33 protein-coding genes (1 of these 33 cut by a window edge) are annotated in these 40,378 nt (G+C 68.5%); 23 read left to right on the top strand and 10 right to left on the bottom strand.

All coding sequences use genetic code 11. The features are described 5' to 3' along the window. Window positions 1-344: 344 nt before the first annotated feature. Together AB0H42_RS05510 and AB0H42_RS05505 are read right to left on the bottom strand one after the other, a co-directional pair. On the bottom strand, window positions 345-743 hold the full coding sequence (locus AB0H42_RS05510) for a hemophore-related protein (RefSeq protein ID WP_357050208.1): 399 nt from the start codon (window positions 741-743) through the stop codon (window positions 345-347). A gap of 94 nt (window positions 744-837) precedes the next feature. Next, window positions 838-2,784, bottom strand: coding sequence for an AMP-binding protein (locus AB0H42_RS05505; RefSeq protein WP_357050205.1), 1,947 nt, complete (start codon window positions 2,782-2,784; stop codon window positions 838-840). 389 nt (window positions 2,785-3,173) lie between these two features. Between AB0H42_RS05505 and AB0H42_RS05500 the strand changes: the two genes are divergently transcribed. The 5 genes from AB0H42_RS05500 (at window position 3,174) to AB0H42_RS05480 (ending at window position 9,766) form a co-directional block, all read left to right on the top strand. After that, the gene (locus tag AB0H42_RS05500) at window positions 3,174-6,779 is read left to right on the top strand and encodes an ATP-binding protein (RefSeq protein ID WP_357050202.1); all 3,606 of its coding nucleotides are present in this window, start codon (window positions 3,174-3,176) and stop codon (window positions 6,777-6,779) included. Beyond that, on the top strand, window positions 6,776-7,189 hold the full coding sequence (locus tag AB0H42_RS05495; protein ID WP_030522784.1) for a roadblock/LC7 domain-containing protein: 414 nt from the start codon (window positions 6,776-6,778) through the stop codon (window positions 7,187-7,189). Before AB0H42_RS05500 ends, AB0H42_RS05495 begins: the two co-directional genes overlap by 4 nt. Window positions 7,190-7,196: 7 nt before the next feature. After that, window positions 7,197-7,571, top strand: coding sequence for a DUF742 domain-containing protein (locus tag AB0H42_RS05490; protein WP_030522783.1), 375 nt, complete (start codon window positions 7,197-7,199; stop codon window positions 7,569-7,571). Continuing rightward, window positions 7,552-8,154 (top strand): ATP/GTP-binding protein, encoded by a 603-nt coding sequence (locus AB0H42_RS05485; RefSeq protein WP_174372388.1) that lies wholly within the window; start codon window positions 7,552-7,554, stop codon window positions 8,152-8,154. The genes AB0H42_RS05490 and AB0H42_RS05485 overlap by 20 nt, the downstream gene beginning before the upstream one ends. 73 nt (window positions 8,155-8,227) lie before the next feature. Then, on the top strand, window positions 8,228-9,766 hold the full coding sequence (locus tag AB0H42_RS05480) for a carboxyl transferase domain-containing protein (RefSeq protein ID WP_357050199.1): 1,539 nt from the start codon (window positions 8,228-8,230) through the stop codon (window positions 9,764-9,766). Window positions 9,767-9,815: 49 nt separating this feature from the next. Here the strand turns inward: AB0H42_RS05480 and AB0H42_RS05475 are convergent, their stop codons facing one another. Beyond that, on the bottom strand, window positions 9,816-10,364 hold the full coding sequence (locus tag AB0H42_RS05475; RefSeq protein WP_357050196.1) for a hypothetical protein: 549 nt from the start codon (window positions 10,362-10,364) through the stop codon (window positions 9,816-9,818). Then, on the bottom strand, window positions 10,361-10,639 hold the full coding sequence (locus AB0H42_RS05470; protein WP_357050193.1) for a helix-turn-helix transcriptional regulator: 279 nt from the start codon (window positions 10,637-10,639) through the stop codon (window positions 10,361-10,363). The genes AB0H42_RS05475 and AB0H42_RS05470 overlap by 4 nt, the downstream gene beginning before the upstream one ends. 117 nt (window positions 10,640-10,756) lie before the next feature. Between AB0H42_RS05470 and AB0H42_RS05465 the strand changes: the two genes are divergently transcribed. The 6 genes from AB0H42_RS05465 (at window position 10,757) to AB0H42_RS05440 (ending at window position 16,453) form a co-directional block, all read left to right on the top strand. Continuing rightward, window positions 10,757-11,614, top strand: coding sequence for an aldo/keto reductase (locus AB0H42_RS05465; protein WP_357050190.1), 858 nt, complete (start codon window positions 10,757-10,759; stop codon window positions 11,612-11,614). Between the two features lie 149 nt (window positions 11,615-11,763). Continuing rightward, window positions 11,764-12,489, top strand: a complete 726-nt coding sequence (locus AB0H42_RS05460; protein WP_357050187.1) for an enoyl-CoA hydratase — start codon at window positions 11,764-11,766, stop codon at window positions 12,487-12,489. Next, the gene (locus AB0H42_RS05455) at window positions 12,489-13,634 is read left to right on the top strand and encodes an MBL fold metallo-hydrolase (RefSeq protein ID WP_357050231.1); all 1,146 of its coding nucleotides are present in this window, start codon (window positions 12,489-12,491) and stop codon (window positions 13,632-13,634) included. Before AB0H42_RS05460 ends, AB0H42_RS05455 begins: the two co-directional genes overlap by 1 nt. 34 nt (window positions 13,635-13,668) lie before the next feature. Further along, window positions 13,669-13,911: an antitoxin gene (locus AB0H42_RS05450; protein WP_357050184.1), complete on the top strand. Its 243-nt coding sequence runs from the start codon at window positions 13,669-13,671 to the stop codon at window positions 13,909-13,911. Between the two features lie 50 nt (window positions 13,912-13,961). After that, window positions 13,962-16,184: an ATP-dependent DNA ligase gene (locus AB0H42_RS05445; protein WP_357050181.1), complete on the top strand. Its 2,223-nt coding sequence runs from the start codon at window positions 13,962-13,964 to the stop codon at window positions 16,182-16,184. An 86-nt stretch (window positions 16,185-16,270) separates the two neighbouring features. Continuing rightward, window positions 16,271-16,453: an antitoxin gene (locus tag AB0H42_RS05440; protein WP_030522773.1), complete on the top strand. Its 183-nt coding sequence runs from the start codon at window positions 16,271-16,273 to the stop codon at window positions 16,451-16,453. Between the two features lie 6 nt (window positions 16,454-16,459). Here the strand turns inward: AB0H42_RS05440 and AB0H42_RS05435 are convergent, their stop codons facing one another. Continuing rightward, window positions 16,460-17,194, bottom strand: coding sequence for an energy-coupling factor transporter transmembrane protein EcfT (locus AB0H42_RS05435; RefSeq protein ID WP_357050178.1), 735 nt, complete (start codon window positions 17,192-17,194; stop codon window positions 16,460-16,462). Beyond that, window positions 17,191-19,308, bottom strand: a complete 2,118-nt coding sequence (locus AB0H42_RS05430; RefSeq protein ID WP_357050228.1) for an ATP-binding cassette domain-containing protein — start codon at window positions 19,306-19,308, stop codon at window positions 17,191-17,193. The genes AB0H42_RS05435 and AB0H42_RS05430 overlap by 4 nt, the downstream gene beginning before the upstream one ends. A 212-nt stretch (window positions 19,309-19,520) precedes the next feature. Here AB0H42_RS05430 and AB0H42_RS05425 point away from each other — a divergent pair, with 212 nt between their 5' ends. Then, window positions 19,521-20,435 (top strand): cation diffusion facilitator family transporter, encoded by a 915-nt coding sequence (locus tag AB0H42_RS05425; RefSeq protein ID WP_357050175.1) that lies wholly within the window; start codon window positions 19,521-19,523, stop codon window positions 20,433-20,435. Window positions 20,436-20,476: 41 nt separating this feature from the next. Further along, window positions 20,477-21,529 (top strand): AraC family transcriptional regulator, encoded by a 1,053-nt coding sequence (locus AB0H42_RS05420; RefSeq protein ID WP_357050173.1) that lies wholly within the window; start codon window positions 20,477-20,479, stop codon window positions 21,527-21,529. A 6-nt stretch (window positions 21,530-21,535) separates the two neighbouring features. Here the strand turns inward: AB0H42_RS05420 and AB0H42_RS05415 are convergent, their stop codons facing one another. Together AB0H42_RS05415 and AB0H42_RS05410 are read right to left on the bottom strand one after the other, a co-directional pair. Then, a complete protein-coding gene (locus tag AB0H42_RS05415) occupies window positions 21,536-22,312 on the bottom strand; it encodes a metallophosphoesterase (protein WP_357050170.1) in 777 nt (258 codons plus the stop codon). Window positions 22,313-22,896: 584 nt separating this feature from the next. Further along, window positions 22,897-23,643: an RNA pseudouridine synthase gene (locus AB0H42_RS05410; RefSeq protein ID WP_357050167.1), complete on the bottom strand. Its 747-nt coding sequence runs from the start codon at window positions 23,641-23,643 to the stop codon at window positions 22,897-22,899. Between the two features lie 278 nt (window positions 23,644-23,921). Between AB0H42_RS05410 and AB0H42_RS05405 the strand changes: the two genes are divergently transcribed. The 7 genes from AB0H42_RS05405 to AB0H42_RS05375 all read left to right on the top strand — a co-directional run bounded on the left by AB0H42_RS05405 (window position 23,922) and on the right by AB0H42_RS05375 (window position 34,801). Next, on the top strand, window positions 23,922-25,157 hold the full coding sequence (locus AB0H42_RS05405; protein ID WP_357050164.1) for an MFS transporter: 1,236 nt from the start codon (window positions 23,922-23,924) through the stop codon (window positions 25,155-25,157). Between the two features lie 134 nt (window positions 25,158-25,291). After that, window positions 25,292-28,981 carry a nitrate reductase subunit alpha gene (locus AB0H42_RS05400; RefSeq protein ID WP_357050161.1) on the top strand — a complete coding sequence of 1,230 codons (3,690 nt, stop codon included), beginning with the start codon at window positions 25,292-25,294 and terminating at the stop codon, window positions 28,979-28,981. Then, on the top strand, window positions 28,981-30,660 hold the full coding sequence (narH, locus tag AB0H42_RS05395; protein ID WP_357050158.1) for a nitrate reductase subunit beta: 1,680 nt from the start codon (window positions 28,981-28,983) through the stop codon (window positions 30,658-30,660). Before AB0H42_RS05400 ends, narH begins: the two co-directional genes overlap by 1 nt. Further along, entirely contained in the window at window positions 30,657-31,514 is an 858-nt protein-coding gene (gene narJ / locus AB0H42_RS05390) for a nitrate reductase molybdenum cofactor assembly chaperone (RefSeq protein ID WP_357050155.1), read from the top strand. The genes narH and narJ overlap by 4 nt, the downstream gene beginning before the upstream one ends. Then, window positions 31,511-32,275: a respiratory nitrate reductase subunit gamma gene (gene narI / locus AB0H42_RS05385; protein WP_357050152.1), complete on the top strand. Its 765-nt coding sequence runs from the start codon at window positions 31,511-31,513 to the stop codon at window positions 32,273-32,275. Before narJ ends, narI begins: the two co-directional genes overlap by 4 nt. Window positions 32,276-32,320: 45 nt before the next feature. Continuing rightward, window positions 32,321-33,457, top strand: coding sequence for a Fic family protein (locus AB0H42_RS05380; protein ID WP_357050149.1), 1,137 nt, complete (start codon window positions 32,321-32,323; stop codon window positions 33,455-33,457). Window positions 33,458-33,634: 177 nt separating this feature from the next. Next, window positions 33,635-34,801: a thiolase family protein gene (locus tag AB0H42_RS05375; protein ID WP_357050146.1), complete on the top strand. Its 1,167-nt coding sequence runs from the start codon at window positions 33,635-33,637 to the stop codon at window positions 34,799-34,801. Between the two features lie 123 nt (window positions 34,802-34,924). On the opposite strand, the gene AB0H42_RS05370 is transcribed toward AB0H42_RS05375, so the two are convergent. Next, window positions 34,925-35,467: a C40 family peptidase gene (locus AB0H42_RS05370; protein WP_357050142.1), complete on the bottom strand. Its 543-nt coding sequence runs from the start codon at window positions 35,465-35,467 to the stop codon at window positions 34,925-34,927. A 248-nt stretch (window positions 35,468-35,715) separates the two neighbouring features. Further along, window positions 35,716-36,297, bottom strand: coding sequence for a helix-turn-helix transcriptional regulator (locus AB0H42_RS05365; protein WP_357050139.1), 582 nt, complete (start codon window positions 36,295-36,297; stop codon window positions 35,716-35,718). Window positions 36,298-36,387: 90 nt separating this feature from the next. Here AB0H42_RS05365 and AB0H42_RS05360 point away from each other — a divergent pair, with 90 nt between their 5' ends. The 3 genes from AB0H42_RS05360 to AB0H42_RS05350 all read left to right on the top strand — a co-directional run. After that, window positions 36,388-37,017: a class I SAM-dependent methyltransferase gene (locus AB0H42_RS05360; protein ID WP_357050136.1), complete on the top strand. Its 630-nt coding sequence runs from the start codon at window positions 36,388-36,390 to the stop codon at window positions 37,015-37,017. Between the two features lie 187 nt (window positions 37,018-37,204). Then, complete coding sequence (locus AB0H42_RS05355; protein WP_357050225.1) at window positions 37,205-39,727, top strand: CocE/NonD family hydrolase; 2,523 nt, start codon at window positions 37,205-37,207, stop codon at window positions 39,725-39,727. A gap of 109 nt (window positions 39,728-39,836) precedes the next feature. Next, on the top strand, window positions 39,837-40,378 hold the 5' portion of the coding sequence (locus AB0H42_RS05350) for an adenylate/guanylate cyclase domain-containing protein (protein ID WP_357050133.1). It continues 469 nt past the right edge of the window; only the first 542 of its 1,011 coding nucleotides appear in the window; the start codon lies at window positions 39,837-39,839; the stop codon falls past the right edge of the window.

Below are 40,378 nucleotides of genomic sequence, written 5' to 3'. Positions count from 1 at the left end.
GCCTCGAGACTCGCGCTTCGCGCATGCGCTTCGAGGCCTGAACGGCGGGACGGGCCTCGACCCTTTCAGGGCCTCGTAAGACTCGGCACCGCCGTGAGGGTGCCGCTATTCGTGCAGGCGATCAGATGCCAAGTCGCCCGGACGGTCGAGTCGGCAGGCGATCCGAACGTCGAATGCCGACGCAACTCGCATGCGTCGAGTTTTACGAGACACCTCGAAGGGTTGAGGCCCGTCTCGCCGTTTCGGCCCCGAAAGCGCATGAGCCGAAGGCTCGAGTCTCGAGGCCGAAACGGCGAGACACACGGGGGCCTCAACCCCGCGGCGCCGAAGGCGCCGCCCAAAACTCAGTAGTTGTGGCAGCTGTCGGCGACGCCCTGGAGGGTGGTCCGGAGCTGCTCGGACCGGGGATCGTTCTCGGCCTGCTGGGCCGCTTCGGGGTTCTCGTCGATGTACTGCTGCAGTTCCGCGCGGCGCTGTTCGACCGGTTGATCGAACTTGCTCTGCAGTTGCGCCTTCAGATCGGGATTGTTGTCCAACATCGCCGCCAGTTCCGGAGCCTGGTCGTGCAGCGCGGCATCGATCTGGGCGAAGGAGCAGTCGCTGGTGATCAGCGGTTCGGCGAAATCCGTCGGTGCCGCAGAGGCGACCGCGGGGCTCAGGAACGCGGTAACCGCGGCGGCGGCCCCCAGGGTGAGGGTGAGCGGGCGGAGCGTGCCGCGAAGCCGGGTCGTCGTGTGTGCCATGAGAGTTACTGCCTCCTACCGTGTCGTGTCGAGCCGGGGCTCGTGGACTGCCTCAGACCGTATTGTGCCGTCATGGCCGGCCTCTGAGGTTTTCTTAAGAGGAGTTTGAGTTTTGGGCGGGTCGCACGATCCGGGCGAGTTCGTCCAGGACACCGGGATCCTCGATGGTGGATGGTATTTCGTAGTTTTCGCCCGCCGTCATCTGACGGATCGTTTTGCGCAATATCTTGCCGGAGCGGGTTTTCGGCAGGGCGGGTACCACGACGGCGTCGTACAGGCCGGCGACCGGTCCTATCTGTTTGCGGACGCGTTCGCTCAATTCGTCGCGCAATGTTTCGGGGTCGACGACGGCGTCGGCTTTGAGGACGACATAAGCGATGGGCCGTTGCCCTTTGAGTTCGTCGGGCAGCCCGATCACCGCGCATTCGGCGACGGCGTCGTGGCCGGCGACCGCCGCTTCGATACTGCCCGCGGAAAGGCGGTGTCCGGCCATATTGATCACATCGTCGCTGCGGCCGAGGACGAACAGGTAGCCGTCTTCGTCGAAATATCCGGAATCACCGGTGAGGAAATGGCCGGGATATGCCGAAAGGTATGAACGCTGATAGCGCTCGTCGTCGTGCCACAGGCCGGTGAGCGCGCCCGGGGGCAGCGGCAGGCCGATGACGATATTGCCCTCGGCGCCCGCGGCTACGGGATTGCCGGAGGAATCCAGCACCCGCAGCCGGTATCCGGGCACCGGTACCGAGGCCGAGCCCGGTTTGATCGGCAGCCGCTGCAGCCCGAGGGGATTGGCGCAGATGGGCCAGCCGGTTTCGGTCTGCCACCAGTGGTCCACCACCGGGCAGTCCGCGCGGTCGGCGAGCAGCGTGTCCGCGGCCCACCGGTAGGTAGCGGGATCGAGCCGTTCACCTGCGCAGAAGAGAGAACGGAGCGAACTGAGGTCGTAGTCGCGGGCGAATGCGGCGGCGGGGTCGGCGCGGCGGATGGCCCGCAGGGCGGTCGGCGCGGTGAACAGCGTGTGCACCCGGTGTTCGGCCACCACCCGCCAGAAGGCACCGGCATCCGGTGTGCCCACCGGTTTGCCCTCGTAGAGCAGCGTCGTGGCACCGGCCAGCAGCGGCGCATAGACGATGTAGGAATGGCCGACCACCCAGCCCACATCCGAGGCGGCCCACATGACCTGCCCCGGGCCGACATCGTAGATATTGCGCATCGACCAGGTCAGCGCGACGGCGTGACCACCGTTGTCGCGGACCACGCCCTTCGGCCTACCGGTGGTTCCGGAGGTGTACAGCACGTACAGCGGGTCGGTGGCCGCGACGGAAACCGGCGCCGCGGGTTCGGCGTCGCGGACCACGGCGTCCCAGTCCAGCCACCGCACGGCCGTGTCGACGGCCGGATTCCCGTCGTGGTTGTGCGGTGGGAAGTCCGCACGCTGTTTCACCAGCACGGCCCGCGGCGCGGTGGTCCCGGCCAGTGCGAGGGCCTCGTCGACAATGGGCGGATAGGCGATGGCCCGGTTCGGTTCCAGCCCCCCTGACGCTGTCACGATCAGGACGGGTTCGGCGTCGTCGAACCGGGCGGCGAGTTCGGGGGCGGCGAATCCGCCGAACACCACCGAATGCACGGCTCCGATCCGGGCGCAGGCCAGCATCGCGACCACGGCCTCGGGAATCATCGGCAGGTAGATCACGACCCGGTCACCGGCGGTCACCCCGAGATCACGCATGGCACCGGCGAATTTCGCGACCTCGTCGCGCAGTTCGGCATAGCTGTAGACGCGGGTACGGCCGGTCATCGCCGAGTCGTAGATCAGTGCCGTCTGGTCGGCCCGGCCGGCGTCGATATGCCGGTCGAGCGCGTTGTAGCAGGTATTGAGCCGCGCGCCGGGAAACCACCGCGGAGTCCGGCGATCGCTGTCGAGTGCCTGCTCAGGGGGTACATCCCAATCGACGGCCGAGGCGGCGCGGGTCCAGAACTCGGCGGGATCGACCAGGCTGGTCTGATAGACCGGTCGATACTCGTTCCTCGCGTTCACCCGTGCTCCCTAGCCTCGCAGCAATCCTCGCCTCGATAGATCAGCACGATTGTGGCAGACTTCACGCGACCCCCCGTCGGGTGTCGCGACCATGGCTTATGCCTGTAACCGGCTGGTCAATGTGCGTGAACCCGGGCTGAGTACACCAAGAAGTTATTGATCCGTTAGAATCTGATGACACAAATTCGGTCCGTCGTAGACGCAATTTCTCGGCCAGCCGCGACCCACGGGCAGCTCCACCCGTCGAGCCACTATGCGAGTGTGGAGTTCCGCTGATGGAGCATGGCTGGGGCCAGGTTGGAAAGTGAGTGGGAATGCGTGACGCCGCTAGGTCCGGCACGAAGCGCTGGGCGCTGAGTAACTGGGACCTTCGCTGGAAGGTTACGGCCGTGCTGGCTGTGCCGTTGGCGGTCGCGGTCGGGCTCGGCGTGTCCAGGATTTCGGCGGAATGGAGCAATGCGAACCGGCTGGGTTCGACCTCCGAGAACGTCAGTATCGTTCCTTCCGTCCTCGATCTCAGCTCGGCGACCTCTGCGACAGCCGGCTCGCAGGCGATCGCCATCGCGCCGGGCCGGTCGATGGTCACCGAGGACAACCTGACCACGCTGGACCAGTCGATTGCCGGGGCCGAATCCGCCCTCGCCGAACTCGACGATCTACCGGCGGCGCGGCAGGCGCTCACGGAAATGATCGACCAGGCCAAGGCGGTGCGGGCCGGTGGTATGGCGCCGTCGAATCTGCCGCCGGCCGAGGCCGTGCAGGTTCTCGACAAAGCGCGTAACGCCGGTGTGCGGGCCGTGGAGGCCATTCTCGGGGAGATCGGTGACGCATCGATCGACCCCTCGAAGCTCCGCCTCGTCGACGCGCTGAATCTGCGGTCCACCATGGTCGGTGAGATCACCGCCGCGGCGGAACTGCTGCGCAACCAGGAATCCGGTGAGCAGGCCTACCGCACCGCGACCAATACCGAACGCGCATTGCTGAACATTCTGAGCCAGCGCTACAACGCCGAGGATCCCGATATCGCGATCCTGCGCCAGGGCATCGATAGCCGCGCCGGAATGCTGGAGACCCCCGAGGCCCAGGCCGGTCGACTGCCCCTGGGCGAGGCCCGGCAATCGCTGCTGGACAGCACCGCGACCACCGACAAACTGATCGCCGAGGCCACCTCCTCGATCGACGACGGTGTGCGGAAGATGGCCGACAAGGCCCTGTCCGACGCGGTCGTGTACTCCATCGTCGTGCTGCTGACGATTTTGGCGGCCCTGCTGCTCGCGGTGTTCGTGGCCCGGTCGATGATCGTGCCGCTGCACCGGCTGCGCCTGGCCGCCCTGCGGGTCGCCGAAAGTGATCTGCCCGACGAGGTCGCCCAGCTCCGTACCGGTGCCTCGCCGGAGGAAGTGCCCCTCGAACCGATGCCCATCCGGTCCGAGGAGGAGATCGGTCAGCTCGCGCGCGCGATCGACGATATCCACGGTCAGGCGCTGCGCCTGGCCAGTGATCAGGCCCAGATGCGTTCCCAGGTCAACGATATGTTCGAGACCTTGGCCCGGCGCAGTAAATCGCTCGTCGACCATCAGCTCAGCCTCATCGAGGCGATGGAGTACGACGAGAAGGATCCGCGCCTGCTGGAGAACCTCTTCCGGCTGGACCACCTCGCCGCGCGTATGCGCCGTAACGGCGACAACCTGCTGATTCTCGCCGGTACCAAACAGCGTCGCGCCAAATCCGCGCCCGTCGAGATCGCCGACGTACTGCGCGCCGCGATCTCCGAGGTGGAGGACTACGAGCGGGTCAAGCTCGGCGCCACCCCGCGCGGTGCGCTGATCGAACCGGCCGCCTCCGATATGGCGCATCTGTTCGCCGAACTCCTGGACAACGCCCTGCGTGCGTCGCCGCCGGAGACGGACGTGAAGTTCACCTTCGCGCAGGCACACGATCAGGGTCTGCTCATCGAGGTCGCCGACCGCGGTATCGGTATGCCGCCGAGCGAGATGGCCGAGATCAACCGCCGGCTCGAGAGCATCGCCGAACCCGGTCCGGACACCGCCCGCCACATGGGTCTGTTCGTTGTGGGCCGGCTCGCGGAACGGCACGGTCTCAACGTGCGGCTGCGGCCGACCTTCGATACCGCGCGCGATCCGGGCGTCACCGTCACCGTGCACGTACCGATGAGCCTGATCGTCGCCGGGGAGACCCAGATCCTGCCGCTGGCGACCGGATCCGGGCCGCAGGCCGTCGTCCCGAACGACACCGCGAAGAAGAAGCCGGAACAGTCGCCCGACGAGGCCGCCGCGGCCGCGCTGCGCAATGTGCCGGGCGGACCGTCGATGCAGACCCGCGGAATCAGCCGTACGGCCGCCGGGAACATGATGGTGACCGTCGACCCCGGCATGAGCGGACCGCTGCCGGCCGTCGAACGGCCCAAGCCGCCGGAACGTCCGGCCGCTCCCGCGCCGCTGGGCGCGGGCGGGCTGCCGCAGCGGCAGCCGGGTAGCGCGATGGCCGGAGGCGCCCGCGAGGGCGAGCAGGGCACCACCAGTCTCCGGGAGGCCAGCGCGGGCAGCACCGCGCAGCGCGGCAAACTCGCCGCGGCCAGCCTGCCGAAACGCAATCTGGGACCGAGCGGTGGCGGCGCCACCCCGACCCTGCCGCCGCGTATCCCGGGCGAATCGACCGCCGGCGGTCCGCCGCCGCGGGAGCCCAAAACCGGCCCCGGCGGGCTGCCGCAGCGGCAGCCCGGCGCCGCCGGCGCATCGCAGCCGGGTCCGGGTGGGTTGCCGCAGCGCCAGCCCGGCGCAAACGGAGCGCCCGGTAGCCGCCGGGACGCCGCACCGGCCCGCCCGGCCGAAGAGCGTCCCACCGAGACCGCCTCGGAAACGGGCGCGCCGCCGCGTCCCGCCGGTTCGCTGCCCACGCGTCAGCCCGGCCAGCACCGGCCGAACGGTCTGCCGCAACGGGATCCGGGCGCCAACGGTGCGCCCGCCCGCGACAACGGCTCCGCGTCGCTGCCGCAGCGCGGTCCGGCCGCGGCCGGACCGGCCCGGCGGGAACCGGAACCACGCCCCGCGACCGATCCGGCCTCCGGCGGCCTGCCCACCCGGCGCGAGCCCGGCGGCCCCACCGGGCTGCCGCAGCGAGAAACCTCCGGTGAGCTTCCGTCCCAGCGTCGTCCGGCGGCCGAAGCCGGGCTGCCGGCCCGGGAGACTTCCGGTGAACTGCCCACCCAGCGCCCGGCCCTCGGCGGTCTGCCGCCGCGGCGTGAGCCCACGGGCAACGGATTGCCGCAGCGGCCCGCCTCCGGTGGCGGTCTGCCGCAGCGCGGGGCTCCGGCGGGTAACGGCCTGCCGGGCCGGGACACTCTGCCGGGCCGGGGCAATCCGAACGCACTGCCGCAGCGGGACACCGCCGCACCGGGCCGGCCGCCGCAGCCCGCCGCACCGGGCGGCCTGCCGCGCCGGGAACCGGGCGGGTACACCGCCGAGCGGTTCGACAACCCGCCGGGTGTCGCGCTGCCGCGGGCGGCCGAGCCCGCCGAGGATCCGGCGTCCGCGCGGGAACCCGGACGGCACAGCTACAAGTCCAACCCCGCGAAAACGGCGTCCTTCTTCCAGACCCGGCTGCAGCCGGCCGAGGAGACGGACAGCGTGCTGGGCGGGACGCCCATCTTCGCGGAGATGATGTCGGCATGGCTGTCGGATTCGGACTCCGATCGTTCCCAGGCCGTCGCGTCCTTCGACTCCCCGGGCGACGAGGGCTGGACGGCGGCCCGGCGGGCCAGCGAGGCCGAGCCCGAGACCCGCACCGCGGCCGGTCTGCCGCAGCGTAATCCGGGTGTCCGGTTGGTACCCGGCGCTGTCAGCGGCGCCCAGGAACGGACGCCGAGTCGCAATCCCGAAACGATCCGGTCTAGTTTGAGTCGGCACCAGCAAGGTGTTCGGGATGGCCGTGCAATGAGAGCAATGAACCTAACCGGAGACAAAGGAGACCGATGAACCCCGAACTAGGTGGTACGAACCGTCAGTTGGATTGGCTGGTTTCGAACTTCGCAGGCGAGGTTCCTGGCGTAGCCCATGCCGTTCTGGTCTCGGCCGACGGCCTGCTGATGGCGGCGAGTGCCCAACTACCGGTCGACCGGGCCGAGCAGCTCTCGGCGGTCACGGCCGGACTGGCGAGCCTCTCGGTGGGTGTGTCCAATCTGTTCGAAGGCGGCACAGTTCTGCAGTCCGTCGTCGAAATGGAGCACGGTTACCTGCTGCTGATGGCGGTGGGCGACGGGTCATATCTCGCGGTGCTGACCAATACGTCCTGTGATATCGGGCAGGTCGGCTACGAGATGGCTTTGTTGGTCGAACGCGTAGGCCAGACAGTTCAGGCCACTCCACGCGTCACGATGGGTTCCTGATGGTGGGATGGACATAGAGGATCACCGCGTGGGAGGCTCCGAGCCCAGTCTCGTGCGCCCGTACTCGCTGACCGCCGGTCGTACCCGACCGAAGGTGGAGCTGGCGCTCGAGGCTCTCGTGGCGTCCCATCCCATTTCGCTCGAACGCCAGTACGAACTGAGCAATATCGAAAACTCGATAGTCGAGTTGTGCAGGGAGTCGCCGTCGGTCGCCGAACTAGCGGCTCGACTGGGTATACCGATCGGGGTGGCGCGTGTACTTGTAGCGGACCTGATCGAAGCCGGGCATGTCCGCGTTTCGGCGACTTTGAAAGACGATTCCAGCGACGATGAACGTCGCGAGCTGATCGAAAGGGTTCTCAGTGGACTCCGGCGTATATGATTCGACGGCACAGGTCGATACCCGCCAGACCAAGCCGACTTCGGCGAAGATCGTGGTCGCAGGTGGGTTCGGCGTGGGCAAAACGACGCTGGTGGGGGCAGTTTCGGAAATCGTCCCGTTGAGAACCGAGGCTCTGGTGACCAATGCCAGCGCCGGGATCGACAGTCTCGCGGGTATCGAGAGCAAATCCACCACCACGGTGGCCATGGACTTCGGCCGGATCAGCCTGGCCGAGGATTTGGTGCTGTACCTGTTCGGTACTCCCGGCCAGTACCGTTTCTGGTTCATGTGGGACGACCTCATCCGCGGTGCGATCGGCGCGGTCGTACTGATCGACACCCGGCGGCTGGAGGACAGTTTCGCGGCGGTCGACTACTTCGAGGCGCGCAATCTGCCGTTCCTCGTGGCGCTCAACCAGTTCGACGACGCCCCCCAGTACCCGATCGAGGACATCCGGCAGGCGCTGGCCGTGCCGGCCGATGTGCCGATCATGCCGATCGACGCGCGCCGCCGGGAACCGGCCAAGGAGGCGCTGGTGCGGCTGACCGAATACGCGCTGCAGAAGGTCACCCGGGGCTACTGATCCGGCTGCCCGTCATACTGGTCGGCGTGCCGGTGTGGACAGTTGCGGTGTGGGACGCCCCGGGGCGGCTCGGATGACATCGTCGAGGATCGGCTCCAGGCAACTACTCGAGGCGCTGCTGGATCCGGGCTCCTTCGTGAGCTGGGATTCCGCGCCCCTGGACGTGGCGCGGACCGGTGACCACCGGTCCGCGCTCGCCCGGGCGAGCGCGGCGGCGGGAACCGACGAGTCGGTGCTCACCGGCGAGGGACTGTTACGCGGTCGCCGCGTCGCGGTCATCGCGTGCGAGTTCGGATTCCTGGCCGGTTCGGTGGGGGTCGCGGCGGCCGAGCGGATCGTCACTGCGGTAGAACGCGCCACCGAACTGGGGCTGCCGGTGGTCGCTTCGCCGACTTCCGGCGGTACCAGGATGCAGGAGGGCACCCTCGCCTTCGTGCAGATGGTGAAGATCGCCGGGGCGGTGGCGGCACATAAATCGGCCGGCCATCCCTACCTCGTGTACCTGCGCAACCCCACCATGGGTGGGGTATTCGCCTCGTGGGGGTCACTGGGGCACATCACCTTCGCCGAACCGGGCGCGCTCATCGGTTTCCTCGGGCCCCGGGTGTACGAGGCGCTCTACGGTCATCCGTTTCCCGACGGTGTGCAGACGGCGGAGAACCTATACCGGCACGGCGTGATCGACGGGGTCGTCGAGGTACCGGTGTTCCGGCGTATCGCCCATCGCGCGCTGAGCGTTTTCAGCGGCCGGGTGCGGGCGCCCGGCGAGCCGGATCCCGTTGTCGCGCACGAGTTCCGGGTGACCCGATCGGCCACCGCGGCCTGGGATTCGGTCCTCGCCTCCCGACGGCCGGATCGTCCGGGGCTGCGCGAACTGCTCCGGCGGACCACCCAGCGGGTTCCGCTCAGCGGCACCGGCCAGGGGGAGGCGGATCGCACCGTGGTGCTGGCTCTCGCGCGGTTCCACGGCCGGCCGTGCGTCGTGTTCGGTCACGACCGCGCCCATCAGGACCCCGAGCACACCATGGGCCCGGCCGCGCTGCGGGAAGCGCGCCGCAGTATGCAACTGGCGGCCGAACTGCGGCTTCCGCTGGTGCTGGTGATCGATACGATCGGCGCCGCGCTGTCCAAAGAGGCCGAAGAACGGGGGCTGGCACCCGAGATCGCACGCTGCCTGGCCGAGCTGGTGACGCTGGACACCCCGACGGTTTCGGTGCTGCTCGGCCAGGGGACCGGCGGCGGCGCTCTCGCGCTGCTACCGGCGGACCGGGTGCTGGCGGCCACCCACGGCTGGCTCGCACCGCTTCCGCCGGAGGGGGCCAGCGCGATCGTCCATCGCGATACCGAGCACGCGCCGGAACTGGCCGCGGCACAACGTATCCGGTCGGCGGATCTGCTGGCCGACGGGATCGTGGATCGTATCGTGCCGGAGTATCCCGACGCCGCGGACGAGCCGGTCGAATTCGCGCGCCGCACCGTCGCGGCGATCGCCGCGGAACTCGACCGGTTGAGCGCGCAATCACCCGCCGAACGGCAGGCCACCCGGCAGCGCCGTTACCGCCGGCTGGGGGTCCCGCCCCGAAGCGGCGGGATCGGTCGGCCGGGGGCCTAGGCGGCGGGCGCCCGCTCCTGAGAAAGCTCTCCGGGCGGGCCGCCGGCGATCAGTTCTCCGGTTCGGGCTCGGATCGGTTCCAGGCCAGGATCATCGCGGGGGCGCAACCGCCGGCGAGCAAGGTCGCCAGGACCATCACACCGCCGGCGTAGGCGGTGCGGAAGGCGTCCGCCTCGGGGAACAGCGCCCCGCTCCAGACCAGATACATCATCGGGAACACCGTCAGGCCCTGGGTAACGGACAGTCCGAACGACCGGGCCTTCTCACGCTGGGCGAACTCCATTTCGTCCAGCGTTTCCGCCGGTGCGTTGTCCTGGGCCTGCGAGACGATCCGCAGCATCGTCCAGGCCGGCAGGAATACCAGCGCGCTGAGCCCGGCGAACAGCGCGGCCCACGCCAACCCGAACGCGCAGAGCACGCCGGTGACGAAGAGGACGGCGAGCGCGGTGATCACCAGCACCACCAGGGCTCGGCGGCGCCGGGTGGTGCGCCAGCCCGGCAGCATGCCGGCGATCTGCTTCTCCCGGATTAACCAGCGCCGTACGCGGTAGGACTGGTATCGGTCGAGCAGGGTGGTGGGTTCGGTGGCGGCGGTCATGGCTGCTGTCCTTTCTCGCGGGCGTACACCTCGGCCGATAGGGGGGTGAATTCGGTTCGGGAGAACACCGCCTCCACCGGCAGCCGGAACACCTCGCATATCCGCAGGGCGAGGTCCAGGCTCGGGTAGTGGTTGCCGCGTTCGAGCGCGCCGATCGTCTGGGGGTTGACGTCGACTGCTTCGGCCAGGGTCGCTCGCGACATCCGGTGTTCGGCCCGCAGTACTGCGATCCGATTGAAAATCGGTAGTGTTTCCCCGCGCCTTACTGGACTCACACAATGAAGTGTTGTGAAAACACAACAATATGTCAAGTAGCTTCCTAGCCGAGTGTTCGATAGACACGGACCTCCTGTTCGTTGACCTGCCGCCGAAGCGCTTCTACCGTCGAGGCGGTGACCACTAGACGTGAGACCGGTGTAGTTCCTCCGATCGTGTTGAACGACGGGAGCTTGATCCCACAGCTCGGGTTCGGGGTGTTCCAGGTTCCGGCGGACCAGGTGTTCGACACCGTCACCGCCGCGCTGAACGCGGGTTACCGCAGTATCGACACCGCGGCGATCTACGAGAACGAAGAGGGCACGGGGCGTGCCATCAGGCATTTCGGCCTACCCCGCGACGAGGTCTTCGTCACCACGAAACTGTGGAACGCCGACCAGGGTTACGACTCCACCCTGCGCGCGTTCGACGCGAGTATGCAGCGGCTCGGGCTCGACTACCTGGACCTTTATCTCATCCACTGGCCGGTGCCCACCGCGGATCGTTTCGTGGACACCTTCCGCGCGTTCCAGCGCCTGAAGGCCGACGGCCGGGTCCGTTCCATCGGGGTCTCCAATTTCCGGATCCCCGACCTGGAGCGGCTCATCGCCGAAACCGGGGAGACCCCCTCGGTGAACCAGATCGAGTTGCATCCCCGGCTGACCCAGCCCGAACTGCGCGATTACCACGCCGAGCACGCCATCGCCACGGAGGCGTGGAGTCCGCTCGGCCAGGGCACCGTCCTCGACGATCCGGTGATCACCCGGATCGCCGGTGAGGTGGACCGCACGCCGGCGCAGGTGATCATCCGGTGGCATCTGCAACTCGGCAACGTGGTGATCCCGAAATCGGTGACCCCGGCCCGGATTTTGGAGAACTTCGACATTCTCGGGTTCGAGTTGTCGGCCGATCAGGTACAGGCGATCTCCGCGCTGGACTCCGGGTCCCGCACCGGCGCCGACCCGGAAACCTTCGCTTTCGGCCTGGAGAACTGAACCGGGTGCCGGTAGCCGCGCGGCCGCCGGCCGGGCGGCCATAACCCGTGTCGCCTTCCCCGGGCGAGGGACGCTCCTGTGGCAGAGTGGGCAGTAGCGCCTCGTTATCGGCGGTTGTATCGGTATACGTTCAGCGGGGAAGGACACACATGCTCGGGGTCAGCCGTGACGGCGACGTCGTCACCATCGAACTACAACGCGAGGAACGGCGTAACGCGCTGAACCTGGACCTGGTCACCCGGCTGCGGGAGGCGCTGTCCAATGCCCGCCTCGATTCCCGGGCGATCGTGATCACCGGTAGCGGCTCGGTGTTCAGCGCGGGCGCGGATCTGGACGGTGTGTACTCCACCGAGTTTCTAGACGCCCTGCTGGACATGCTGCACGAGGTCGAGTCCATGCCGGTCCCGGTGATCGCGGCGTTGAACGGTCCGGCACTGGGCGCGGGCGTGCAATTGGCGATGGCGGCGGATCTGCGGGTGATGGCCCAGGACTCCTACCTCGCCATACCGGCGGCGAAACTGGGCATCTCGGTGGACCGCTGGACCACGCGTCGGCTGGTTTCGCTGATCGGCGGCGGCCCCGCCCGGACCGTGCTCCTCGCCGCCGAACCGATCTCGGCCTCCGACGCCTACACCTTCGGTTTCGCGAATCGGCTCGGCACGGTGGCCGACGCCCAGGGCTGGGCGAAATCCATCGCCGAGCTGGCGCCGTTATCGCTGCGGCACCTGAAACTCGAACTCAACGACGACGGCACCCGGGATCCGGCCAACCGCGAACAGCAGGCCGCTTTGGAGGCAGCATGGTCCAGCGCGGACGCGGAAGAGGGCAGGCAGGCCCGGCAGGAGAAGCGTCCCGCCAAGTTCGTGGGCAAATGATGAAGGCCCGCACTGTCGCCGCCGCGGCGGCCGGTCTTGCCGGAATGACCGTCTTCGGCTGGGTGGCCCGAGCCCTGGACGGATTGCCGGCCGCGCTCGGCGCGTCCGTCTCCGCCATCGCGCCCACCGCAACGGGGGCGCGAAGTTATCGCGACCGCCAGTTCCACAACACCGAACCCGCGGCCCCGATCGTCGTGCGCGAAAACCCGACCGGCCTGTTGTCCATGGTGACCGGTATGCGCGCCGGCCGGCCGAAGGACGCGGTGCCGCTGGCCCGGCCCGAGCATCCTGGCGTGGCCGCCGATCTCGCGGTCACCTGGTACGGGCATGCCAGCGCGCTGATCGAGATCGATGGGTACCGGGTGCTCACCGACCCGGTGTGGAGCGAGCGCGTCTCGCCCTCCCGGCTGGTCGGCCCGTCCCGCATCCATCCCGTCCCGGTCGCGCTGGAGGAGTTGCCGCGGGTGGACGCGGTGGTCATCTCACACGACCACTACGACCACCTGGACGCCGGCACCATCGCCACGCTGGTCCGCACCCAGCAGTCGGTTTTCGTGGTGCCGATCGGTGTCGGCGCGCATCTGCGGCACTGGGGCGTGCCGGAGGCGCGGATCGTCGAATTGGACTGGAACTGCTCGTATTCGCTGTCCGCGGCCGACGGTGACCGCCCCGAACTCACCATCATCTGTACCGAGGCCCGGCATTTCTCCGGCCGTGGACTGGTCCGCAACACCACGCTCTGGGCGGGCTGGGCACTGGTCGGCCCGAAACATCGCGCCTATTTCGGTGGGGACACCGGATTTACCAAGGCATTCGCGGCCACGGGCGCGCAGTGGGGTCCGTTCGATCTGACCCTGCTGCCGATCGGCGCCTACGACCCGCACTGGGCCGATATCCACATGAATCCGGAGGAGGCGGTGCGCGCGCACGCCGATCTGTGCCTCGGTGAACCGGAGCACGGCGTCCTGGTGCCGATCCATTGGGCGACGTTCAACCTCGCGCCTCATCCCTGGGCCGAACCGGTCCGCCGGCTGGTGGACGCGGCCGCGGCGGCGGATACCGAGATCGCGGTCCCGGTGCCCGGGCAGCGGCTCGATCCGCGTGACCTCCCGCCGGAGCGCCGGTGGTGGGAAGATATGGAGTGAACGCTTCCGCACAGTGACAGGGAAGGAATCGGCTATGAGCTTGATGGAAAACCTGAAGAATCTGGTCGGCAAGGGGCAGGAGACTGCTGCCAAGAACTCGGACAAGATCAACCAGGCGGTCGACAAGGCCGGGGATTTCCTCGACCAGAAGACCAAGGGGAAGTACTCCGACAAGATCCAGAAGGGTAAGGAAGCCGCTCGCAAGGTGGTTCCGCCGGAACATCCGGGCGGTGGCCCGGACCGGCACGGCGGACCGGGCCCGGATTCGCGTCCGTGACGTACGGCGCGGCGCCGAACGGGGTTGTCCGCCCGCGGATGTGATCCGGGGTGCGCCGGAGTTTCGGAGGTGAGCCGGGACAGCCGGATATCGAGGTCCGGCTGAGCAACCCGGACAAAGTGCTGTATCCGGCGACCGGCACCACCAAGGGCGAGGTGCTCGAGTACTACGCCGAGATCGCCCCGGCCATGCTGCCGCATATGGCGGGCCGGCCGGTCACCCGCAAACGCTGGCCCGACGGTGTCGGCGCGTCCTCCTTCTTCGAGAAGAACCTGGCCGCCGGCACTCCGTCCTGGGTGCCGCGCCGCACCCAGCGGCATTCCGGCCGACCGGTGACCTACCCGGTGATCTCCTCGCAGGCCGGGCTGGTCTGGCTGGGGCAGCAGGCCGCGCTGGAGATCCATGTGCCGCAGTGGCGCTTCGACGGTGACGAGCGCGGCCCGGCGACCCGGCTGGTGTTCGATCTCGATCCCGGACCGGGCGCGGGGCTGCCCGAATGCGCGCGGGTGGCGCTGGGCATCCGGGATATGGTCGGCGAGATCGGGATGCGCGCCTACCCGCTGACCAGCGGCAGCAAAGGAATCCACCTCTACGTTCCACTGGATCGCACGCTCGGCCCGGGCGGCGCGTCGACGGTGGCCAAACAGGTGGCGGAGAACCTGGAGAAACTGCTGCCCGATCTGGTGACGGCCACCATGGCGAAGGAGGTCCGCGCGGGCAAGGTGTTCCTGGACTGGAGTCAGAACAATCCGGCGAAGACCACGATCGCGCCGTATTCGCTGCGCGGCCGGGAGGAGCCGAATGCCGCGGCGCCGCGCAGCTGGGAGGAGATCGAGGACGGGACGGCGCTCCGGCAGTTGCGTTTCGACGAGGTCCTGCGCCGGTACCGGTCCGACGGTGACCTGCTCGCCGGTCTGGACCCGCCGCTCGACGATGCGCTGACGAAGTACCGGTCCATGCGGGACCCGGCCCGGACCCCCGAACCGGTGCCCGCCGAATCGCCCCGGAGCGGCACGGGAGACCGGTTCGTCGTCCACGAACACCACGCGCGCCGCCTGCACTGGGACGTGCGGCTCGAACGAGACGGCGTCCTGGCCTCGTGGGCGGTGCCCAAGGGGCCGCCGGACAGCCCGCGCCAGAACCGCCTCGCTGTGCACACCGAGGACCATCCGCTGGATTACCTGGATTTCCACGGCACGATCCCGTCCGGCGAGTACGGCGCGGGGGAGATGTCGGTCTGGGATACCGGCACCTACCGGGCCGAGAAGTGGCGGGACGACGAGGTGATCGTGGTGCTGCGCGGAACGCGGTTGAACGGCCGGTACGCGTTGATCCGCACCGAGGGCGATCAGTGGCTCATGCATCTGATGAAGGATCAGCCGGTGCCCGCGGCCGACCTCCCGCGCGGTCTGACCCCCATGTTGGCCATCAGCGGTGACGTGGCGGCGCTACCGGAATCGGAGTGGGCGTTCGAGCGCAAATGGGACGGCTTCCGGCTCATCGTGGAGGTCGAAGCGGGGGAGCTCCGGTTGCGCAGCCGGACCGGCAGCGATGTGACCGCGCAGTATCCGCAGCTGGCGGAGCTGGCTGCCGATCTGGACGGGCACCAGGTGGTGCTGGACGGGGAGATCATCGTCCGCGACCCGGACGGCGTGGTGAACCTCGCCTTGCTGAAAGCGAATCCGCGACGGGCGGAATTCGTGGCCTTCGATCTGCTCTACCTGGACGGTACCTCGCTGCTGCGCAAACGCTACCGCGACCGCCGCCGGGTCCTGGAGGCACTCGCCGCGACCGCGCCCGCCCTGTGGGTGCCGCCGCCGTACGAGGGCAGCGGCGCGGATGCCGTGCGGCGGAGCGAACAGGACGGGGTGGAGGGGGTCGTCGCCAAGAAGGTCGATTCGGTGTACCTGCCCGGGACCCGCGGCCGGACCTGGGTGAAGCAGCGCAACTGGCGGACCCGGCAGGTGGTGGTCGGCGGAATGCGGCGCAGCCGTGCCCGACCGTTCGCGTCACTGCTGGTGGGCATTCCCGCCGAGGACGGGCTGGTGTACGCGGGACGAGTGGGCACCGGATTCGGGGACGCGGGTATGCGCGAGTTGGCCGCACGGCTGCACCGGCTGGAACGCAAGACCAGCCCGTTCGTCAACGAGATGTCGGCCGACGAACGCCGCGACGCCATCTGGGTCACGCCGAAGGTGGAAGGCACTGTGCGCTACATGGATTGGACCGAGACCGGCCGGCTCTGGCATCCGGCGTGGCTGGGCGAACTGTGACCGCCGTCGCGACCGGTGATGTGGCCCATGTGTCGAATCCGCTGGGTACTGTGATATTCGAACGAGTTCGAGCAAGGAGTACGGTGATGGATTTCAAGGGCTTGGCGAACAAGGCATTGGGTTTGGCGCGCAAGAACGCCGACAAGGTCGAGCCGCTGATCGAGAAGGTCGGCGACGCGGTGGACAAGAAGACCGGCGGCAAGTACGCGGGGCAGGTGGACAAGGCGCAGGAGGCGGCCCGTAAGGCCGTGCGCGACCAGAAGAAATAGAGCCTCTTACAGGAGGATCTCCACGAGCAGGGCCGCGGCGCAGACCGCTACCACCACTGCCAGGGCGAGGGCGTCGTTGCGGCCGGGTGCGGCCGGGCGGGCGGTGAGCTGTCCTGTCCCGCCCCGGGCGGTGATCGCTTCGCCCAGTTCGCCGGCCCGCCGGGTGGATACCGCCATGGCGGCGGTGAGGATATCGATCACCGGGTCGGTGGTGCGGTGCAGTAGATCGGGTTTGGGGCGCAGGCGGCGGGCGGCACGCAGGATACGGATCTCCTCGAGCAGCAGCGGGAGGCCGCGCAGGGTCAGCGCCACCACCACGGCCAGTTCGTCCACCGGGACGCGCAGGCGGCGCAGCGGCCGGCCGAGAGTGGCCAGGGCGGGGGCGATTTCGCTCATGGGGGTGGTCCAGGCGATGAGCATGGACGCGGCCACCAGGATCAGCCCGAACACCACCACCTGCGCGTAGCGCAGTACGGCGGCGCCGCCGACGGGCACATTGATCAGTGCGCCCAAGGCGATCAGCAGCCAGAACAGTAGCGGCAGGCGGGGCAGGACCCCCAGCGGCAGCCGGGCCACGAGGCCGATCGCGATCAGGAACACGATCATGATGCCGAGGATCGGCCAGCTCGGCAGGATCATCAGCAGCAGGCTGATCAGGAACGCGGCGATCAGCTTGGTTCCGGCCCACAGGTTGTGGACCGGACTGGCCACCGGGACCCGGCGCAGCAGGACGGTACTCATCGGGTGCCTCCGTGGTCGATGCCGTGGGCGTCGCCGCCGCGCAGCCGCCAGGCCGCGCCCGGGGCGGGCCGGTGTACCGGATCGGGTGGGTGGACCGCCGGAATGGGTGCGGTGTCGGTTTCCGCGTCGGGCACGGCGGCGGCCGCCGTCTCGGTTTCCGGGATACGGCCCGCGCGCAGGTGGACGGTGCGATCGCAGATAGCCGACACATCCTCGACATCGTGGGAGATGACGATCAGTGTGTGCCCCGAATCGCGGAGCCGGGCCAGTAGTTCGACGATATCGGCGCGACCCTCGGGGTCCAGCCCGGCCAGCGGTTCGTCCAGCACCACCACCTGCGGGTGGGCGGCGACGATGGCCGCCAGCACCACTCGTTTGGCCTGGCCGCCGCTGAGTTCTTCGATGGACCGGGTGGTCAGGGAGCGGTCCAGGCCGACGGCGTCCAGGGCTTTGCCCACGGTGCCCGAACCGGTGCCGTCCCCACCCCAGTCGGCGACCTCCTCGCCGACGGTATGCCGTTGCAATTGCAGCCGGGAGTGCTGGAAGGCCAGTTCCACCCGCCCGATCTGTTTGCTGACCGGTTTGCCCGCCAGCTCGCAGCGTCCGGTGCTGGGGGCGATGAGTCCGGCCATGATCCAGGCAAGGGTCGATTTCCCGGATCCGTTGCCGCCGACCACCAGCAGCGCTTCCCCGCGGCGGACCGACAGGTCGACACCGTGCAGTGCGGGCGCCTCCCACGGTGTGCCGCGGTTGTAGGTGTGCCGGACACCGCGCAGTTCGAGCAGCGTCTCGCCCATCGGTCGGCGGCGCTGGGCACGGGCCGGTTTCGGCCAGGCCGGCAGCCGGTCGACCATCTGCCCGGCGGCCAGGTGCACCACCCGGTCGGCGGCGTCGGCGTCGGCTTCGTGATGGGTCACCAGGACGACGGCCATGGCATGCCGTTTCGGTAGCCCGGCCAGCAGCGCCACCAGTTCGCGGCGGCCGTCCGGGTCGATCATGGAGGTGGCTTCGTCGGCGATGAGCAGGGCCGGGCGCCGGGCCAGTGCCGCCGCCACCGCCAGTCGCTGCTGCTGGCCACCGGACAGGGTGGCGGTCTCCCGGCCGCCCATTCCGTCCAGCCCGACCTCGTGCAGCAGGGCGTCGATATCCACTTCGGCCGCGAGAGCGGTGGGCAGCCCCCAGACCACATCGTCGGCGACCAGCACACCCAGCGTCTGGCTTTCCGGCCGCTGCAGGACCAGTGCCGTACCGCCCAGATGGCCGAGTCCGGCGGACCCGGGGCGCTCGATCGTGCCGCTGCTCGGCGGCAGCCCCGCCAGCAGCCGGGTCAGGGTCGATTTACCGGACCCGTTGTGGCCGACCACCGCGACGAACTCGCCGACCTCGACCCGCAGGTCGACACCGGTCAACGCGTCGGCGGCGGCGCCGGGGTAGCGGTATCCGGCCGCGCGCAGGGCCACCGGCAAAGGCGCGATCGGGCGGTCGTCGGCGGGGGCGTCGAGGCGGTCGGTGCCGGGGAGCCAGGTGAGGCGGTCCAGGACGGAACCGAGGACGAACCACGAGACCAGCGCGGTGACCACGGTCCCGGCCAGGACGGTGCCGCCGATGTACAGCCACCACCACTGCAGGACCACATCGGTGACGTGCAGGACGCCGCGGCCGAGTGGTTCCAGATGCTGCTGGCGGGAAGTGAGCTCGGCCAGGCCGGTCGCGGTGTTGCGGACGGTGTCGAAGAGCAGGTCGCGGGTGGCCGAGAAGGCCAGCAGGAAGCCGACCGAGAAGGCGCCCCAGGCGAGGCCGGCGAGCACCGACAGCCCGGTGACCGCGACGATACCGCCGTGGCGGCGTTTGACCGTGCCGACGATGCCACCGATGGTGGCGGTGGCGACCATCGCCATGGCGGCGGTGAGGCCGGCCGCCACGAAGGTGACCAGGGCGGCCGAGATCGAGGCGGTGAGCACGGTCCGGAATCGGTAGCGGTGCGCGAGCAGACCCATGGGCACGGCCGCGACCAGCTGCAGGGCGGCCGCGAACGGGATCACGGCGCCGACGGTCACCAGTCCGACGGTGACGCCGCCGAGTACCGCGCCGGTGGCGAGCTCGATCGGGCGCAGCGCGCTGCCGCGCCGGGACCGGTTCGACGCGGTGCCGTGGTCGCTTCCGCCGTGCCCGCTGCCGGGTCCGGTCGAACCGAGCACGGGCGCGTCGGGTTCGCCGGGGCGGGGGGCTGCGGACTGGTCGCTCACGTACTCGAGTCTGCCAGCCTGGCGGGTGGGCGCGAATCGAAGGTATTGCAAGCATGCGCATTGACGCATATGTTTGTCGCGTGGGACATGATCATACGCATCACGTATCGCCGGAGAGCGCCTCGGGAAAATATGTCGGCCGCCTGGGGCTCGCGCTGGCCATCGGACTGGGATTCATGCTGGTCGAGCTGGTGGTCGCGCTGGCCACCGGTTCGCTGGCGCTGCTGTCGGACGCCGCCCATATGCTCACCGATGTCGTGGGTATCGCCATGGCGCTGTCGGCCATCATGCTCGCCCGCAATACACGGCCCAGCTACACCCGCACCTTCGGCTACTACCGGGCCGAGGTGATCGCCGCGCTCGCCAACGCCGTCCTGCTGTTCGCGGTCGCCGGGTATGTACTGATCGAGGCGGTGCGCCGGTTCGGGGAACCGCCGGAGGTGCCCGGCGGGCCGGTGCTGGCCGCCGGCGCCATCGGCCTGCTGGCCAATATCGCGGCCTTCCTGCTGCTGCGGCGCGGGGCCGAGGAGAGCCTCAATGTGCGCGGCGCCTATCTCGAGGTACTGGCCGATATGGTCGGGTCGTTCGGCGTGCTGCTGTCCGCCGCGATCACGCTGACCACCGGCTGGCTCTACGCCGATATGATCGTCGGTGTCGCCATCGGCCTGTGGGTGCTGCCCCGGACCTATCTGCTGGCCCGGCGCTCGCTGCGCATTCTGTTCCAGCACAGCCCAGAAGAGCTCGACGTGGAGAAGGTGGCGGCCGAACTGGCCGCGGTCCCCGGGGTCTGTGATGTCCACGACCTGCATGTCTGGACGTTGACCTCGGGTATGGAGGTCGCCTCGGCCCATATCACCACCACGGCATCCGATTCCGGGGACGAGATCCTGCGCGCGGCCCAGCACCTGCTCGCCGACCGCTTCCACATCCACCACGCGACCCTTCAGGTGGAGACCACCGACACCGCCCGCCGGTGCGCGGAGCTCTCCTGGTGACCACATAGTGATCAATCGAGATATTCGGCCATAATGTCGGCATGGTGCAACGTCCGTCGATCCGGGACTGGGACTTCCCGCGGGGAGTCGCCAGTGTCGCGCTCATGGCCGGATACGGCTCGGAGCACGGAGTTCCGGTCACCGCACTGCTGCGCGGTACCGATCTCACCGAGGCCCGGCTGCGCGACCCGGACGCTCAGATCGACGCGCACACCGAACTCGCCGTGGTGCGCAACCTGGTCCGCGAACTCGACCGCCCCGGTATGGGCATCGAGGTGGGCCGACGCTATCGCATCACCACCTTCGGCATCTTCGGTTTCGCCTGTGTCAGCAGCCCCACTCTGGCCGAGGCGATCGATTTCATCCTGCGCTACCTCGAACTGAGCTTCACCTTCTGCCTGCCGGTAACGCACTGGGAGCACGGTGAATTCATCGGCCGTATCCACGACGAATCGGTGCCCGCCGACGTCCGCCAGTTCCTGGTGGAACGGGATGTGACGGCCATGCACCAGGTGATGAGCGATCTGCTGGGCCGGCACCTGGCCCTGCTGCGCGCCGAATTCCGGTTTCCCGAACCGTCCTACGCCGACCTGATCGCCGAGGTGACCGTGGCCCGGCCGCGGTTCGGGCAGCCACACAACCTGCTGGCCATCGACCCGGCGATCCTGGACCGGCCGCTACCGCAGGCCAACGAGCACACGCTGGCCATCTGCCTGGCACAGTGCCGGGATCTGGTGCACCGGCGGCGGGCGAGAACCGGCATCGCCGCGGAGGTGCGCGCGCGGCTGGTGCCCCGCGGCGGTATGGACGGACTCACCGCGCCGCCCGGTATCGACACCGTGGCCGCCGACCTGAACATGAGCACCCGCACCCTGCGCCGACATCTCGACGCGGCCGGTACCAGCTACCGGGCCCTGCTGGACGAAGTACGCCAGGCCCTGGCGGAGGAGATGCTGACCACCACCCCGCTGTCGGTGAGCGATGTGGCGATCCGGCTCGGCTACGCGGAGGCCTCGACCTTCATCTACGCCTTCCGGCGCTGGACCGGCGGCACTCCCGCCGCCTACCGGCGGGCCCGCGCCGGCCGGTACTGAACCGGATCAGAACGGCGTACCGATCCAGCCACCCATCGGGACACTGCGGAAATGGGTGATCAGCCGATGCTCGTCGTCGATGACGTGCAGCGCGACCGCCGGGTCCGGCGCGTAGTCCATCACCCGCTCGGGCGGGGCGAGTTCCCATTCACCGCCCAGTACCGAGGCGGTACTGGGGCCCATGAGCAGCGGACGTCCGGCGAAGGTGGCGACCGCGGCGGTGTGCGCGTGCCCGGTCAGCGTGCCGATGATCCGCTCGTCGCCGGTGATGACCGCGGCCAGCCGCTCCGGCGCGGCCAGTGCGATGGGGTCCACGATCGGGCTGTGCAGGAAAACCGGGGGATGGTGCAGCGCCAGCAGCACGGCATCGTCGGCGGGAGTATCGGCGAGGGTCTCGTGCAGCCAGTCGTAGGTCTCGTCGGTCAGCTGCCCACCGGACTGCCCGGGAACACTGGAATCGAGCAGGATCAGCGTGACACTGCCGGCCCGGTGCACCTGGTTGACCGTGGCGTCGAGCGGGGGAGCGCCGAGCAGCACCTCCCGGAACGCCGCCCGGTCGTCGTGATTCCCCGGGATCGCCAGCACCGGCAGATCGGCCTGCAGCGCCGTCCGGGCCTCGGCGTACTCCTCGGGTTTGCCGGAATCGGTGATATCGCCGGTCACCACGATCACATCGGGCCGCTGTCGCAGATCCGCGAGATAGGCCATGACCCGCTGCGCGCGTTCGGTGTTACGGGTGCCGAGGTCGAAATGTGTATCGCTGATCTGAGCCACCAAGATCATCGGACGCTCCTGTGTTTATTTGCGGCGCCTCCGGCGCCGCGGGGTCGAGGCCCCCTCGGTCCCGCCGTTCAGCCCTCGAGACTCGAGCCTTCGGCTCATGCGCTTTCGAGGACTGAACGGCGGGACGGGCCTCGACCCTTTCAGGGTCTCGTAAGACTCGACACCGCGTGGTGTCCCGGTCCGGTTTTGGATTCGTCAACCGTGGGTCCCGGTCCGGTGCTGGGTCCGTCAACCAGCTTAGGGCAGTTGGCCAGTGCAAACAGTGCGGGTATGAGGGAGGACACCACGGGGGCGGGGTGCTGCGGGATGTGGCCGGGACCGCTGCGAATCGGGCACGGCCGGGAACGCCTCGATTCCGCCGAGGCAGGGCCGGAAAGGAAATGTCCGCCCGCGAACCCGGGGCGGGCAGCGATCGCATCCGGGTATCGAGGACCACGGCCGAAACCGGTCCGGGCGATCCGGCAACGGTGATCGGTTCGCCGGGTGTGAGCACGGGCACCGGAGCCGAAGAACTCTTCGGCCTCGGCCACCGGCATGTGGAGGCGTTCATGACCGCACGGCGGTGGCCGCACAGTATTCGGGGTTCACCGAGACCCGGGCAGGGCGGGCGGCGGGCCGGGGAGCGGTGACCAGAAGTCGGCGCCGGGCGGGGCCTCCAGCTCCAGTCTGCCGTCGGGGCGCCAGTCGGCGGCCAGGCCGAGGCGCCAGGAGTGCAGATGGGCGCGCGGGGTCGTGCCGAAGCGGTCGAACAGGGGATCGCCCAGGATGGGGTGGCCGATCCAGGCCAGGTGTACGCGCAGCTGGTGGCGGCGGCCGGTGATCGGGCGCAGCACTACGACGGTGTGCTCGCGGTGCCGGGCGAGGACGGTGAACTCGGTGGTCGAGGGGTAGTTCTTGGTGTTCAGCAGGTCCGTGTCGGCGACGGACCAGCGGTCGCCGTCGCGCCGGATCGTTTCGCGCGGGGCGGCGACTCGGACGCGGTTCTTGCGTCCCACGCTGAGCGGAAGATCGATGATCCCGGTGTCGGGGAGCTCGGCGGCACCGGCGTCGACGATCGCCAGGTAGACCTTTTCGGCGGTCTGCTTGTTGAACTGGCGGGTCAGCGGGCCGTGGGCGGGCAGTTCCCGGGCGAACAGGATGAGGCCCGAGGTCACCTTGTCGATCCGGTGGACCGGGTACAGCTTTTCGCCGTGCGCCTCGGCGGCAGCCACGATATCGATATCGTGACGCTCTCCGGTGACCGATACCCCGGCCGGTTTGTTCAGGGCCAGAACCGCCTCGTCCTCGATGAGCAGGCTGCGGGCGCGCAGCTCGGGCCAGTCGATATCCACCGGTCGAGCCTAGGAGCCGGATGCCGGGGGTGATCGGGCAGGTTCCGGCGGGGCCGGTGACATGACGAAACTCCGGGATTCCCGGATGAGCCGGGAGTCGGGCCCGTAGCGGGCACAATGGCGACAGTACGGTCGTGAGCCATAATATCGCGATAACGGCGGTTCGGGAGGGCCCGGCCTTCCCGGCCGCGTTCGATGACCGAATCGCCCGTCGAGCGGTTGGACCAGGTGTCCACCGGGCGCGAGAGCTAGCCGGACCGATCTCCCCAGGAGTGATGGTGGCCTCTTCGACCCCGCTGAATCCTGGCCGAGCCGTGGCCGGCGACCGTACCGTGACCGGCGGGCGCACCCTGATGCTGGTCCTGGCCACGGTGGGCTTCGCGCTCAATTTCTGGGCCTGGGCGCTGCTGAGCCCGCTGGCGCCGCGGTTCCGCGACGAGCTCGGGCTGAATTCCTTCCAGGAGTCGCTGGTGGTGGCCGTTCCGGTGATCGTGGGTTCGCTGGGCCGGATCCCGATCGGTGCGCTGGCCGACCGCTACGGCGGGCGCCTGATGTTCCCGGTGGTTTCGCTGATCACGGTGCTGCCGGTGCTGTTCTTGGGCCTGGTCGGGCATTCCGCGTTGGCAGCCCTGCTGATCGGCGGTTTCTTCCTCGGTATCGGCGGCACGGTGTTCGCGGTCGGGGTGCCGTTCGTGAGCGCCTGGTTCCCGCCCGAGAAGCAGGGGCTGGCGATCGGTGTGTACGGGATGGGCATGGGTGGTACCGCGATCAGCGCCCTGACCACGGTGCGTCTGGTGGACGCGGGCAATACCGCCACACCGTTCCTGCTGTGCGCGGTCGCGCTGGTGATCTACGCGAGCGTCGCCTGGTACCTGCTGCGTGACGCACCCGGCCACACCCCACCCACCGAATCCGTCACCGCCCGGCTGAACCAGGCCGTGCGACTGCCCGCGACCTGGTCGGCTTCGGCGCTCTACGCCGTCTCCTTCGGCGGTTTCGTGGCCTTCTCCGTCTACCTGCCCTCCTATCTGCGCACCGCCTACGACCTGTCCCAGACCGACGCGGCCAACCGTATGGCCGGGTTCGTGCTGTTCGCGGTGGTCATGCGGCCGGTCGGCGGCTGGCTGGCGGATCGGTTCGACGCGCCGACGGTCCTCGCCGCCACGCTGTGTGCCGCCGTGATCGCCGCCTCCGTGCAGGCCACGACCTCCGGCCTGGCGCCGATCGGCACCCTCGCCTTCCTGGTGCTGGCCGCCGCGCTCGGCGCGGGCAGCGGCGCAACCTTCGCGCTGGTCGCCCTGATCGCGCCCGCGGGCAAGGTCGGGGCGGTCACCGGTTTCGTGGGCGCCGCCGGTGGGCTGGGCGGCTTCGTGCCACCGCTGGTGATGGGCGCCGTCCACGAGGTGACCTCCGACTACGGCCCGGGCCTGCTGGCGCTCGCGGTGGTGGCCCTGGTCGCGCTGCTGTTCACGCTGATCGTGGTGCGCCACCAGGTGGAGCGGAATCACACATGAGAGGCGGTACCTCCGCCTTCGCTGCGGCCTCCGCCGACGTATGTACCCGTTTTCGAAGGAGTTCTCATGAGGCGGTACCTCCGGCAACGCTTCGGCTTTCGCGGACCGCATGCGCACACTTCGAAGGAGGTTCTATGACGCACCGCGGGTCGGGGCGGGCGGGGCTCGACGACGAACTGACCGATGCGCTGGTGGGTACCCGGCGGTTTTTCACCCGTGCGCAGATCTCCGCGGACCGGCGTTCGATGTTCGAGGTGGGCGGGCGGCAGGCGGACGAGTTCTATCGGGACCGCTGGAGTCACGACAAGGTGGTGCGTTCCACGCACGGCGTGAATTGCACCGGATCGTGTTCCTGGAAGATCTATGTCAAGGACGGGATCATCACCTGGGAGACCCAGCAGACCGACTATCCGTCGGTGGGCCCCGACAAACCCGAATACGAGCCGCGCGGTTGTCCGCGCGGGGCCGCGTTCTCCTGGTACACCTACTCGCCGACCCGGGTGCGCTACCCGTATGTGCGGGGTGTGCTGCTGGAGATGTATCGCGCCGCGAAGGCCGCCACCGGGGATCCGGTGACCGCCTGGGAAACGATCGTCGAGGACCCGGAATCGGCGCGACGGTACAAATCCGCGCGTGGCAAGGGCGGTCTGGTGCGGGCCACGTGGGACGAGGCGACCGAGATGATCGCGGCCGCCCACGTGTACACCATCGCTCGGTACGGCCCGGACCGGATCGCGGGGTTCTCGCCGATTCCGGCCATGTCGATGGTGTCGCACGCCTCCGGCGCCCGGTTCGTCTCGCTGGTCGGCGGGACGATGCTGTCCTTCTACGACTGGTACGCGGATCTGCCGGTGGCCTCGCCGCAGGTGTTCGGTGACCAGACCGATGTCCCGGAATCGGGGGATTGGTGGGACGCGGGCTATCTGATCATGTGGGGGTCGAACCTGCCGGTGACCCGGACCCCGGACGCGCACTGGATGGCCGAGGCACGCTACCGCGGGCAGAAGGTGGTCGCGGTCTCCCCGGACTACGCCGACAATGTGAAGTTCGCCGACGAATGGCTGGCCCCGCATCCCGGTACCGACGGCGCGCTGGCCATGGCGATGGGGCAGGTGGTGCTGCGCGAGTTCTTCGTGGAACGTGAGGTGCCGTATTTCACCGGCTACGTGCGTCAGTTCACCGATCTGCCGTTTCTGGTCCGGCTGGAGGAGACCGACGGCGGCTACGCCCCGGGCAAGTTCCTGACCGCCGCCGACCTCGACGAGCACGCCGGGGTGGAGAACGCCGCGTTCAAAACGGTGGTGCTCGACGCGGACGGCCGCCCGGTGGTCCCGAACGGTTCGGTCGGTCACCGCTACGGCGAAGCCGGGGTGGGGAACTGGAATCTCGACCTCGAGGGGGTGGTGCCCCGGCTGACGCTATTCGGCGAGACGGCGGTACCCGTGCTGCTGCCCAGGTTCGACACCGTGGGCGGCGACGACATGACGATACGGCGCGGCGTGCCGGTGCGCCGGGTGAACGGCCATCTGGTCACCACGGTGTTCGACCTGTTGCTGGCGCAGTACGGGGTGCACCGGAACGGCCTGCCCGGCGCCTGGCCCGTCGACTACGACGATTTCTCCCAGCCCTACACCCCGGCCTGGCAGGAGACGATCACCGGTGTCCCGGCCGCGGCGGTCCTGCGGATCGCGCGCGAGTTCGCGGCCAATGCCGAGGAGAGCCGGGGCCGCTCGATGATCATCATGGGCGCCGGCACCAACCACTGGTTCCACTCCGACACGATCTACCGCGCGTTTCTCACCCTGACCACGCTGACCGGATGCCAGGGCGTGAACGGCGGTGGCTGGGCGCACTATGTGGGTCAGGAGAAATGCCGGCCGGTCACCGGATGGACGCAGCTGGCCTCGGCCCTCGATTGGTCGCGCCCGCCGCGGCAGATGATCCAGACCGCCTTCTGGTACCTGCACTCCGACCAATTCCGTTACGACTGGTTCGGCGCCGACAAACTCTCGGCCACTCCGGGCGCCGGGCGGCTGGCAGGTATGAGTACCGCCGATGTGATCGCGCAATCCGCGCGGCTGGGCTGGATGCCGTCGTATCCGACATTCGACCGCAACCCACTGGAACTGGCCGATTCCGCCGCGGCCGAGGGTGGCTCGGTGGCGGGCTACGTGATTTCCGAACTGCGTTCGGGACGGATGCGTTTCGCCTGCGAGGATCCCGACGCCCCGGAGAACTTCCCGCGGATACTGAATGTGTGGCGGGCCAACCTGCTCGGTTCCTCGGCCAAGGGCAACGAGTACTTTCTCGAGCATCTGCTGGGCACCGAATCGTCGTTGCGCGCCAAACCCACTCCGGCCGGCGCGCGCCCGCGTGATGTGGTGTGGCGGCCGGACGCGCCGCGCGGCAAACTCGACCTGCTGCTGACCCTGGATTTCCGGATGACCAGCACCACCCTGTTCTCCGATATCGTGCTGCCCGCCGCGACCTGGTACGAGAAGCACGATCTCAACACCACCGATATGCATCCGTTCGTGCACTCGTTCAACCCCGCCATCGCACCGCCCTGGCAGACCCGCACCGACTGGGACGCTTTCCGGGCGATCGCCGAGAAGTTCAGCGAACTCGCCGGTCCGCGGCTCGGGGTCCGCAAGGATGTGGTCGCGGTGCCGCTGTTGCACGACACCCCCGATGAACTCGCCACCCCGCACGGCCGGGTCGTGGATTGGAAGACCGGCGACGCCGAACCGGTCCCCGGGGTCACCATGCCGAAACTGGTGGTGGTCGAGCGTGATTACGGTGCGATCGCGGCGAAGATGAACGCGCTGGGACCGCTGGCGGAGAAGCTCGGCGGCACCACCAAAGGGGTTACCTTCGATTTCGGGCCGGAGGTCGAGTACCTGCGGCACAAGAATGGCGTGATCCGCGGCGGCCCGGCCGACGGGCGGCCGTCGTTGCAGCGCGGCATCCAGGCGTGTGAGGCGATCTTGGCGCTGTCGGGTACCACCAACGGCCGCCTGGCCACCGAGGGTTTCCGCACTCTCGAACAGCGCACCGGCGTGCGGCTGGCCGATCTGGCCGCCGAACACGAGGGCAAGCAGATCACCTTCGCCGACACCCAGGCCACCCCGGTGCCGGTGATCACCTCACCGGAATGGTCGGGGTCGGAAACCGGGGGTCGCCGGTATTCACCGTTCACCATCAATGTCGAACGCCGCAAACCCTGGCATACGCTGACCGGCCGCCAGCATTTCTATCTCGACCATGACTGGATGACCGAACTCGGTGAGGGATTGCCGGTGTACCGGCCGCCGCTGAATATGGCCGCGCTGTTCGGTGAACCCGTGCTCGGTTCGACGGGGGAGCTGGGCGTCACGGTCCGCTATCTCACCCCGCACAGCAAATGGTCGATCCACTCCGAATACCAGGACAACCTGCTCATGCTGAGCCTTTCGCGGGGCGGGCCCACCATCTGGATGGCGCCCGCGGACGCGGCGACCATCGGGGTGGCCGACAACGAATGGGTCGAGGCGGTCAACCGCAACGGTGTGGTGGTGGCCCGGGCGGTGGTCTCGCACCGCATGCCCGCCGGAACCGTGTACATGTACCACGCGCAGGACCGGCTCATCGATGTGCCGATCAGCGAAACCTCCGGGCATCGCGGCGGTATCCACAATTCGCTGACCCGGCTGCTGGTCAAACCCAGCCACCTCATCGGCGGCTACGCCCAGCTCAGTTTCGCGTTCAACTATCTCGGACCCACCGGTAATCAACGCGACGAGGTGACCGTGATCCGTCGTCGCAGCCAGGAGGTGAGTTACTGATGCGGGTGATGGCGCAGATGGCGATGGTGATGAACCTCGACAAATGTATCGGCTGCCATACCTGTTCGGTCACCTGCAAACAGGCGTGGACGAACCGGTCGGGCGTGGAATACGTGTGGTTCAACAATGTGGAGACCCGGCCGGGGCAGGGATATCCGCGCACCTACGAGGATCAGGATCGGTGGCGTGGCGGCTGGGAGCTGAACTACCGGGGCAGGCTGCAACTCAAAGGCGGCGGCCGGCTGCGCAAACTGTTCACCATCTTCAGCAATCCCATCCTGCCCGCCCTGAGCGATTACTACGAACCCTGGACCTACGACTACGAGAATCTGACCACCGCGCCGGCCCAGCGGCATACCCCGGTCGCCCGGCCGAAATCGCTGATCAGCGGTCGGGATACGAAAATCGAATGGTCGGCGAACTGGGACGACGATCTCGGCGGCGCACCCGAATACGGCCACCGCGATCCGCTCCTGCGCAAACTTTCCGAACAGGTGCGTTTCGAATTCGAGCAGACCTTCATGTTCTATCTGCCGCGGATCTGCGAACACTGCCTGAATCCGTCCTGCGCCGCCTCGTGTCCCTCGGGCGCGATCTACAAGCGGAGCGAGGACGGAATCGTCCTGGTGGACCAGGACCGGTGCCGGGGCTGGCGGATGTGCGTATCGGGCTGCCCGTACAAGAAGGTCTATTTCAACCACCGCACCGGAAAGGCCGAGAAGTGCACCTTCTGTTTCCCGCGGGTGGAGGTCGGCTTGCCGACCGTCTGCGCCGAGACCTGCGTGGGCCGGCTGCGCTATATCGGGCTGGTTCTCTACGACGCCGACAAAGTGCTGGAGGCCGCGGCCACCCCGGACGAACACGGCCTCTACGAAGCGCAGCGGGAGGTGTTCCTCGACCCCGCCGATCCCGAGGTGCGGCGTGCGGCCGAACGCGCCGGTATTCCGTGGGACTGGGTGGAGGCCGCCGACCGGTCGCCGATCTATGCGCTGATCAACACCTATAAAGTCGCGCTGCCCCTGCATCCGGAATACCGCACCATGCCCATGGTCTGGTACATCCCGCCGCTGTCGCCGGTGGTCGATATCGTGCGGGATACCGGCCACGACGCCGAGGATCACGGCAATCTCTTCGCCGCGATCGAGGCATTGCGAATTCCGGTGGACTATCTCGCGCAGTTGTTCACCGCGGGCGATCCCGGACCGGTGACCGCGATCCTGCGCCGGCTGGCCGCCATGCGCAGCTATATGCGCGATATCAACCTGGGCCGGGAACCGCAGGAGCGCATCGCCGCGGCGGTCGGTATGTCGGGTGAGCAGATCTACGATATGTTCCGCCTGCTGGCCTTGGCCAAATATGACGAGCGCTATGTGATCCCGCCCGCGCACGCCGAATCGGCGCACGGGCTGGAAGAACTCGCCACCGAATGCAGCCTCGACTACGAGGGCGGTCCGGGAATGGCCGGCCCCGGGCCCTTCGGCGAGAATTCGGGCGGGGTCTCGCCCATCGCCGTGGAGAACTTCCGGATGCTGCGCAACCGGCAGACCTCCGAGACCGCCACCAGCGTCGGCGGCCACGGCCGGGTGAATCTGCTCAACTGGGACGGAAAGGTCCCCGACGGGCTGTTTCCGCCGGAGGGGGTAAACCAGCGGCCCGGTGACGCCGAGCGGCCGCGATGAGGGCGACCAGGGCGAACGCCCTCGACCCGGCCACCCGGGCCGCCGCCTGGCAGGTGCAGTCCCTGCTGCTCGGCTACCCGGACGAATCCCTGCGCCGCAATCTCGACCTGCTGAGCACGGTGACGGCGACGCTGCCGCCTCCGGTCGGCGCCCCGCTCACCCGGTTCCTCGGCCATGTCCGGACTCGTTCGGTTTTCGAACTCGCCGCCGACTATGTGGCGACCTTCGACCATCGCAAACGGTTCAGCCCCTACCTCACCTATTTCGCCTACGGCGACACCCGCAAACGCGGTATCGCCCTGCTGCGGTTCAAACAGGCGTATCGAGCGGCCGGGCTGGAGATCTCCGAGGAGGAACTGCCCGACCATCTGTCCGTGGTGCTCGAATTCGCCGCGGCCGATAATGCCGAAACCGGGTTGCGGCTGCTCACCGAACATCGGGCCGGTCTCGAGGTGATGCGCCGGGGCCTGCGGGACACCGGTTCACCCTGGGCCGATGTCCTCGAATCGGTCACCGCCACCCTCCCGGCTCTCGCCGGTTCCGAAGCGGACGCCGTCGCCCGGCTCATCGCCGCGGGTCCACCGGAGGAAGCCGTCGGTCTGGCGCCCTTCGCCCCGCCGCAGTACCTCCCCGACCCGGTTGTGCCACCGGCGCCCAGGAGCGCCTCCGGAGTTACGGAGGCGGCCGCTATCTACTCGGGATCTTCGGCATTCGAGGTCGGGGCCCGCCCCGGTTCCGGTGCGACAGAGCGAAGGAGCGCAGCGACCGATCGCCGGAGTGCAGAACCGGGGTCACGAGGGCCCCGGCCCGAGGCGCCGGAGGTGTCGCACATCGACACCGAGGTGTGCCGATGAACCACACGCTGCTCGCTGCCCGCGGCGAAAACCTCACCGCGTTCGACATCCTGCTGTGGGTCGCCCTGCCCTACGCCTCCATCGCGACCTTCCTGGTGGGCCACTACTGGCGCTACCGCTACGACAAATTCGGCTGGACCACCCGCTCGTCCCAGCTCTACGAAAGCCGCCTGCTGCGCCTGGGCAGCCCACTGTTCCACTACGGAATCCTGCTGGTGATCGTGGGCCATATCGTCGGCCTGCTGGTCCCGGAGGGCTGGACCGAGGCCGTCGGCGTCAGCGATTCGGTGTATCACATGGGCTCCGCCAGTCTCGGGATCGTGGCCGGTCTCGCCACGCTCGCCGGTGCGGCCATCCTGATCTATCGCCGCCGCACCACCGGACCCGTCTTCTCCGCGACCACCCGAAACGACAAGATCATGTACGTACTGCTGCTCGGCACGCTGCTGCTGGGCTTCGGCACCACACTGGTCAACAATGCGAACAACCACCCGCACGACTATCGGGAAACGGTCTCCCCCTGGTTCCGCTCCATTCTCTCCTTCCGCCCCGATACCGACCTGATCCTCGCCGCGCCCCTCGGTTTCCAGCTGCACGTGATCGCCGCCTGGCTACTGTTCGCATTCTGGCCGTTCACCCGGCTGGTCCATGTGTTCTCCATGCCGATCGGGTACCTGACCAGGCCCTACATCGTCTATCGCAGCCGGGACCGAGAGCTGGGTTCCCGGCCGGAGCGGCGGGGGTGGGAACGGATCCGGTAGCGGAGCTTCTTGACGCAGTGATTACGTCAGCATATCGTGGCTGCTGTGCTGTTCCCGACTCCTGCGCTGACCAGCGAAGACGAATATGTGCTGGCCGAGGTGGACCGCATGCGCGGGGAGCTCCGTCACCAGCTGCAAGGAGCGCCGGCGAAGTGGGCCGGGGGGCTGCGGAAATTCCTTACTGCCGATGCTGTGGCGGCATCCAACTCGATAGAGGGGTTCAAAGTAGCCACCATCGACGTCGAGGACCTGCTCGCCGGCGAGCGCGATGTGGATATCTCCGAGGAGAACCGCGCCGAGACCCTCGCCTATGAGCAGATGATGACCTACATACAGACCCTGCACGATGTCGCGGATTTCGGTTACACCAAAGGGATGCTCAACGCACTGCACTGGATGTTGCAGGGGCATCGGCATTCTTCGCGGAAGCCGGCCGGGCAGTGGCGGCGGGGCCCGGTCTATGTGACCGATGCCCGCGACCCGAGTATCGCCGCGTACACCGCGCCGGACGCCGAAGCGGTGCCTGCGCTGATGGCGGAGTTGGTGAACTGGCTCGAGACCGCAGACGGCACCCATCCGCTCGTCCGCGCCGCAATGGCCCATCTGCATCTGGTGTCCATACATCCCTGGGCCGACGGAAACGGCCGGATGTCGCGCTCGCTACAGACATTGATGATCGCGCGGGAAGGGGTGCTCGCTCCGGAGTTCTCTTCGATCGAGGCATGGCTCGGGCGACCGGGCAATACGTGGGAGTACTACCAGGTGCTGGGACGCCGGGGTAGCAAGTACCTTCCCGACCAGGATGTGTCGGAGTGGATCCGGTTCAACCTGATCGCCTATCACCAGCAAGCGCAGACTGTGCATGCGCGTTTCGTCCGGTCCGGACGGGTATGGGAACACTTGCTGGAGTTCGCCGCCGCCGAGTCGCTCGACGAGCGGCTCGTCACCGCGTTGCACGACGTCGCGATGGCAGGCCGGGTGCGCCGGAGCCGCTACGAACAGAGCGAGAGTTTGAGCGTTCAGCAGGCCCAGCGGGACCTGCGTGAACTGGTGCGCCGGCAGATCCTGGAACCGGTGGGACGGACCCGCGCCCGGTTCTATGTCGCCGGTGCTCGCTTTCCCGAAAAGGTTTCCGAGGTGGCGCATACGCCGACGACACTGCGGAACCCCTACCGCACGTAGTCGTTTCCTGCCGCCCGCCGGTCCGCCCGGTCCGAGCGCGAATTCGGGCGGTGGCGGGGAGCGGTGATCGTCTGTCGGGTGTGGCGCACCACTCTGGTACAACCATGCGAATGCGTGTTAACTTAAATCGAATGGTCATTAACTTGACCGGCCGGAACGAGCAATTCAGGAGGGACTATGCAGTCCGCCGTCATCGTCGATGTGGTCCGCACGCCGTCCGGGAAGGGTAAGGCCGGTGGGGGGTTGTCCGGGGTGCATCCGGCGACGCTGCTGGCCGGGGTGCTGAGCGAACTGCTGCAGCGCAACGACCTGGATCCGGCGCTGGTCGACGATGTGATCGGCGGCTGCGTCACCCAGAGCGGGGAGCAGGCCTTCAATATCTCCCGGACCGCCGTGCTGGCCGCCGGATTCCCCGAATCGGTACCGGCCACCACGGTGGACCGGCAGTGCGGGTCCAGTCAGCAGGCCGCGCATTTCGCCGCGCAGGGCGTGATCGCGGGTGCCTACGATATCGCCATCGCCTGTGGCGTGGAGTCGATGAGCCGGGTGCCCATGTTCTCCAACGCACAGGGCCGGGACGCCAATCGCGGTCCCCTCGCGCACCGGTACCCGGAGGGCCTGGTGCAGCAGGGTGTCGCCGCCGAGATCCTGGCGGCGCGCTGGAAGTTCGATCGGGCCGCCCTCGATGAATTCGCGGCCCGGTCGCATCGGCTGGCGGCCGAGACCGCCGCGGCCGGCGGGTTCGACCGGGAACTGGTCGCCGCCGGGGAGCTGACCGCGGACGAGACCATCCGGGCCGGGTCCACCCCCGAGAAGCTCGCGGGCCTGCAGCCGGCGTTCGCCGACGAGCAGTACACGCAGCGGTTCCCGGAGATCAACTGGTCCATCACGCCGGGCAACTCCTCGCCGCTCACCGACGGGGCGTCGGCCGCGCTGATCATGAGCGAGCAGGCGGCTACGAAGCTCGGGCTGCGGCCGCGGGCGCGTTTCCATTCCTTCGCGGTGGTAGGTGACGATCCGCTGCTCATGCTGACCGCGCCCGTGCCGGCCTCGAAGAAGGTGCTGGAGCGGGCCGGGCTGACAATCGACGATATCGACGCCTATGAGGTCAACGAGGCCTTCGCGCCGGTGCCGCTGGTCTGGCAGCACGAGCTGAACGCCGACCCGGAGAAGCTGAACCCGCGCGGTGGGGCCATCGCGCTGGGGCACCCGCTGGGCGCTTCGGGAGTGCGGATCCTGGCCACCATGGTCAACCATCTCGAGCAGACCGGCGGGCGGTACGCGCTGCAGACCATGTGCGAGGCGGGCGGTCTGGCAAACGCCACCATCATCGAACGTCTCTGATCACCGGATACGGCCCCTCGGGACTTCCCCGTCCCGAGGGGCCGTACTCCGTGGGTGCGCCGTGGGCCCGAGGCTGTGGTTCGGGTCTGCCACCGGTCGATGGGGGCCACGGTGCGGCTCGGGTCAGAAGCGGCGTGCTCCGACCACGGGCGAATACGACATCGGCGATATTTCCACGGTGGAGGTCGCGGCGTGGATCACCTGACCGTCTCCGGCGTACAGCGCCGAATGGCCACCACCGCTGTAGGAGAGCACATCGCCGACCCGTAGCTGGTCGAGCGGTACCGGTGTACCGGCGGAGAGCTGGGACCAGCTGGTGCGCGGTACCTGCACTCCGGCCTGCTGGTACGCCCACTGCACCAGTCCCGAACAGTCGAACACGTTGGGTCCGGTACCGCCGGATACATATGGTGCCCCGAGTTTGCTGCGCGCCGCCGCCACCGCGATATCGCCGACTGCCGGGGCAGGCGCCACCTGTGGGGTGAGTGCGCCGATGCCGGGGATTTCGGCCGGCAGGGGTATCTGATCGGGAATTTCGAAGGTGCCGAAGCCGGGCAGGGTGACCGGCTGGGCCTGGGCGGGTGCTGTTGTTCCGAGAATGGCGCCGGCCGCGGTGGCGAATAGGGCCAGTGCGGCGCAGCGCTGACGTATCGGTACAGAATCCATAATTGCGGTCCTCCGTGCTCAGGTCGAGAGCCGGTGGGAGCGCCACGGTTTTCACCGCCGAATGCGCGTGGAGAACATCACCGACTGCTCGAACAGCGTTGGAAATGCACCACAGCTATATGTCGGTCCTGCAAACCCGGGGAGTCATATTTCGCGTGATCGCGCGCCGATCGGTAAACGACACGGACAATACGGATCACGAAGAAATAACTATCTACGTTTCCGCAGCGTAGCGGCGGTGTCCGCATTCACTCCGGGCGATATCTGGCCTTGATGTGGAACCGTTCGCCCTGCGGTCCGTAGATGCTCAGGTACTCCACCGGATGCTCGTCGGCGTTGCCGAACCAGTGCGGCAGGTGGGTGTCGAATTCGGCCACTTCACCCGGGGTCAGGATCATGTCGCGGTCGCCGAGGATGAGCCGGAGTTTGCCGTTGAGCACGTAGAGCCAGTGGTAGCCCTCGTGGGTGTGCATTTCGGGTTCGGCGGCGGCGCGGCCGGACAGGATTTGCTTGTAGGCCTGCAGGCCACCCGGTCGGCGGGTCAGCGGGATGAAGGTCTGACCGTGCCGGGTCACCGGGCGGGTGTGGACCCGGGGGTCGCCGGTCTCCGGCGCGTCGACCAGTTCGTCCAGCGGCACCTGGTGGGCCTTGGCCAGCGGGAGCAGCAGTTCGAGGCTGGGTTTCCGCTGGCCGGATTCCAGGCGCGACAGGGTGCTCACCGGGATGCCGGTGACCTGGGACAGCGCCGCCAGCGTCGTACCGTTGCGGCGGCGCAGTTCGCGCAGCCGCGGGCCGATCGCATCAATGACCTCGCCGAACTCCCGATCCATACCTCTATTGCAGAACTGGCAAATAAATTTGTCAAGCCAGCTGTTTGCCCGGATGCTGGGGAACACACCTCACGAGACCAGGAGTAACGGATGGACCAGCAGTTCTGGGACGATATGTACGGCGAGAGCGAACAGCGGTTCAGCGGTTTGCCCAACGATGCACTGGTCGCGGAAGTGACCGGTATGGCACCCGGCCAGGCCCTCGATCTCGGCTGCGGTGAGGGAGCGGACGCCTACTGGCTGGCCGAACACGGCTGGCAGGTCACCGCGGTGGATATCTCCCAGGTCGCGCTGGACCGCGCGGCGGCCGGGCATCCGGAGATCTCGTGGCAGCGCGCCGATATCACCGTCACGCCGATGCCGGCCCGCTCCTTCGATCTGGTGTCGGCCCACTATTTCCCGATCGTGCACGAAACCGATCACGCCACCGTGCGCGGGCTGCTCGAGGCCGTGGCCCCGGGGGGAACCCTGCTGTTCGTCGCGCACGACCCCACCGAATTTCCGCCGCGCGAAGAACATTCGCACGAGGGCGGGCATGCGCACGAGGGCGACGGGCCTTCGCCTCGATTCGACCCCTACGACTTCTATCAGCCGGCCGAGATCGTCGAACTGCTCGGCGACGGCTGGACCGTGGAGGTCGACGAGCGGCGCGACCGCAACCGGCCCGCCGCCGGACACCAGATCAAGGACCTCGTCCTGCGGGCGCGGCGGGTGAACTGACACCGCGGCGCGGGCCCCGGCCGCCCGAATACCTGCCCACCTCGGGTTCCGGTGATCGGCCGGGTCCGCGCGTCGTAACCCGGTTCCGTCAGAGCTGATTGCTATCGTCGGCTCCACCTGTGTGCGGAAACTATTGTCCGCGCCGACTGTGCGCGGAAACCGGAACCACGAGGTGGAGGGTTTGTTCATGCGGCTGTACCGGGTTCACGGGCTCGCGGCCGCCGCGGCCGCCGCTGTGGTAGTCGTCGTGACCGTGATCCTGGTGGTGGCAACACAATCCACGCGCCACCCGGTGCACCGGGACACCTCCCCGGCGGTATCGCCCGCCGAACTCGCCCAGCAGTGGACCGACCTGCACGACGGCCCGCAGCCCTATCCCGAAACGCAGATCGACAAAGACGTACTGATCACCATGAGCGACGGTGTGGTGCTGAAAGCCGATGTGTACCGGCCCGCGGCGGCCGGCGGTGCGGTGGAGACCCGGCCGCTGCCGACGATCGTCACCATGACGCCGTACTCGAAAATGATGTCGAGCATGATCGATTCGGCGATGGGCGATCCCGAAGTGCGCCGGTGGACCATGGACCTGGTGCGCCGGATCAACCTGACCGGCACCCCGATCAGCGGTTTCGAGGACCTGCTGCACGCGCTGGACGGTGGCACCGTGGCGACCGTGCTCGGGCTCGACAGCCAGCTCGTCCGAGCCGGCTACACGGTGGTCTCCGTGGATGTGCGCGGTACCGGGCAGTCGCACGGACTGTGGGACACCCTCGGTGCGCGCGAGCAGCTCGACACCCGCGAGGTGATCGAATGGTCGGCGCGGCAGCCGTGGTCCAACGGACGGGTCGCCATGAGCGGCGGTTCCTATGCCGGAATCAACCAGTTGCGTGCCGCGGAGAACGCCCCGGAACCGCTACAGGCCATTTTCCCGGTCGAACCGGGTAGCGATCTCATGCGCGATGTGGTGGCGCCGGGCGGCGGTGTGGGCGTGACCTTCCTGCCGCTGTGGCTCAACCAGGTGAACCAGGCGAAGCTCATGCCCGATGTGAAGGCCATGCTCAACGGCACCTTCGACTGGCAGTGGCTCAGCGACCGCATGGCCGATCCCGCGACGAACTACGATCTGCTCGCCCAGGCGCTGCTCACCCCGTCCCTGCGGAACATGCCGCCGGCCCTGGCCGACGCACTGGACGAGCACAGCGCCTTCCGTCAAGGAATCATGGGCCATCCGGAGAAGATCACCGTGCCGACCTTCGTCTACGGCGGCTGGCACGACATCTTCGCCAACAGCGCGACCACGCTCTACAACGACATCCCGCTGCCGCCGGGCCGCAAACAGCTCATCGTCGGCGACACCTACCACGCCAACCCCGGTGCCGGGACCGGCCGCCCCGGGGCCCCGCCGCGGCTGGACGTGCTGCAACGCGCCTGGTTCGACCACTGGCTCAAGGACATCGACAACGGCATCACCGACTACGGTCCGGTGATCGTCTGGGAGCAGGGCGGGGACTGGGTCGTGCTCGACCAGTTCCCGCAACCGGGTATGACGCACCGCCGGGTGTATCTGTCCGGGGCGGCGAGCGGAACGACCGGCGACTCTCTCCACGACGGCTCGCTCACCGGCCGGCCGGGCGCGCCCGAACGGCTCACCGTGTCTCCGGGCCTGACCAATTTCTGCTCGCGGGACATGGCGCAGGGTTCGGCGGGAATCGGCGCGGCATTGGATATGTGCGCCAAGGATTCCCGTATCGCCGAACGCAACGCGCTCACCTTCACCAGCGAGCCGATCGCCGAACGCACGATTCTGTCCGGTCCGATCAATGTGCACCTCAACACCGTGCACGACACCGCGGACGGCTATTGGAACGTGACGGTCAACGATGTGGCGCCCGACGGTACCTCGACCGTACTGAGCACCGGCCAGCTCACCGCGTCGCTGCGGGCGATCGACGAGTCCCGCAGTACCCGCTCGGCCAACGGTGATCTCACCGCGCCGCACAATCCGCTCACCCTCGACAGCGTGCAGGAGGTCGTGCCGGGGCAGCCGGTGACGCTCGATATCGCGGTCATCCCGATACAGGCGGTACTGGCGCCCGGGCACCGGCTGCGGCTCGACGTGTTCGCCGGCAATTCGCCCAAGGCACTGGCGTTCCGGCCCATGCTGAACAACAGCGAGCTCGCACCGCAGCATCTGGAACTGGATCCGGCCGCGCCGAGTTTCGTCAACCTGCCCACCGACCGGCCCCTGGTCGCCGCGCCCGCCGAACCTGCCCAGGCCGCGCCGCGCTCGGTGCCGGCGCCGACTTCACAGCCGGTATCGGCACCGCAGCCCGCGCAGGCCCCCACTCCGCCCGTGGCACCGGCGACCCCGCCCACGGAGCCGGCCCCACCGCGCGCCCCGCAGCCGGCACAGTCCGCGCCGCAGCCCGGCGAGCCGACCACACAGCCTGCGCGGCCGACCCCGCGGCAGGCCGAGGGTCCCGCGCCCCGCGCGGTCCCGACCGTCCCGGCCCCGGCCGCGCCGCCGGTCCCCGCGACCCCTTCCGCCGGGGTGCCCGTACCCGCGCCCGACCCCGCCGCGCGTCCCGCCCAGGTCGCGCCTCGGGCGGCTCCCGCCGCGGTCCCGCACACCACGCAGCCCGTGGTGCCGCACCCGGGCACCGTCCGGCCCGGCACGCCGGGACCGGCGCCCGCCCCCGCCCGGCCGTAACTCCGGCCCGGGCCCCGGCATGCGGACCACGACCCGAACATGACGCAGATCACCGGGCAATTCACCCGGCCCGGCCGGCGGGCCGCCGCGGCGTCGTAAGGTTTCGCCCATGGTGTCGCAGGAGAGGGCCGAATTGGTGCGGTCGGCGGCCGAGGCGAGCCTGCTCGCCGGGCGCCGGCGCTACAACCGCAACGAGGTGGCCGAAAGAGCCGAGGTGACGCCGGAGCTCGCCCGGCGGCTGTGGGTCTCGCTCGGTTTCCCGGCCAGCGAGGACGACAGCGCCCGCGATTACACCGACGCCGATATCGCGGCCATTCAGCGATTCCGGGAGGTGGGCACGCTGGCCGGGGCCGACTCCCGGCAGCAGGCCGCGACGGCGCGCACCATCGGGCAGACCATGGCGCGGCTGGCCGAATGGCAGGTGGATCTGGTTCTGGCCGAGATCGATCGACGCATCACCGCGGCCGGAGCGGACGGGGACCGTGAACAGCTCACCAGGACCGCCACCGCGGAAACGGTGGAACTGCTGGAGAGCCTGCTGTCCTATGCCTGGCGACGCCACCTCGACGCGGCACTCTCGCGCAATCTCGAGGAGACCGGTCCGCCCGCCGATTCGACCCGGGTGCTGGCCGTCGGGTTCGCGGATATGGT

Source organism: Nocardia sp. NPDC050799, assembly GCF_040654015.1.
Taxonomy (GTDB): domain Bacteria; phylum Actinomycetota; class Actinomycetes; order Mycobacteriales; family Mycobacteriaceae; genus Nocardia.
The sequence above is the reverse complement of the archived record's forward strand: the minus strand, read 5'-3'. Positions and strand labels throughout refer to the sequence as shown.

Excerpts from the sequence above, each read along its gene's own strand:
- AB0H42_RS05455 (WP_357050231.1), top strand. The coding sequence starts at position 12,489 with ATGAAGGCCCGCACTGTCGCCGCCGCGGCGGCCGGTCTTGCCGGAATG.
- AB0H42_RS05495 (WP_030522784.1), top strand. The coding sequence starts at position 6,776 with ATGAACCCCGAACTAGGTGGTACGAACCGTCAGTTGGATTGGCTGGTT.
- AB0H42_RS05510 (WP_357050208.1), bottom strand. The coding sequence starts at position 743 with ATGGCACACACGACGACCCGGCTTCGCGGCACGCTCCGCCCGCTCACC.
- AB0H42_RS05365 (WP_357050139.1), bottom strand. The coding sequence starts at position 36,297 with ATGGATCGGGAGTTCGGCGAGGTCATTGATGCGATCGGCCCGCGGCTG.
- AB0H42_RS05440 (WP_030522773.1), top strand. The coding sequence starts at position 16,271 with ATGGATTTCAAGGGCTTGGCGAACAAGGCATTGGGTTTGGCGCGCAAG.
- AB0H42_RS05375 (WP_357050146.1), top strand. The coding sequence starts at position 33,635 with ATGCAGTCCGCCGTCATCGTCGATGTGGTCCGCACGCCGTCCGGGAAG.
- AB0H42_RS05450 (WP_357050184.1), top strand. The coding sequence starts at position 13,669 with ATGAGCTTGATGGAAAACCTGAAGAATCTGGTCGGCAAGGGGCAGGAG.
- AB0H42_RS05415 (WP_357050170.1), bottom strand. The coding sequence starts at position 22,312 with ATGATCTTGGTGGCTCAGATCAGCGATACACATTTCGACCTCGGCACC.
- AB0H42_RS05360 (WP_357050136.1), top strand. The coding sequence starts at position 36,388 with ATGGACCAGCAGTTCTGGGACGATATGTACGGCGAGAGCGAACAGCGG.
- AB0H42_RS05370 (WP_357050142.1), bottom strand. The coding sequence starts at position 35,467 with ATGGATTCTGTACCGATACGTCAGCGCTGCGCCGCACTGGCCCTATTC.
- AB0H42_RS05480 (WP_357050199.1), top strand. The coding sequence starts at position 8,228 with ATGACATCGTCGAGGATCGGCTCCAGGCAACTACTCGAGGCGCTGCTG.
- AB0H42_RS05355 (WP_357050225.1), top strand. The coding sequence starts at position 37,205 with ATGCGGCTGTACCGGGTTCACGGGCTCGCGGCCGCCGCGGCCGCCGCT.
- AB0H42_RS05460 (WP_357050187.1), top strand. The coding sequence starts at position 11,764 with ATGCTCGGGGTCAGCCGTGACGGCGACGTCGTCACCATCGAACTACAA.
- narH (WP_357050158.1), top strand. The coding sequence starts at position 28,981 with ATGCGGGTGATGGCGCAGATGGCGATGGTGATGAACCTCGACAAATGT.
- AB0H42_RS05435 (WP_357050178.1), bottom strand. The coding sequence starts at position 17,194 with ATGAGTACCGTCCTGCTGCGCCGGGTCCCGGTGGCCAGTCCGGTCCAC.
- AB0H42_RS05475 (WP_357050196.1), bottom strand. The coding sequence starts at position 10,364 with ATGACCGCCGCCACCGAACCCACCACCCTGCTCGACCGATACCAGTCC.
- narI (WP_357050152.1), top strand. The coding sequence starts at position 31,511 with ATGAACCACACGCTGCTCGCTGCCCGCGGCGAAAACCTCACCGCGTTC.
- AB0H42_RS05400 (WP_357050161.1), top strand. The coding sequence starts at position 25,292 with ATGACGCACCGCGGGTCGGGGCGGGCGGGGCTCGACGACGAACTGACC.
- AB0H42_RS05420 (WP_357050173.1), top strand. The coding sequence starts at position 20,477 with ATGGTGCAACGTCCGTCGATCCGGGACTGGGACTTCCCGCGGGGAGTC.
- narJ (WP_357050155.1), top strand. The coding sequence starts at position 30,657 with ATGAGGGCGACCAGGGCGAACGCCCTCGACCCGGCCACCCGGGCCGCC.
- AB0H42_RS05490 (WP_030522783.1), top strand. The coding sequence starts at position 7,197 with ATGGACATAGAGGATCACCGCGTGGGAGGCTCCGAGCCCAGTCTCGTG.